The organism is Jhaorihella thermophila, from assembly GCF_900108275.1.
In the GTDB taxonomy this organism is placed as follows: Bacteria; Pseudomonadota; Alphaproteobacteria; order Rhodobacterales; family Rhodobacteraceae; genus Jhaorihella; species Jhaorihella thermophila.
Genome location: NZ_FNVD01000010.1, coordinates 1 through 56596, shown reverse-complemented (window position 1 = coordinate 56596; position 56596 = coordinate 1). Strand labels below are relative to the sequence as shown.

Genomic DNA, 56596 nt, shown 5'->3' with positions numbered 1-56596 from the left:
CGGACTTTCCGCAAGGGGCGGGCTACGGTTTCGTGGTGCTGGCCGACGGCATGGGTGGACATGCGGCGGGCGATATCGCCAGCCGGATCGTCGTGACCGAGGTGTTCAGCGAACTCAAGCTGCAAAGCAACGACCTTGCGCGATTTGCCCGCGACATAAACCCGATCCTTCGGCAGGCCGCGCGGGCCGCGAATGCCTGCGTTATGGCGCATGCGAACGCCGATCCCGGCACGCGCGGGATGGGCGCGACGCTGCTGGCTCCGGTGCTGCTGGGCAACCGGCTGCACTGGATCTCGGTCGGGGATTCGCCGCTCTATCTCTTCCGCGACGGCAAGTTGCGCCAGTTGAACGAGGATCATTCGCTGGCGCCGCAGATCGACCACATGGTGCGCAGCGGGCGCATGACCGAGGATCGCGGACGAAACCACCCGGACCGGAACTGCCTGACCTCGGTGCTGATCGGGCTAGAGATCCCGCGGCTGGACTGCCCGGAGCGACCGGTGATCCTGGAGCCGGGCGATATCGTGATCGCATCGAGCGACGGGCTCCAGTTTCTTGACGAAAGCGACATTGCTGCCCTTTTGAACCTGATGCGCGACGAAACCAGCGCGAGCATCGCCGCCGCGTTGATGAATGCGATCGAAGAGCTGGCGGATCCCGACCAGGACAATGTGGCCCTGGCCGTGATCCGCTTGCCCTTTGACCAAGGCAGCGAGAGCCAGCAGCCCGTCGCGCCCGAACCTGTCGCGCAGCCCGCGCATGACATGGCCCATGCCTCGGGACGGCGCGGCCGGATGACCGTCATGGCATCGCGGTCGAAATCGGGGGTTGCGATGATGTGCAGGATCGGAAACGCGCGGGGGCAGGAGATATGAACCGGGCCGCAGAAGTTGGCGCGATCCGTGACAGCCTGCTGTCGGCGCTGGACCGGGGGGCGCTGCCCGAAACGGCCGGCGAACAGGCAGTGCAGTTGCTGACCCGGCTCAACCGGCCGGTGGCGGTGATTGTCGCCGGGGGGGCGGGCAGCGGAAAGTCCAGCCTTGTGAACATGCTGGTGGGCGAGCCGGTGATCCCCGAACGCTCTGGCCTGCCGGTCGTCGAAATCGCCTATGGACAGGTGCGGCGCAGTATCGTCGTGGATCGCGACGGACGTCAGTCCGAACGACCCGGCAACGCGCTGACCGAAGATCTTGCGCCTGATGTGGCCCTGGTGCGGGTGGAACTGCCGGCCCGGCCGCTGGAACACATGAGCCTGACCGAGTTGCGCGTCACCGGCGCCCCAGCGGACCGGGCCTCGGCGATGGATCTGATCGCGCAGCAGGCGGATATCGTCCTGTGGTGCACGCAAGTCTTCGACGCAACGGAACTGGATCTGTGGCGCGGTTTGCCGGACCGGATCAAGGACCATGCCTTTCTTGTCCTGACCAAGGCCGACCGGCTGTTGATGCAAGAGGCGCTGGTTGACCGGATCGCCGCGCTGGAGCCCGTCGTGGCCGAGGAGTTCCACAGCCTATTTCCGGTAGCGACGCTGCAGGCGATGTCGGCGCGACCCAGCGGCGACGGGGCGGGCAAGCCGGAGCTTTGGCAGGCGAGCGGAGGGCAGTCGCTGGCCCGCGCGGTGGCGCGGCAGGTGGCGCTGGGGCGGATGGCGGATGCGGACCGGGCACTGGCTTTCATGACCCGCTGCGGTTTGTCCGTCGAGGATCCGGCTCCTGCCGCGCAATCGGCGGCCAATGCCGATGCGGAAACCGCGGCGGACGGCGACGGCGCCGAAGATCCCATCGCCGCCGCCGTGTCGATGCTGGCCGAGCGGGCCAGAGAACTGACGCGGATCGTTGCTGTCGAGGGAGGGGATTCGCCCGGCGCGGTTCTGGATCATTGTCTTTCGACCATGGAAAGCCTGTGCGAGATGCTGGCCGGGTCGGGCGGAGGCGATCCGGCATCCGTCTGGCCACTGGCGGGGGCGTCCGAGGGGCTCGACACGCTGGTGCTGTTGAATCTGGAACGGACCGACGACGCAGCAGAGGATGCCGTTGACCTGGTGTTGCAGGTTCGCAAGGAACTGGCCGAAGCAACCGGCCCGCGCCGGCCGTGAACAAACGGGATTTGCCGGATTCGAGCCGCAAAATCACCACAATCGAACGAGACTCTCGGGGCAGGGACTCGCGGCTCAGCTTGGCCGAAACTGCCGCGGGCGCCGGGGTTCCCAGGCAGATTGCGGCATTTTTTGGCATCCGGGTTTGACATGAACGCTGAAGCAGGAAACATCCAGGTGCAGACACCCGGCGCGCTTGCGTATCCGGGCGGGATCGGGGCCGCGCCGCTCGCCTCGCTGGCCCAGCGAGTGGGGGATCTGCGAGCGGCACTGTCGCAATTGGCTGAAATCGCGGATGAAACATCGGGGATAAAGATCGCCCGCTTGCAGGAAACGCTGCGAGCGTTCGAACCAGCCATCACCCTGATCGGGCAGGTCAAATCCGGCAAGACGACGCTGGTGAACGCGATGGCTGGCGTGCCCGATCTGCTGCCTGCGGACGTGAACCCCTGGACCTCGGTCGTGACCTCGCTGCATCTGTCGCCCGAAGGGGCCGAACTTGGCCGCGGCGCGCGGTTTCAATTCTTCGAGGCGGATGAATGGGACCGGCTGCTCAGCAAGGGCGGAAGGATAGGCGAACTGGCCAGCCGCGCCGGCGCGCATGAGGAACTGGACCGGATCCGCGATCAGGTCGAGGCCATGCGCCGCAAGAGCCGGGATCGGCTGGGGCGGAAATTCGAACTCCTGCTGGGGCAAACGCACGAATATGAAGGTTACGACCGCGAACTGATCGAGCGCTATATCTGTCTTGGGGATGCCGTCGATGCCAAAGCGGGCAGCGTGCTGGCCTCGGGGCAGGGGCGATTTGCCGACATCACCCGATCGGCCGATCTCTACCTGCGGCAGGATGGTCTGCCCCTGCCGATCTGTCTGCGGGACACGCCGGGCGTCAACGACACCTTCATGATGCGCGAACAGATCACCGTGCGCGCGATCCGCGACAGCCGCATCTGCGTGGTCGTGCTGTCGGCGCATCAGGCGCTGACCTCGGTGGACATGGCGCTGATCCGGCTGATCTCGAACGTGCGGGCGCGCGAGGTGGTGATTTTCGTCAACCGCATCGACGAATTGTCCGACCCTTCCGCGCAGGTGCCCGAAATCGAACAGAGCATCCGCCAGACGCTGAAGGACCAGCACGCGCCGGCGGAGATCGAAATCATCTTTGGCAGCGCGCTTTGGGGTGTCCACGCGCTGCGCGGCGCATTGTCCGAACTGCCGGCCGATTCCGCGCAGGCCCTGCTGAACTGGGCCAAGGGGCGCCCGCCCGAAGCCCGGCGCAGCGGGACGCCGGCTGAAACCGTCTGGCGGCTGTCGGGGGTGCCCGACCTGTTCGCCACGCTGTCGTACCGGATCGCCGAGGGCGCCGGGCGGGATCTGGTGGACAAGGTTTCGCGCAGCGCCCTGAACTTTGCCAACGGCCTGACCAAGAGCGCCAGCGGTCCGGGTGATCCCCGGCCTGTTTCCGCCCGAATTGACCGCAGCGCGCTCGAGGACGAGATCGTCGCGCTGGCCACCCGGCAGTTCCGGTCGCTCGATGTGGCGCTCGAGGAACTGGTGGAAAGCTACCGCAAGCGGATCGACCGCGCCCATGAAAGCTTTGTCGAAAGGGCCACCGAGTCGCTTCTCTCGCATCTGGAGAGAAACGGCGATGGCGTGGTCTGGGAATACAGCCCGACGGGGCTGCGGATGTTGTTGCGGTCGGCCTACACCGTCTTTGGCACGGCCACGCAGCAGGCGCTCCAGCGGGTGATGGAGGCGGCCGCGCGCGATCTGGGCGACCTCTACGCCCGTGCGTTCGGCGCCGCGCCCGAGGACTTTGCCCCGCATCTGCCCGCGGCGCCCCGCGTGCCCCCGCCGGTCTTTCTGGGGCAGACGATCGTGCTCGACGTCAAGGGGCGGTGGTGGAGCAGCTGGTGGCGGCGCTGGCGCGGCTACAAGGCGCTGGCGCAAAACTTTCACGACCTGATCCGCGCCGAAACCGCGCCGATGGTGGCCGAGTTGAAGGAGGCTCAGGCCGAAGAGCTCTGCCGGACGGCCACGGGGGTTCTGGACGAGTTTCTGGACGAACAGCGCGCGATCCTGATCGGGATCATGGAAGGCTGCGAAGCGGGCAACACGGCCGGCGTGATCCCGGGCGACGACGACGGGGCGACGCGCCGCCGGATGCTGAAGAACACGTTGGCGACCCTGACGCGCTGCGCCGCATGAAGAACGAGAACGGAAGGATCCCGCGCATGACCGATACCGAGGACACCAGGCACAGCCCGACGGCACCGAAGCGGTTGCCCCGCGTGGCCCTGATGGGCGAATTCAGCGCGGGCAAGAGCACTCTGACCAACCTGCTTCTGAGCGGCACGCCGCTTCCTGTCCGCGTCACGGCGACACGTCTGCCGCCGGTCTGGATTTCGCGCGGCCAACCCGACGCCATGCGCGAGGATCTGAACGGCAATTTCTGGCCCATCGACGCGGGCGACCTGGAATCGGTATCGCTCGATGACACCCGTCTGATCCGCCTGACGATGGAAGAGGAGATCCTGCACCTTTGCGACCTGATCGACATGCCCGGAATTTCCGACCCCAACATGGCGCCCGAAGTCTGGGAACGCGTGTTGAGCGAGGCCGACCATGTCGTGTGGTGCACCCATGCCACGCAGGCCTGGCGCCAGAGCGAGGCCGCAGTCTGGGAAACGGTGCCCGAAGAGCTGCGGCAGAAAAGCCTGCTTCTGGTGACGCGCTTTGACAAGATCGTGTCGCCGCAGGACCGGGACCGGGTGCTGGCCCGTCTGCGCCGGGAAACGCGGGGGCTGTTTGCCGACTTTTTCCCGATCTCCCTGACCGAGGCGCTCAAGGCCGGGGATGACCGAACCCGGTGGGACACCAGCGGCGCGGAGGCCTTTGTCGCGCGTCTCGTCGATCTGCTGATGGATCCCGAATCCCCCGGCGCGGGCACCTACGGGACTGCGGGCGAACGGTTCACCCGGAAAATCCGTTCGGCCCGCATGGTGCACGCGACCGATGTGCCGGCCGGAACGGATGCTGGCCCCGAGACGCCGGCCCATGTCGCACCCCGGCGGATCAGGCCGCTCGGGCAGGGTGCGCGGCCCTTGGCCGCCCCGCGGGCGGTATGATACGGGCTTGCCTGTCCAGGGGCGCGCTGTCAGCCTGTAACCGCCTGCGCGCGTTCCGCGACGGGTGCAAATTCGGACGGGGGAACCATTGGGCGTAACCGAACGGCTCGAGGAAATTCGGCGGACGACCGAGGGATGTTCCGTGGTCGCACTGGCCGATCTTTCGACGCGGCTGGTCTTGTGCGCGGCCTGTTCGGACAAGCCACCGCAGGAGCGGCTGGACCGGCTGAGCATCCGGGCGGCCGATCTTCTGGCCCGACCATCGCTGCCCGGCGCGGATGTGGCGTCCGTGGTGGCCGGTTCCTGCACCGAGGTCTTTGTCCGGTCCGCCGCGGACGCCGACGACGTGTTGTGTTGCGTGTGCGGGCCGAATGTGGACATATCGGAACTGGTGCGGCGCGCGCGCCGGGGTCTTGCGGATCTCGCGGCCCGGCGGTGAGCCATGCAGACCGCGCCGGTTTCGGCAGGAATGCCCGCGATGGATGACAAGGACAGGCTGCGGAAAAAGATTGCCCGTCTGGGCGATGCCGTGCCGCTCACGCCCGGCGGCGCCCGGCGTCTGAGCGCCGATGCAGGCGGTCGGCTGATCGACGCTCTGCTGGCCGAGATCGCCGAGACGGTGATGCCGCGCGTTCTGATCGTCGAGGACGATGGCGGCGCGGAACTGGCGCGGGTTTCCGTGGCGGGGCGGCGCATACTGTCGCTGCGAACCGGGCAGCGGGTGGTGACAGGGGCGGATTTCGACGAAGTTGACGACTTCGCCGTCGCTTTGGCCAGCGGTCTCCGCGCGGCTCTGGGCGGGCGCGCCCAAGCCGGCCTGCGCACCGCCCGCGAGGATGAGCCCCCGGGCGAAGTCGGGCTGCGCTGTTCCACGGCAGCCGTTGCGGCGGTGCTGGGTGACCAAATGACCGGCGCCGAGGGTTTGAGCCGCTATGTCCGGGCGCTCGGGCCGCATGTGGCGGCATGGCGTGTCACCGGGCCCGACGGGGCCGTGACGGAAGGCGGCGATGCGGCATGGCTGGCGCAGGTGCCGGACGCGGATCCGGCCACCCTGACCGCGCGGCTGGACCAGGCCTTGGCCGAAACCGGCCCGGACGGGATGATTCATTACGCAGGCGGCGGAGATGGCCGGGAGTTGATCCTGGCGCGCTCGCGCGGGGCACTGCTCGTGGCGCTTTTGCGCGATGGGGACCGGCCCGATCCGGTGGGGATCTGGCGCCGTCTTGTCGGCGCGTAACGGGTGCCGTTCTCAGCGGTCGGCCTCGTCCATCAGGTGCCGCACCCAGCGCCCCGCTGCCCAGGTCGCGGGAACGCCCAAAGGCACGCTCCAGGCCAGCGCCTCGGCTGGCGTGAATATCCAGTCCGGCCACCCGGCGAAACTGGCGATCAGTCCGGCGAAGAACAGGTTGATCGCCACCGTCAGCACGACGAAGGGATAAAGCAGCAGGGCCAGTTTCCAGACCGGCCAGTTGTCCCTCGCGCCGGTCATGCGGCCGCGGCCCCGGTTGCCGCGCGTTTCAGCGCGTCCGCGACAAGCGCCGGCACGCGCCGGTCGGCCCCCAGCACCGGCAGCAGCCTGCCCCTGAACCCCGCCCTTGTCAGCGCCTCGGGCACGTCCTCGCGGCAATGCGCGCCGGGCATGGCAAAGAACGGCAGGCAGACCGCGTCCTCGCCCAGCCCCGCCGCTGCTTCGGTGATTCCGGGGGCCTGCTCGACAAAGCCGGTCGAGAGGGGGATGTCCGGCAGTTCCCCGCCCAGCCGCCCGGCGAAATCCGCCGCGGCCTTGCCCGCCGCGGTGCCGCGCGCCGATCCGTGCGCGGCGAGCAGGACGTGACCGATCCGCCCCGAACCGATTTCCGAGAGGATAGTGGCCGTCAGGCCGGGCAGGCCGGGATCAAGCCCGAACGGGACCGCCACGCAAAGATCCGTCCGCCCGATCCGCCGGGGCAGCACCCTGGACGCGAACCACCCCGCCGCCATGAAGAACGGATATACCAGGCCGCCGCCGGCCATCGCCGCCGCTTCACGCTCGAGACGGTCGCCGCTGGCCATGGTGGCCGAACGCACCCGCCAGCCGGGCAGATGTTCCGCCACCCGCGCCGCCAGCCCGGCCAGCGCCGCCTCGGGCTTCTCCGGCGCCGAGGGCTGCCCATGCGCCACGATCAGCGCCTCAGTGACTTGTGCCTTCGGAGAAGGTGATCTTGTTCCAGACATTGTATTTTCCCGAAGGCTTGCGCATCGGCAGCCGTTTGACCTCTTCCAGAGTGTTCGCGTCATAGACGATGACCGCGCCATCGTCTTCCCAGACCGACACGAAGACATGCGACCCGTCGCGGTCGAACTCCGCATGCGCCACCGTCGCCCCCGGCACCGGGCGCAGGGTCCGAACGATCTCCAGCGTATCCTTGTCGATCACGTTCATGAGATCCTTATGTGGCCCAAAGAACACGCCCGACCAGAAATATTTCGAATTTTCGTGGCTGCGCAGGAAAAAGCCGGGGCCCTGGGTCGGGATCGTCGCGATCCGCTCCCAGGTTTCGGTGTCTATAACCGAAATCTTGCCCTCTTTCAGATGCGGGGTCGCCATCACCCGCCGACCGTTGCGTTCCCAGCTGATGCCCGAGCCCAGATGCGGCATGCCGTCCAGAGGCAGCTCGGCGATCTCGCGCCCGACATTGAGGTTCACCACCACGCCGCGCCTGCCGTCGCGGGCCGCGCCGATCAGGTTGCGATAGTCCTGGGTGAAAAAGAAATCGTCCAGCGGCTCGGAAATCTCGATCCGCCGCCGCGCGAACAGCCCCTGGCTCGAGGGGATCGCCTCGACCATGCCTTTCTCGCGGCTGTGGACGAAGCCTTCATAGACCGGATCGGCATCCGGGTCGGTCGCCACCTCCCAGATCTCGGGCGCGTCCTTCAGCGCCAGGATGAAGCTCTTGCGCTGCGGCGCCTGATAGACGGCCGAGACGCGGCTGCTGAGCCCGTGTTTCGACACGATCGGCATCACCTTGGCCACGCTCAAGTCGTCGGTGGACAGGATCGTCAGCGTCATCGGCAGGTAGTTCGCCACCGCCAGCCATTTGCCGTCATGGCTCATGGCGATGTTGCGGCTGTTCAGCCCCGCGCGCACCCGCCCCACGGGGTGCAGCGCCCACAGGTCGTATTTCTGCACCCAGCCGTCGCGGGACATGATGAACACATGGTGGCCGTCGGGGGTGTATTTCAGCCCGCCATGCACGGCAAAGGGCGTGGCGAACCTGTCCAGCACCTCGAAGCTGTCGCCATCGATCACCGAGACATGATGATCCGCGGTCTCCACCGCCAGCGTCAGGTTCAACGGGTCGCACCCGCAGCGCGGCTCGTCCGCGGGCACATAGTCCGGATCCATCTCGCGGCTGGCCATGATCTCGGCTTCGCCCCAGTCGGGCACCTGCTCCAGCGGGGTCTTCAGCCATACTGCAAGCGCCTCGATCCGCGCATCGTCCAGTTCCTTGCCAAAGGCCGGCATCTGCGTCGAAACCCGCCCCTCGCGGATCACCGCCGCCACTTTCGGGCCGCGCATTCGCTTCAGGGTCTCCGGGATCAACGCCGGCCCCTGCGCGCCCAACCGGTTCGCCCCGTGGCAGGCGGCGCAATGCTCGGCATAGTCCCCGGCGGGATCCGCCCCGGCACTGCTCCCCATCGCCAGCACCAGGACGGACCCCATCCCCAGGGCACGGCCCCAACTCTTCATCTTGCTCCAAATACTCCCGCCGGAGGCCCCCGCACTCTCGGCCCGCGCCTCCGTTTCGGTGTCAGAAAAACCGGTGAACCGGATCATGTCGCTTCCCCCGGAACGGCGCGATTTCCAGCCGCTCGGCCGCCTCCGCGCCGATCTCTTCATTGGTCAGATAGCAGGCCGGATCCTCGGCCCAGGGATCGCCGGTCAGCTGCAGCGCCCGGATCCGCGTGTTGCCCCCGCAGATCTCGCGCAGCCGGCAGGCCCCGCAGCGCCCCTTGAGCGGCCGGGGCCGGGTGCGCAGAAGCGCCAGCATCGGGTCGTCTCCGGTCCAGAGCTCGGAAAACGGGCGCGTCTTGACGTTGCCCACGGTGTAATCCGACCAGTAGGTGTCGGGATGGACCCGGCCCAGAAAGTCGATATTGGCCACCCCGAGCCCCGAGGAGTTGCCGCCCCAGGCCGCCAGATGCGCGCGCAGATTGGCGATGATGTCGGACGCGAACCGCGCCTCAGCCCATTGCAGGAAATAGCCCGCATCGGCATCGTTGTTGCCGGTCACGATATCCAGCCGCCGCCCACCGGAGACCGCCTCCCAGGCGCGCTCCAGCAGCAGATCCATCGCATGGCGGGTGCGGGCGCGTTCGGCGTCCTCGCCCCGGTTCTTGTCGCCGCGCCCGGCATAGACCAGATGGCTGAGATAGAACTTGTCCACCCCTTCGTCATCGCACAGCGCCAACAGGTCCGGCAGGTTGTGGGCGTTGCCTTCGGTCAGAGTGAACCGCAGCCCCACCTTGACCCCGCGCGCCTTCAATTCCCGCACCCCGCGCAGCGCGTCGGCAAAGGCGCCATCGACGCCGCGGAACCAGTCGTTGGTCTGCCCGATCCCGTCGATCGAGATGCCGACATAGTCAAAGCCCACCTCGGCCACGCGGTCGGCCACCGCTCCGTGGATTTTCGTGCCGTTGGTGCTGAGCGCCAGCACCCGCACCAGCTGCCGCGCCCGTTCGGCGATCTGGAACAGGTCGCGCCGGTCGAGCGGCTCCCCGCCCGAGAGGATCAGGGCCGGGACGCGAAATTGGCCCAGATCCTCCAGGGTCTCCATGGCTTGCTCGTGCGAAAGCTCACCGGGGAAATCGACATCCGCCGACACCGTGTAACAGTGCCGGCATTTCAGGTTGCAGCGGCGGGTGAGGTTCCAGATCACCACCGGCTTGATCGGTCCGTCGCCCCGGCGGCGCACCGGGGTCGGGGTGGCCAGTTGCTGCATGTAGTCCGTCAGGCGGAACATGGTATCAGCCTTTCCGGCGGAGCCGCAGCCCCGTCTTTTTCAAAATCCGCGTGGAATAGAGGATGTCATGGGCGCGGCAGGCCCCGCCAAGCAGGTCGGCAATCCGCGCGCGTTTCTCCTCGACCTCGTCGCGGTTGCTCCCGTGCACCATGGCAAACAGGTTGTAGGGCCAGTCGGGCAGCGCGCGGGGGCGTTCATAGCAATGGGTGACAAAGGGCAGGGCGCCCACCAGGGCCCCCAGTTCCGCCACCTGCGCGTCATCCACGTCCCAGACGGTCATGCCGTTGGCCACCATCCCCAGCCGGTAATGGTTCGGCGCGGCGGCGATGCGGCGAATGATCCCGCGCGCCTTCATCGCCTTTAGGCGGTCGATCAGGGCGGCTTCGTCCATCCCCAGTTCGGCTGCCACCTGCGCGTAGGGCGCGGCCACCAGCGGCAGCCCGCCCTGAAGGGCGGCGACGATGTCCCGATCTGTCCGGTCCAGTTTCATGCGGCGACCCGAAAGCCAATGTAGAACTCTTGCAGTTTCGGGAAACGATGGACCGTCAGCCCGGTTTCCCGCTCGATCGCCTCGGCTGCGGCTTCGATCCCCTCGGGCGTTTCGGTCGCCAGAACGAACCACATGTTCAGCCGATGCGCCCGTTCATAATTGTGCGCGACTTCGGGCATCGCATTGACTTTGGTCAGGACGGTTTCGAAATCGGCCCGCGGAACCGCCATCGCGCACAGGCAGAACGCGCCGCCCATCGCGGCGGCGTCGAAGAACGGCCCGAACCGTGTGATGATCCCGGCCTGCTTCATCCGGTGCAGCCGCGCCAGCACCTCTGCCTCGCCGATGCCCAGCCGCCCGGCCAGCGCGGCAAAGGGGCGGTGGGTCAGCGGCAGATCCTCCTGCGCCGCGTTCAGAATCGCCCGGTCCAGATCGTCCAGCCCGCTCATGCCGCCGCCTCCGGTTTCACCGAGATCAGCGCGCCGGTCTGCTTGAAGCAGCGGGTCGAGAACAGCACCTTGTGCGGCGCCTCGCGCAGAACCGGCAGGGCGCGGGCGCGGTCGAGCACCTCGCGGGCCTCGTTCCGGGAGCGGGCGTGGATCATGTTGAACAGCCGGTAGGGCCAGACGCCGGCCACCGGCGCGCGTTCATAGCACAGTGTTACGCCCGGAAGCGCCGCCAGCGCCGGGCCGGCTTCGTCCACCTCATCCGGCGTCAGATCCCAGGCGACCATGGCGTTGGCGCTCCAGCCCAGGGCGCGGTGGCGGACGATCACCCCCAGCCGGGTGATGATGCCCGCGCCCAGCAGAACCTCGGTCCGCTCCATCACCTCGGTTTCGAAACGGGCAAGCCGGTCGCCCAGCGCGGCGAAGGGACGGGGACGGATGGCCAGACCGCGGGTCAGCTGCTGCAGGATCTGCCGGTCGCCCGGGCGCATCACCGACACGTCTACCGGGCGCGGCGCGGGCGGTTTGCCGGGGCCGCCGGACATGCGAAAGCCCAGATCCACGTTGAACGGACGCACCAGCGGCAGATCCAGCACCTCCAGCCCCGTCAGCACCCGGATCGAGGCCAGCGTGGCATCGACATGATCGCGGTCGGGGCCGGTGGCGACGAACCATATGTTCCAGTCGTCCTCGCGCTGGTAGCTGTGGTTGACCCCGTCCTGCGCGCTGATGATCCGCGCCACCGCGTCGATCCGTTTTTCCGGCGCGGACACGGCGGCCAGCGTGCTGGCGGAAACGGTGTTGGGCGCGCAGGTCGCACCCACCCGCGTCACCCGTCCCGCCTGTTTCATCCGCGCCAGCCGGTCGATCACCTCGGCTTCGGGGATGCCCAGTTCCTGCGCGATCACCGCAAAGGGGCGTTCGCAGACCGGCAAATCACGCTGCCAGTCGTCCAGAAGCCTGCGGTCGATGGGGTCTGCGACGATCTTCATCGGTCAAAGTCCCGTCCTGTGGGCGCGCGCGGTGAAGAAGATGCCCGACGGGCTCTGCGCGTCGATTTCCGCCCGTTTCTCGAAGGTGCGGGTGTCGTAGATCATGACCTTTCCGGCATCGCGCACGCTGATCCAGACCTCGTGCCCGCGCGGGGTGAATTCCATGTGCAGCACCGCCGGGCCGGGGGTGAACTGGTGGATCACCTCCTTCGTCACCGTGTCGATCACCTGCACCGTGTCGTTCAGCGGATGGGCGAAGTTGACCCAGACCTGCCGCCCGTCGGGCCGCGCCATGGCAAAGACCGGCTGGCCATGGGTCGGCGTGCACCCGGTCTCGCGGAAACTGCGGGCATCCATCCACAGAACCTCGTGATGGCCCACGGCGGGCAGCACGAATTCGTCGCCGGTCAGCGCCCAGCCTTCGAGATGCGGCATCTTGTAGACCGGCATTCTCCGTTCGCCGCGCCCGTAATGGGGCAGCACGCGGACGGGTTTCGGGTCGTCCTGCCACAGGTCCAGCGCGGTCAGACCATCCTCGCCGAACAATCCGGTGATGTAGGTGCGGCCGTTGGCGGTGATGAGCCCGTCATAGGGGTTCTTGCCGATGCCGGTGATCTTGCGAATGCGCGGGTCCGGCCCCGAGAAATCCGCAATCCATGTTTCGCCCGTGTCCCAGGTGGTGAAGACGAACCGCCGCCCCGGCGCGTCCACCAGCCCGATGGTCTTGGCCCCGGTGGGGATGTCGGCGATCATCTCCAGCGTGTCGGCGTCGAAGACCCGCACGCCGCCGGGTTCGTAATTCGACACCGCGACCAGCCGACCGTCGTCCGAGATCGCCCCACCGATCGAATTGCCGCCCTGCACCACACGCGCGGCGATGGTCCGTTCGACGATATCCACCTTGGTCAGCCCGCCGTCGCGGCCAAAGACATAGGCAAAGCGTTCGTCTGGCGAATAGACCATCGAGGCATGGCTGAGATCGCCCAGGCCTTCGATCCGGGCCAGTGCGGCGCGGTCGGACTGGTCGATCAGCAGCAACGAGCCGGTGGCGCGCTCCACCACCAGCCCCAGATCGCCGGTGGCGCGGATGCGCGGGCCGGTCGTTTCGGCGCGGGTTGCATTGGCGGCGGCGGGCAGCGCGGCAGCCCCGGCCGTCAGGGTCAGGAATCGGCGGCGAGAGGTCAGGGTCATGGGCGCTCTCCCTTCAGCAGGTAGTTTGCGATCCAGTCGGCCTCCATTTCGGTCAGCAGCGGCCGCCAGGGCGGCATCGCGGTCTCGGGGATGCCGTCAAGGATCACCTCGCGCAGCACCTCGGCATCGTAATGCGCGAGCGACTGCGGGCGAATGTCTGGCCCCAGTCCGCCCTTCAGCGTCAGGCCGTGGCAGGAGCCGCAATCCTGCACCACCAGCCGCTCGAGCTCCTCGGGTGCGCGGTCGCCCCCGGCCAGCGCGGCGCCGGCCATGAACAGCCATGCCAGCAGGCTACGCATGGGCGGCCACCCTGGGCGCCGCGGCCAGATCGGCGGCGACCGCCGCCGTGGGCATGTCGGCATAAAGCGACACGACCTGGCCGATGATGAACAGCACGGGCGCGGCCATTTCGGCCTGCCGGATGTCGGCGGCGATGCGGTCGAGCCGCGACACCAGCCGGCGTTCCTGGGGGGTGGTGGCCCGGGCGACCGCCAGAACGGGGGTGCTTTCCGGCAGCCCCTCGGTCATCAGCCCCATCGCGATCTGGCCGATATTGGCCACGCCCATGTAGACCACCAGCGTCATGTCGGGATCGGCGAGCCGCTTCCAGTCCAGATCGAGCCCGCGCCCTGCCTGGCGGTGGCCGGTCACATATTGCACCCCCGTCGCCAGTCCGCGATGCGTGAGCGGCACGCCGGTGGCGCAGGCCGCCCCCTGGGCCGCGGTGATGCCGGGGGCGTATTCGACGGCGATGCCGTTCGCCATCAGATGGGCGGCCTCTTCCGAGCCGCGGCCGAATATAAGTGGATCACCACCCTTGAGCCGCGCCACGACATGCCCGGCGCGCGCCTCTTCCAGCAGGATTTCGTTGATCCGCTCCTGTGGGACGGGGTGAAAGGTCGGCGCCTTGCCCACCGAAATCATGCGTGCGCGATCCGGCGACAGGGCGAGAATTTCGTCGGATACCAGCCGGTCATGCACCACAACGTCGGCCGTTTGCAGCATTCGCACCGCACGAAGGGTCAGAAGTTCGGGGGCGCCCGGTCCGGCGCCGATCAGAAAGACTTTGCCCGGCTTGGTCATGGCTGGTTCCTCTGGGTGAAGTCCGGGGGAAAGGGCGGGCCGGGTCGTGCCGGCCCGCCGAGAGGACATCAGTAGACGTCGTTCCGGGTGTTGTAGACGTTGAACTTGCCGGTCGGGGTAATCAGGCGCTCGTCCTTGATCACCGCCTTCAGCTTAAGCGTCTTGTCGTCCACCACGACGATCGCGCTGGGCAGATCCTTGCCGTTCCAGACCGAGAACCAGATCTCGTTGCCGGCCTTGTTGAACTCGCCTTGCACCACGCGCGGCTGGCCTTCGGTGATGCCGGACCATTCGACGATCGGCAGCGTCACGAATTCCGGTTCTTCCTGGTTCAGCTCGTCGATCTTGAACACCGCAACCGAGCCCGAAATTTCTGCGTCCGGGTTCAGCGGCGCATCGACATAGAGATGGTTGGATTCGGGGTGCGACTTCACGAACAGCGACCCGCCGCCCAGCGCATAGAGCGTCTGCACCACCTTCCAGGCGTGATCGGGATGCCCTTCGGGGTCGGTGCCGATCAGCGCCACGGTTTCGTCGCCCAGGTGCGAGGTCGCCCAGACGGGGCCGTATTTGGGGTGCACAATGTTGGCGCCCCGGCCCGGGTGCGGCGTCTGCCCGCCGGTTTCGATCAACGCGGTCAGCTTGCCTTCCTTGGTGTCCACCACCGCGACCTTGCCGCGGGCGTTGGCAGCGACCAGGAAATACCGCTTGGTGCTGTCGAACCCGCCGTCATGCAGGAAACGCTCGGCCTCGATCTCGGTGACCTTCAGGTTCTTGATGTCCGAATAGTCCACCAGAAGGATCTTGCCGGTTTCCTTGACGTTGATGATGAATTCCGGCCGATAGTGCGACGCCACGATCGAGGCGACCCGCGGTTCGGGGTGATAGGACTGTTCGTCGTAGATCATGCCGCGGGTGGACTTGATCTTGAGCGGCTCCAGCGTGTCGCCGTCCATGATCACGTATTGCGGTGGCCAGTAGGAGCCCGCGACCGCATACCTGTCGTCCCAGCCGTCCATCTTCGAGGTCTCGATCGACCGCGCCTCGGTGCCGATCTTGATCTGAGCGACCGTGGCGGGGGTTTCCATCCACAGGTCGATCATGTTCACCAGCCCGTCGCGGCCCACGGTGAACAGATAGCGGCCCGATTTCGACAGGCGGCTGATATGCACCGCATAGCCGGTGTCGATGATGGCCTTGATTTCATAGGACGACCCGTCGATCAGCGCCACCTGGCCGCTGTCGCGCAGCGTGACCGAGAAGAGGTTGTCGATGTCGATGTCGTTCATCTTCTTGGTCGGCCGGTCCTCGGGCGGCACGATCAGCTTCCAGCTCTCGCGCATCTCGGCCATGCCGAATTCCGGCGGCTGCGCGGGATCCAGCAGGATGTAGCGCGCCATGATATCGACTTCTTCCTCGGTCAATTCGCCCGAGGTGCCCCAGTTCGGCATGCCGGCGGGCGAGCCATAGGTGATGAAGTCGCGCAGGTACTCATACCCGTTCTCGCGGGTGATGTCTGGTGTCAGCGGCTTGCCGGTCGCACCCTTGCGCAGAACGCCGTGGCAGCCCGCGCAGCGTTCAAAGTAGATCTTGTTCGCGGTGTCGTATTCCTCCTGCGTCATCACCGGATCGTCCGGCTTGCGGCCGGGGATCTCGATCTTCAACTGGCCCAGTGTGCTCATGCTGGGTTCATAGGCCGCGGCGGGTGTGTCGCCGTGGTCCTTGGGTTTGTCCTGCGCCATCGCGGGGACGACCGCGCCGATGGCCAGGGCCGTGCTCGTCAAAAGCAGTGCTCTGCGAATGGCTGTGATTGGTTTCATAACGGGAACTCCGTTGAGCTGGTGAGGCAAGCGCAGTCCTTGCATCCTGGCGCCCGCGTTTCCTTGACTTTCGTTAAGGCGCGCAGACGGCATCCGGGCCTATGCCGGGTCCATGAAACGCCTGTTCGCGCCGATCTTGGCGGTCGCCCTGGCGGCGTCCTTCGTCGTGTCGATCCATCCGGCCGCGGCGGAGGTCCCGGTGCGCCCCGGTTTCGAAGAGACCATCGCCGCTGCCGCCCCCGATCCGGGTCTGGCGGCGCGGCTGTTCGGCGTATCGGGACCGGTGACGGTGGAGCGCACCGAAGGCGACGCGCCGGGCTGGGCCGTCACCGGGGCCGGCGGCGCGGTGCTTGGTCATATCGGGTCGAGCTGGGAACTGTCTCGGTCGGTCGGCTATTCCGGCCGGCCGATCGACATTCTCGTGGCGGTGGATCCGTCCGCCCATATCGTGGGCGCAAGGCTGATGCGCCAGAACGAGCCGATCCTGTCGCTGGGCATCTCGGACGAGGACATCGCTCGATTCGTCGAAGGTTTCGCCGGGGGGGACCTGACCCGCCCGCTGGAAACCGCCGCTCTGGCCGAGGCCGGGGCGCCCGACATCATTTCGCGCGCGACCGTTTCGACCGGGGTGATCCGCGATTCGATTCTGCGCACGGGTCGGATATTGGCGCTGTCGCGGGGGCTTCTCTCGGGGGGGCGGATCGAGCGTCTGGCCTTCGCCCCCCACAGCTGGGCCGAACTGGCCGGGATGGGCGCGATCCGGTCGCGCGCGGTGACCATGACCGAGGCCGCGCAGGCACTGGCCGGGGCCGACACGCCGCCAGAACCGGGCGCGGGGTATTTCATCGACCTGCATGTGGCGGTTCTGGACCCGCCCGAGATCGGCCGCAACATCCTGGGCCAGCAGGCCTACACCCGCGCGGTGGGCGCGCTGCCAGCGGGCAAGGTGGCACTGTTCGTCGCCTCGCGCGGGCTCTATTCCCATCGCGGGCTGAACTGGCGGCGGTCTGGTGTCTTCGACCTGATCGCGGTGGTGCAGGACGGCCGGCGCTATTCCCTCACGAAAGAGGGGTATACGCGCATTGACAGGCTGGCGCTGAAGGATGCGCCCGATTTCAAGGAACGCAGCGTCTTCCAGCTGGGCGGCGAGGGCTTCGACCCCGCCGCGCCCTTCCGGGTCGAAGTGACCGCGACCCGAAAGGCCGGAGACGGCGAGGTGTCGATGGTGATCGGGGTGGATTACCGGCTGCCGGAGAAGTTTCTCAAACCCCTGCCGCCCGAGCCTCTGCCGCTGTGGGAGCGGGTCTGGGCGCAGAAATGGCCCGCCGTCGCCGTGGCCCTGACCATGCAGGGCGCTTTGACCCTGCTGTTCCTTTTCCAGGGCGCGGTGGTCAGGCGGCGCAAGCTGTGGATGGGGTTCCGCATCGGCTTTCTGACTCTGACGCTCTTCGTTCTGGGCTGGGGGCTGGGCGGCCAGCTTTCGGTGGTTCAGGTCGTGGCCTTCGTCCAGTCGCTGCTGACCGGGTTCCATTGGGAAACCTTCCTGATGGAGCCGGTGATCTTCGTGCTCTGGAGCGGCGTCGCGCTGGGGCTGCTGTTCTGGGGGCGGGGCGTCTATTGCGGCTGGCTGTGCCCGTTCGGGGCCTTGCAGGAACTCACCAACCTGATCGCTCGGCGGTTCGGCGTGAAGCAGGTCGAGGTGCCCCATGCCATCCATGAACGGCTGTGGATCATCAAATATACGCTGTTCATCCTGATCCTCGGCCTGTCCTTCTATTCGATGGTCGACGCGCTGTTGCTGGCCGAGGCCGAACCGTTCAAGACCGCGATCACCATGCGCATGCTGCGCGCCTGGCCCTTCGTTCTGTTCGTGCTGGCGCTGCTGGTGGCGGGGCTGTTCATCGAACGGTTCTATTGCCGCTACATCTGCCCGCTGGGTGCGGCTTTGGCGATTCCGGCAAAGCTCAAGATCTTCGACTGGCTGGACCGGCGCCCGCAATGCGGCCGCGAATGCCGGCTGTGCGAGCAGAAATGCACGGTGGGCGCGATCGACCCGCTGGGACGGATCAACCCCAACGAATGCGTGCTGTGCCTGCGGTGTCAGGTGATCTTCAACGACGAAAAGACCTGCCCCACGCTGATGCGGCGCGCCCGTGCCCGCAAGGCGCAGGCCGAGATGGCCGCGAAACAGGCTGCAAAAGAGGCGACCCCATGATCGAGACGGTCCAGCGCATTTTGTCCCAAGGGTTCCGGGTGTTTTTCCTTGCCGCCGGGCTGTTCGGCGCCTTCACCGGCATCGTCTGGGGGCTTTGGCTGGGGATCCACGCCGCCGGCGGCATGTGGTATGATCTGCCTTTTGCCATGGCGCCGCATCTGTGGCACGGGCACGAGATGATCTTCGGCTATGCCACGGCGGCGCTGGGCGGGTTCTTCCTGACCGCCGTGCCGAACTGGACCGGCGGGCCGGGGGCGCGGACGGCCTTCATAACGACGGCCGCCGGTCTGTGGCTCATCGGGCGCGCCGCGATGTGGTATTCCGTCGCGCTGCCGCCGGTCCTGGTCGCGGTGGCCGATCTTGCCTTCATCCCCATCCTGGCCGCCAAGATCGCGGTGCAGCTGTCGCGCCGGCCCAAGCCGCAGAACGTGATGTTCCTGGCCTTCCTCGCGCTTCTGTGGGTGGCGAATCTGATGGTGCATCTGGAATGGATCGGTGTGACCGGCGACACCGCCGTCGCCGGGTTGCGCGCGGGACTGCTGACGCTGGCGGCGCTGATCTCCACGCTGGGCGGGCGGATCACCCCGGCCTTTACCCGCAACGCCATGAAACGCGCGGGCGAGCCCGAAGCGGCCTGGCCGGCAACCGTGACGTCGCTGGAGCGCGCCGCGCTGTTCCTGTCGCTGCTGTTACCGTTGACGGTGATGGCCGAACTGCCCGACGCGGTGCCCGGCACGGTGGCGCTGGTGCTGGGCATCGTCCACGCCGTGCGGCTGTCGCGCTGGCGGGGGGGCTGGGCGCTGCGCCAGCCGATCCTGATTGCGCTGCATCTGGGCTTTGGCATGCTGGCGCTTGGGATGGCGCTGTGGGGGCTCGCCGGGCTGGGGTTGGGCAGCGAGGTCGCCGCGCTGCACGTCCTGGGCATCGGCGCGGTGGGCGGCATGACGCTGGCGGTGATGAGCCGCGCGGGTCTGGGCCATACCGGCCGCGACCTGGTCGCGCCGGGGCCGGTCGCGGCCGCCTATTGGCTGATGGCCGCCGCCACCGTTCTGCGCTGGGCCGGCTCTTCGGGGCCGGGCGCGTGGTATTTCCCGCTGATGCTGGGCGCGATCACGCTGTGGACGGCGGCCTTCACGCTCTACCTGGTGGCGATGTGGCCGGTTCTGACCGGCCCCCGCGTGGATGCGCAGGCCACGCAGACCTAGCTTCAGTTCACCCGCTTCTTTTCCACCGCGAAGGGGCTGAGCCCCAGCCAGTCCTGCATGGTGCGCGCGATTCCGCGGTCGCCGTCGAACCGGATCCGGTCGGCTTCGCGGCGCGGCGTGGTCAGCCCCATCCAGATCGCCGTCATGGTGCGCAGATCGGTCGAGACATAAAGATCCACGTCGAACCCCGGATGCGACCAGCACAGATCCACGGCGCCTTCGGGCTCGATCACCAGCCACCAGGCGCGTTTCGACCTGGGCTGGTCGGCAAAGTCGAACTCGACCACGACCCGGCGGTCGGGCAGGGGGGACGGGTTCATGTTCCGCCGCATGTCCCACATCAGAAGCGACGGGTCGAGATTCTTCAGCGATGGCTCGGATTCCACCCAGCGCTGCCCCCAGATGCCCATCGCCTCGACCACCGGACGCAGATCGCGGCCCGCCTCGGTCAGGTGGTATTCGGGCGCGCCGGGCCGGTCGGCGGCTTCGATGCGGCGCAGGATCCCGGCCTCTTCCAGCTGCTTCAGCCGCCGCGACAGCAGTGAAGGCGACATCTTCGGCACGCCGCGGCGCAGATCGTTGAACCGGGTCGAACCCGCCAGCAGTTCGCGCAGCAGGACCATGGTCCAGCGCGAACAAAGGATCTCGGCGGCCATCGCCACCGGGCAGAACTGCTTGTAACCGGGTTCCATGCAAGACCTCACTGGTGACGCCGGGCCGGGGCGTGCGCACCGGCCGATACAACTATTGAACTATCGCGAAAGCGGGCCGCTGGCTAGGCTTGGGGTTCATCGGCGGCCCGCCCCGCGCGCCCGCCCCGTTTCAGGAGGACCAACCAATGGCACAAATTCTTTATCAGCGGCTCGGCGAAATCGACGGCATCCGCAAGCTCGTGGATGACGTGGTGGAGGCGCATATGCACAATCCGGTCATCCAGGCGCGGTTCCTGCCCTACCGCGACCGGCCCGAGGATCTGGCGAACGCCAAGAAGCACCTCACCGATTTCTTTGCCGCCGGCGCGGGCGGGCCGATCGACTATACCGGGCGCAGTCTGCTGGACGCCCATCGCGGCATGAACATCAGCGCCGGCGAATACATGGCCGCGACCGATGACATCATGGATCAGCTGGAAAGGCACGGCATCGACGAAGAGACGCGCAAGGACGTCCTGGTGATCGCCTTCGCGCTCAAGGACGAAATCATCGCCGTCTGACGGTCGTGACCTTGCGTCACGCGCAAAAGGGCTGGGCGCGGCGCGGTGGTCCTGTCTATCGTTCCCCCAGAGGACGAAACGACAGGACCGCTCATGTTTTTCTACGACTGTTCCACCGCGCCCAACCCCCGCCGCGCCCGCATGTTCATCGCCGAAAAGGGGCTGGAGATCGAAAGCCGCGATATCTCGATGATCAAGGGCGAACAACTCAGCCCCGAGTTTCTGAAGATCAATCCGCGCGGCACGATTCCGGTTCTCATCACCGACGAGGGCAATGTGCTGACCGAAAATGTCGGCATCGCAGCCTATCTGGAGGAAATCTGCCCTGAACCGCCGCTGCTGGGACGCACTCCGGACGAACGGGGCATGGTTTTCAACTGGAACGCCGTGGTCGAACAGCAGGGCGGGCTGCCGATCGCCGAGGCCTTCCGAAACTCGCACCCGGCGATGAAGGGCCGCGCCGTCACGGGGCCGGTCAATTTCGACCAGATCCCCGAACTGGCCGAGCGCGCCTTCCGGCGGATCGACCTGTTCTTCGATCTGATCGAGGATCGTCTGCAGCAAAGCGAATACCTGGCCGGCGACTTCTTTTCGCTGGCCGACATCACCGCCTTCGTGATGATCGAATTCGCCCGCGTCGTGAAACGCCGCATTCCCGAAGAGAACGCCGCCAGCCAGCGCTGGCACGCCGCGATCAAGGCTCGACCCAGCGCCTCGGCCTGATCATCGGCCCGTGAGGCGCGGGCGCCTTGCCGACGTGAATGAGGGAGACCGGACATGAGCCAAACCGCTGACGCCATCATCATCGGCACCGGGGTGATCGGTGCCGCCGTGGCCTTTGAACTGGCGAAAAAGGGGTGGAAGACGCTTTCGCTCGATCGCAACGCCCAGGTGGGGCACGGGTCCACCGCGGGCAGTTGCGCGATCATCCGCATGCACTATTCCACCTTCGACGGCACGGCCTTCGCCTGGGAGGGCTACCATTACTGGCGCGACTGGGCCGAATATCTCGGTCTGCCGGCGGGCGCGAACCTGGCGCGGTTCCGGCAGACCGGATGTCTGGTGATGAAGACCCCCGCCAACGGCATGCTGGAAAGGCACATGGCCTTCAGCGCCGATCTGGGCTGTCCCTTCGAGGAATGGGACGCCGCGCGGATTGTCGAGCGCCTGCCGATCTATTCGCTCGACAGTTTCGCTCCGGCACGGCGGCTGGATGACCCGGATTTCGGCAAGCCCAATGGCGGGCGGATCGAGGGCGCGGTGTTCTGGCCGCTGGCGGGCTACGTCACCGACCCGGCGCTTTCGGCGCAGAACCTGATGGATGCCGCGCGGGCGCACGGGGCAAGGGTTCGCACCGGCGCGGCGGTGGTGGAGATCCTGCAGTCGGGTGGCCGGGCGCAGGGCGTGAAACTGGCCGGCGGCGAGGAGCTGCACGCGCCCGTGGTGGTGAACGTGGCGGGGCCGGGGTCATCCATCGTCAACCGCATGGCCGGTGTCACGGGCGACATGACCATCGAAACCCGCCCCCTGCGGCAGGAGGTGGTCCATATTCCTGCACCGGACGGGTTTGACTTCGAAACCCGCGGCACCATCGTTTCGGACAGCGATATCGCCTGCTACTGCCGTCCCGAGCAGGGCAACCACATCCTTGTCGGGAGCGAGGATCCCGAATGCGACCCGCATATGTGGGTCGAGGACGACATCCATTTCGACCGCAACTTTACCGCGCAATGGACGACGCAGGCCATGCGCTATGGCCAGCGGGTGCCGGGCCTCGGCATCCCGTCAAGAATGCGCGGGGTGGTGGACCTTTACGACGCCTCCACCGACTGGATTCCGATCTACGACAAGTCGTCTCTGCCCGGGTTCTACATGGCCTGCGGCACCAGCGGAAACCAGTTCAAGAACGCGCCGATCGCCGGAAAACTGATGGCCGCGCTGATCGAATATTGCGAGAACGGCACCGATCACGACACCACGCCGATGCCGTTCAAGCTGCCCCATATCGGACGGACCATCGATGCGGGGTTCTATTCGCGAAAACGGCCGGTGAACGAGGACTCGAGCTTTTCGGTGCTGGGCTGACCGCCCGCGTGGCGGCCCCCGGGGGGGCACCGCCGTTGCTCAGATCTCCACCGCGCCCATCACCTCGGGCGTGCGCACGTCCACGCCCGGCAGGCCGGCGCGCAGCTCGTCTGCCGTCTGCGCGAGGATCGGGAAGGTGCGGTAATGGCCGGGGATCACGACCTTGAAGTCGAAATATTTCCTGGCGGCCCAGGCGGCCTTGGCCATGTCCATGGTGAAATACCCCCCGCAGGCGAGGATGCCGATATCCGGTTTGTAATACTCGCCGAACCACGCCATGTCGGCCATGATGTCGGTATCGCCGGAATGATAGATCATGTGCCCTTCGGCGGCGATCATGAACCCGCATTCGGTGCCGCCGTATTTCGGCCCGTCCGCGCCGCCGAAGCTGGAAGAATGCACCGCGTTGACCATGCTGACGGCAACGCCGTTCAGATCCACCGTGCCGCCCTTGTTGAACCCGATCGTCTCGACCCCTTCGGTTTCGCCCCAATGGCTCATGACGTCATACTGCCCCACCAGTGGCGCGCCCAGTTTCTTCGACAGCGCGATCACGTCGGCCGCATGGTCGAAATGCGCGTGGGTCAGCAGAATATGCGTCCCGCCCGCAACGGCCTCGTCATGCCTGTCCTCGGGCAGCGCCGGGTTGCCGGTCAGCCAGGGATCGATCAGCAGAACCTGACCCGCCGCCTCGATCCGGAAACTTCCATGCCCAAGCCAGATGATCTTCATGTCTTCCTCCTTCGTGTTTTGTCCGAACCTAGACCAGGATGCGATCCTGCGAAACGGGTCAGGACGGCAAGGATCGACGGAAGCCGACCGGCGGCCTCGCCCCGGCTTCTTCATCTTGCCTGAAATACTCCGGGGAGCGCGAGGGGCAGAGCACCTCGCAACACCGACTTGCGCGCCGCCTTCGCAACGGGCAGAGCATTTCGCATCTCTCACCGCCCCCCCTCCGGCGCAGATCTGGCAATTCGCCAAGGAAAAACCCCGCCGCAACGCGACGGGGTTCTCGATTGGGCCAACCGGAAGTTCCCGGTATCGCACATCACATGCGTGACGGCGGTTACTCCTCGGCAGCGGCCTCGGCCTCTTCGCCCTCTTCCTCTTCCTCGGACGAGCGCAGGCCGGACGGCGCCGACACCGTGGCAATCACGAAATCGCGGTCGATCGTCGGCTTGGTGCCCTTGGGCAGGTCCACCATCGAGATGGTGACCGAATCGCCGATGTTCAGGCCGGTCAGGTCGACGGTGATCTTCTCGGGAATGTCGCCGGCGGTTACGACCAGTTCGACCTCGGGCCGGACGACGGTCAGAACGCCGCCCTTCTTGATGCCGGGGGCGGCTTCTTCGTTCACGAAATCGACCGGAATGAACAGGTTGATCTTCGAGGTGCGGCGCAGGCGCATGAAATCGACGTGGATCGGCAGATCCTTCACCACGTCGCGCTGCACGTCGCGGCAGATCACGCGGACGTCGTCATGGCCGTCAACCTTGAGGTTGAACAGGGTGGACTTGAACCGCCCGGCCTTGAGGTGCTTCATCAGCGCGTTGAACGGAATCTTGATCGGAAGCGGATCGGTGTCGCCGCCGAAAACGATGCCCGGAACCGTGCCTTCGCGGCGTGCCTGACGAGCGGCGCCCTTGCCTGTCCCCGTCCGTTCCAGGGCCACGAGATCAGGAATCTCTTTAGCCATCTTGGTATCTCCATGTAAGGGCAGGGTGCCTCCAAGGCTGTCACCCCGCGTGAAGCTGCGCATATAGACGAGTCTCTTGCGCTTGAAAAGAGCGGTTTTCCCGCCCCTGTTTCGCGCGGTCAGGTGTTGAACAGGAAATGCATCACGTCGCCGTCCTGCACGATGTAGGACTTGCCTTCCGACCGCATCTTGCCGGCCTCCTTCGCGCCCTGTTCGCCGCCGCAGGCCACGAAATCGTCGTAGGAAATCGTTTCCGCCCGGATGAACCCCTTTTCAAAGTCGCCATGGATCACGCCGGCCGCCTTGGGCGCGGTCGTGCCCTTCTTGATGGTCCAGGCGCGCGCCTCCTTGGGGCCCACGGTGAAATAGGTCTCGAGCTGGAGCAGCTCGTAGCCCGCGCGGATCAGACGATCGAGCCCGGCCTCGTGCAGCCCCAGTTCCTCGAGGAACATCTGCGCCTCGTCGGGGTCGAGCTGGCTGATTTCCTCCTCGATCTTCGCCGAGATCACCACATGGGCGTTGCCTTGGGCCGCGGCCATTTCCGCGACCTTGCGGGAATGTTCGTTGCCGGTGGCCGCGTCTTCCTCGCTGACGTTGCAGACGTAGAGCACCGGCTTGGTGGTCAGCAGTTGCAGGTTCTTCCAGGCGCGGGCGTCTTCGTCCTCGATCTCGACGGTGCGGGCGGGCTTGCCGTCTTCCAGCGCGGCCTGCGCGGCCTTGAGAAGCCGCTCCTGCTGCACCGCCTCCTTGTCGCCGCCGCGCACCTTGCGGCTGAGGTTCTGCAGCCGCTTTTCGATGCTTTCCAGATCGGCCAGCATCAGTTCGGTCTCGATGGTTTCGGCATCGGCCACCGGATCGACGCGGCCCTCCACATGGGTCACGTCGCCATCCTCGAAGCATCGCAGGACATGGGCGATCGCGTCCACCTCGCGAATGTTGTGCAGGAACTGGTTGCCCAGACCCTCACCCTTGGAGGCGCCTTTGACCAGCCCCGCGATATCGACAAAGGTCATCCGGGTGGGGATGATCTGTTTCGATCCAGCGATCTCGGCCAGCTTGTCGAGCCGCGCATCCGGCACCGCGACCTCGCCCACATTGGGCTCGATGGTGCAGAACGGAAAATTCGCGGCCTGCGCGGCGGCCGTCCTGGTCAGAGCGTTGAACAGCGTGGACTTGCCCACGTTGGGAAGCCCGACGATACCCATTCTGAAACCCATGGTCCTGTCCTTTCCGGGTGGCGACGGCGCATGTATGTAAGGCGGCGGGGCGGGGTCAACCCCCGCCACGGTCCGCATGACCGGGCCAGGGCAGAAAAATGCGCTGCCGTCGGCGAAAGGGCAGGTTGGGGATCCGGCGCGTTCTTCCGTCATGTTCGGCATCGGATTCGAACCGGATTTCCAAGGACGCGGCGCGTCAATTTCCCGTGCGTCGGGTATTTTGCGGCACTGCCGGCTTGAACCGTTGGCCGATCTGTCCAAATTCTGTGCAGAATTGGCCAAATAAAACCGAACGAGGCGGCACATGGCAGGAAAACTGATCCGCAGGTTCGTATCCGCGCTGGCGATGACGATCATGGCGGCGCCGGTCGCGGCGCAGCAATGGGTCGTAGGCGCCGGGTGGTCGGACTACAGCTACGCGCGGGCAGACGATTCGATCATCGGCACCTTCGAATATCATGCCGCGCCATTCTATGTCGGCGCCAACGCCGAGGCCGGCTGGGCCCTGAGCGGTGAAGTGACCGGGGCGGGTGACGGTTTTGTCGGAGGCGGTGCCTATCTGACCTACGATCTGGGCCCGGCATGGTTTCTGGAGGCTAGCGTGATGCCCGGCGCCTTTTTCGAGAAACCTCCGGTCAACGATCTTGGCAGCACCTTCGAGATCCGCAGTCTGCTGGGGCTGGGATATCGTTTCGGGAACGGTTCGGCCCTGTCGCTGGCCGTGTCGCACAAGTCGAACGCGAGCACCTCCAACTTCAATCCGGGCGCGAACTCGATCTTTCTGCGTTGGCACTGGGGGATGTAGGGCGGTTCGGCGGCGCGCGGGATTGATTTCCCCTTCGACTTTGGGCACATCGGACGGGAAACAGTGAAAGGCCCGCCATGACCCGCATCGACGCGAAATTCGCCGAACTCAAGGCCGCCGGAAAAAAGGCGTTCGTCGCCTATGTGATGGCGGGCGATCCGGACTACGATACCTCGCTTGAGATCGTGAAGGGCCTGCCGGGTGCGGGTGTGGACATCATCGAACTGGGCATCCCGTTCACCGATCCGATGGCGGACGGGCCGACCATCCAGGCGGCGGGGCAACGGGCGCTCGAAGCCGGGCAGACGCTGCAGAAGACGCTCGACATGGCGGCCGAATTCCGCAAGGGCGACGACAGCACGCCGATCGTGATGATGGGCTATTACAACCCGATCTATAACCGCGGCGTGGACAGGTTCCTGGCCGATGCCAAGGCTGTCGGCGTGGACGGGCTGATCGTGGTGGACCTGCCGCCGGAGGAGGATGACGAGCTGTGCATCCCGGCGCGGGATGCGGGGCTGAATTTCATCCGGCTGGCGACGCCGACGACCGACGACAAGCGCCTGCCGAAGGTGCTGCAGAATACTTCGGGCTTTGTCTACTACGTCTCGATCACCGGTATCACCGGCGCGGGCGAGGCGCAGGCCGCCGACGTTGCCCCCGAGGTGGCGCGGATCAAGGCAAGGACCGACCTGCCGGTGGTCGTGGGCTTTGGCATCAACACCCCCGACAAGGCCCGCGCCATCGCCGGGATCGCCGATGGTGCGGTCGTGGGGTCGGCCATCGTCGCGCGGATCGGGCAGGGGGAGCCTGTGGACGAGGTTCTGGATTTCGTGCGCGGGCTGGCCGAGGGGGCGCATTCGGCCTGAGAGCGCGTGGCGGAACGCCGCCTGGCGGCGGCGTGCCTCCGGCGGGAGTATTTCGGGCAAGATGAAGCAGCGGGGCGCGGCTGCGCCGCGGCGGGCAGGGGGCTGGCCGTCGGGGACAAGATTGGGTGCGCCGTCTCTGACGGAGTCCGCTGGCGCAGTCGAGGCACGAAAAAGTGCTGCATTGCGGGGCAGGCCCTGTATTGGTAATGCATCCTTACCAATACAGCCGGGAATCGCCCAAAATGACCGTCATTACCTGCATCGAAGACCTCAAGCGTCTCTACGAACGCCGCGTGCCGCGGATGTTCTATGACTATGCCGAAAGCGGCAGCTGGACCGAGCAGACCTTTCGCGACAATGTGCGCGACTATCAGGACATCCGCCTGCGCCAGCGCGTCGCCGTTGACATGACCGGGCGCAGCACCGCGACGCAGATGGCAGGGCAGGACGTGGCGATGCCGGTGGCGCTGGCACCGGTGGGGCTGACGGGGATGCAGCATGCCGATGGCGAGATCAAGGCGGCGCTGGCTGCGCGCGATTTCGGGGTTCCCTTCACGCTGTCCACCATGTCGATCAACTCGATCGAGGAAGTGGCTGAGGCCACCCGCGCGCCCTTCTGGTTCCAGCTCTACACGATGAAGGACACCGATTTCACCTCGCGCCTGATCCAGCGGGCCAAGGACGCGGGGTGTTCGGCGCTGGTCATCACGCTGGATCTGCAGATCCTCGGGCAGCGCCACAAGGATCTCAAGAACGGCCTTTCGGCGCCGCCCAAGCTGACGCCGAAAACCATCGCCAACCTGATGACCAAGTGGCGCTGGGGTATCGAGATGCTGGGCGCGAAACGGCGCAATTTCGGCAACATCGTCGGCCATGTTCAGGGGATTTCCGACGCGACCTCGCTGGGCACCTGGACTGCGGAACAGTTCGATCCCTCGCTCGACTGGTCCAAGGTCGAAAAGCTGATGGAGCAATGGGGCGGCAAGGTGATCCTCAAGGGCATTCTCGACCCCGAGGATGCGAAGATGGCGGCCAGGCTGGGCGCCGACGCGATCGTGGTGTCGAACCACGGCGGGCGCCAGCTCGATGGCGCGCTGAGCTCCATTCGCATGCTGCCGCCGATCCTGGATGCGGTGGGGGGTGACATCGAGGTGCATATCGACGGCGGTATCCGCACCGGGCAGGACGTGCTCAAGGCCGTCGCGCTGGGCGCGCGCGGCACCTATATCGGCCGCGCCTTCGTCTATGGGTTGGGGGCAATGGGGCAGGCCGGCGTGACCAAGGCGCTGGAAATTCTGCACCGCGAACTGGACCTGACCATGGCCTTCTGCGGCGAGCGGCGGGTGACCGATCTGGGCCGCCACAACCTGCTGATCCCCGAGGATTTCAGCGGCCGCTGGCAGGACTGACCGCGGCCTGCGCCCGCGCGCGCAGGGCGGCGGTTTCGGCTTCGTCCACGTGCGGCGGCTCGCCGGTGATCGCAACGCCGAACAGGTCGCGTGCCTGATCGGGGGTGTAGCGTTCCAGCCGAACGTCCTCCAGCACCGCCTCGGGCGGGCGCGTGAACGGATCGCCATAGCCGCCGCCGCCGGGCGTCTGCACCCGCACGCGGTCGCCCGCCTTCAGGGGGATGTCCTGTTCCTTGGACAGATGCGCGGGCGTGTATGGTTTGCCCGATTGCCAGACCGTCACCCGGTTCGGTGCCCCGTCGCGCCCGCCCAGCGCCCCTTGCGGGCCGAAGCGTCCATGATCCATGACGAAGCTGGCCCGCGCCGCGCCCCGGCGCAGCTCCACCTCGTAATCAAGCCCGAACCCGCCGCGATGCCGCCCTGCGCCGCCCGATCCTTCATGCAACGCGTAACGGCGATACAGCACCGGGAACTGCTGTTCCATGATCTCAATCGGAGGCGCCTTGGAAATGCCGATGGTGGAACAGCCGTTGGACAACCCGTCATGGTCGGCATTTCCGCCGTAGCCGCCGCCCGAGATCTGATACATAACATAGTCCCGCCCCTGCGCCGGATCATGCCCGCCCAGCGCGAAATTGCCGCTGGTGCCGGCTGGCGCGGCGGTGACGCGGTCGGGCAGCGGTTCGACCAGCGCGGCAAACACCGCCTCGGCGATGCGCTGGGACACTTCCGCCGCGCAGCCCGACACCGGGCGGGGGTATTGCGCGTCAAGAAACGTGCCCTCGATCCCCGTGACATGCAGCGGCTCGAACGCGCCGGCGCTGATCGGCACTTCGGGAAAGATGTGCCGCATGGCCAGATAGACCGACGAAAGCGTCGTCGCCCGGACCGAGTTCATCGGCCCGGCACAGGGCGGTGACGAGCCCGCAAAGTCGAAGGTCAGGCCATCACCGTTCTTCGTGACGGTCAGCCGTATCGCCAGCGGTTCGTTCACAACGCCGTCGCTGTCCACCCAGGCGGTCGAACTGTAACTGCCATCGGGAATCTCGGCGATGAATGCCCGCATCTGCACCGCCGCCCGCTGGCGCAGCTCGGCAATGGCCTCGCTCACAGTGTCGTCGCCATAGCGATCCAGCAGCGCGTTGAGCCGCGCCTCGCCCACCAACAGCGCGGCGGCCTGCGCCTTGACGTCGCCGATGCGCTGTTCGGCCACGCGAATGTTGGACGAGATGATCGCCATGATCTCGGGATCCAGCCGTCCCTGCTTGAACAGCCGCACCGGCGGCAGGCGCAACCCTTCCTGCTCCACCGCCGTGGCCGATGCAGAGAACCCCCCCGGCACCGCCCCGCCCGTGTCGGGCCAGTGTCCGGTATTGGACAGCCAGCAATAAAGCTCGCCCTTGCGATAGAATGGCCGGGCAAAGCGTACGTCCATCAGATGCGTGCCCCCCAGATAGGGGTCGTTGACGATATAGATGTCGTCGGGCTGCGGCTCGGCGGCGCGACCGTCGCGGATCATCTCGATCAGGCTGCGCGTCGAATACTGCATGGTGCCAACGAACACCGGCAACCCGCCCGCCCCCTGCGCGATCAGCGACCCGTCCTCGGCCGAATAAATGCCGTCGGACCGGTCATTCGCCTCGGCGATCACCGGAGAAAAGGCGGCGCGCGAGAAACTCAGGTCCATCTCGTCGCAGACCTGCTGCAATCCCGCCTGAATCACCGTCAACGTGATCGGATCAAGGCTCATGCCCTCTCCTCCCCGCGAACCCCCTGCTCCTTCATCTTGCCGAAAATACTCCGGGGGGTGAGGCCCGTCAGGGCCGAGGGGGGCAGCGCCCCCCTGATGCGCCAGGCCATCATGCCGCACCTCCGATCTCGATCAGGATGTTCCCATCCCCATCCCCGTGCGCCACGTCACCCGGCGCGATCAACACCGTCGTATCCATCTGCTGCGCGATCGCCGGGCCGTCCAGCACGAAGCGTTCGGGCAGGTGATCGCGCCAATAGACCGGCACATCCCGCCAGCCGCCGTCGAAATGAACTGGTCGTGTTTCGATCCACGCCTCTTCCAGCGTCGCCTTGCGCCCGGTCGGGTCGATCAGCGCCGACAGGTCCAGCTCCGCCCTTGCTCCAATCACCGAACAGTTCACGTTCACCACATTCGCGCGAATGTCCGACAGCTCAACCCGGAACCGGTTGAAATAGGCCGCCTCGAACAGCCGCCGCAGCGTGGCAAGGTCCACGTCCGGCCGCTCCAGCGGCACGCGCAGCAGATGGGTCTGGCCCACGAACTGCATGTCCACGCTGTAAATATGGCGGATGTCGCGGATCTCAACCCGTTCCCTGGCGATCAGCGCCTCGCCCTCGGCGGTCTGTGCGGAAAAGACGGCATGCAGCCGGTCCGGATCCAGTTGATCCAGCGGGGTGTTGATCGTGGTGACGAAATCGTGCCGCAGATCGGCCACAACGCAGCCGATCGCGTTGGTGATGCCCGGGCGTGCGGGCACCAGCACATGCGGAATGCCCAGCTCGCGTGCCAGCGCGCAGGCATGCAGCGGCCCGGCCCCGCCAAAGGCGAACAGGGCAAAGTCGCGCGGATCCGCACCCAACGAGATCGACACCATGCGGATCGCGCCCGCCATCTTCATGTTGGCGACCCGGATCACCGCCTCGGCCGCCCCCACCGCGTCCAGCCCCAGAGGCGCGCCCAGCTCGCGGGCAAAGATTTCCTTCACGGCCTCCACCGTGACCCCGCCCTCAACCGCGTTCAGTCGCGACGGGTCCAGCCGGCCCAGGATCAGGTTTGCGTCGGAAATCGTCGGTCGCATGCCGCCGCGCCCATAGCAGATCGGCCCCGGATCGGCTCCGGCGCTCTCGGGCCCCACCTCCAGCAGCCCCGAAGCATCGACCCGCGCGATCGACCCGCCGCCCGCGCCCACGGTTCGCACGTCCACCATCGGCACATGGATCGGCATGGCGTATTCGATCTCGATCTCGTTCGACACGGTGGGCTCCGCGCCCCGGATCAGCGCCACATCGGTTGACGTGCCGCCCATGTCGTAGGTGATCAGGTTCTCCTGCCTTGCCCGGCGCCCGGTATAGGCCGCCGCCATCACGCCCGAGGCGGGGCCGGACATCACCGTCTTGGCCGCCTCCAGCGCCACCCGCGACGAGGACACCATGCCCCCATTGCCGTTCATCACCAGGACGTCGCCGCGATAGCCGCCGCGTTCCAGTTCCCGCACCAGCCGCCGGATATAGCGGTCCAGCAGCGGCTGCACCGCCGCGTTCGCCGCGGCCGTCACGCCGCGTTCGAATTCGCGGCTTTCCGACAGCAGCGCGTGACCCATCGTGATGTGATCGTTGGGCCAGATCTCGCGCAGGATCTCGGCCGCGCGCACCTCATGCGCGGGATTGGCATAGGCGTGAAGGAAATGCACCACCACCGCCTCGCAGCCCTGCGCCAGCAGGCGTTCGCCGGCGGCGCGCAGGGCGGCCTCGTCCAGCGGCACCACCACCTGCCCGTCGCTGTCCATCCGTTCGGGCACCTCCAGCCGCAGATCGCGCGGGATCAGCGGGGTGAAGGAGCCCTTCATCCCGTAGGGCCGGGGCCGCGTGCGCCGGCCCAGTTCCAGCACGTCGCGAAAGCCCTGCGTGGTAATCAGGCCGGTTTTCGCCAGTTTGCGTTCCAGAACGGCATTGGTCGTGGTGGTGGTGCCATGCACGATCAGATCCAGCGCGGCCAGATCGCAGTCGGCGGCCCGCAGCGCGTCCATCACGCCAAAGGCCTGGTTCTCGAGCGTGCTGGGCACCTTGGCCAGGCGGACGCGGCCCGACCTTTGGTCGAGTTCGAGAAGGTCGGTGAATGTGCCGCCGACATCCACGCCGGCCACTGCGCCGGAAGTCTGATCTGTCATGACCCTCCCCGAAACTTGTTCGTATGCAAAAGGTTTCCTTGCGTTTCATGGGCTTGTCAACGTGGCGCTGCGCGGATTTGCGGCTTGTCCGGGCGAGCCGCCTGGGTATCATCGGGGCGATGACATGTTCCCTGCGCCTGATCCTGGCCTCGCTGGCCTTGGCGGCTTCGACCGGAGCTGCCCATGCCCATGCCTCCGAAGGCGGGCTGGTTCTGCTCTTGCCGACCGATCTCTATGTCGGGGCCGGCGCAGGGGCAGTGGCGCTGACCGTGCTGCTGCTGACGGTGCTGCCGGATCGGGTCACGCTGGGCCTGTTCCGTCCGTTGGCCGGCCCGCGCCTGCCGCGTCTGCCGGGGCGCGTCGTGGTCAGCTGCCTGTCCTTTCTGGTGCTCGTGGCGCTGGTCGGGATCGGAGCCGTAGGTCCGACCGATCCGCAGAAGAACCTGCTGCCGCTGAGCGTCTGGACGCTGTTCTGGGTTGGGCTGGTCACGCTTCAGGGGCTTTTCGGCAACCTCTGGGCCTGGGTGAACCCCTGGACCGGGCCGGTGGCGGTGACGCGCGAAATTACAGGCGCGCGCGCGGCCCTGCGGCTGTCGCCGCGGCTTGGCCATGCCGTCGCGATCGCGACGTGGTTGGGGTTTGCCGCATTCCTGCTGGTCGATCCTGCGCCGGCGGACCCGCGCCGGCTGGCGGCGGTCGTCTGGGGCTACTGGGTCTTTACCTTTGCCGCCACGCTGGCCTTCGGCCCGCGCTGGCTGCGCCGGGCCGAGGCGTTCACGGTGTTTCTCGGCATCTACGCCCGGGTCGCGATCTTGGGACGACGGGGCGGGCGGCTCCGCGCGGGCGTGCCCGGCTGGAGGATATTCGCCGCGCGCGCGCCACTGCCGGGGCTGTCGGTGCTTATGGTCATGATGCTGGCCACCGGCAGCTTTGACGGGCTGAACGAAACCTTCTGGTGGTTTTCCGTTCTGGGGCTGAACCCGTTGGAGTTTCCCGGCCGTTCCGCCGTCGTGCTGCCGAATCTGGCCGGTCTTTTGGTTGCCAATGCCGGACTGGTGGCGGCCTTTGCCCTGACCGTCTGGGCGGGGCTGCGGCTGGCGCGCAGCGAGATGGGGCCGGGCGACGGCTTTCGTCTCTTTGCCCCGACGCTCTTGCCGATCGCGCTGGGCTATCATGTGGCGCATTACCTGACCAGCTTCATGGTGGACGGCCAATATGCGCTGCTGGCCGCCACCGATCCGCTGGGCCGGGGGGACGATCTGCTGGGGCTGGGGAAGGTCTATGTCACGACGGGGTTCTTCAATACGCTGGGGTCGATGCGGGTGATCTGGCTGAGCATGGCCGGCGCGGTAGTCCTGGGCCATGTCATCGCCGTGCTGCTGGCCCACGCGGTCGCGGTGCGCGCCCTGGGCCCCGGCCGCCGCGCGGCGTTGAGTCAGGCGCCGCTGGCGATCTTCATGATTTTCTACACGTTGTTCGGCCTCTGGCTGCTTGCCTCGCCACGCGGGTTGTGACAGCGGAAGGACCGAGAGATCATGCAATCGACTGGACAAGACCCGGACGGATTAGCACACTTGCGACCAATGAGGTCAGAAATGCGACCCGATCAACCTGCCAGCATGGGGGATACTCCAATGACCGATCAGACCCGAAAACCTGCCCGGACGACCCGTCGCGGGGCACTGAAGACGCTGGGCGGCGCGGCCGCCGCGACGACTCTGCCGCTCTGGGCGCGCTATGCCGGCGCGCAGAGCGCCGAGCCGATCCGCATCGGCTTTCAGGTGCACCGCACAGGCATCGGCGCGGCCTATGGGCGCTGGTATGACCGTACCACCATGGCGGCGGTGAAAAGGATCAACGACGCCGGCGGCATCAACGGCCGCATGGTCGAGATCGTGGCCGAGGATGACGGCACCGACCCCAAGCGCGGCGCCGAGGTGGTGGAGAAATTCGCCACCCAGCACAAATGCGACGTGGGCTTCGGCACGCTGTTTTCCCATGTGGTGATCGGATCGTCCCCACGCGCGGGCGAGCTGAAGCTGCCCTATTTCGTGGTGTCCGAAGGCCACCATGTCGCGTCGGGCATGCTGAACCGTTACACGCTGCAGCCCGGCATCACCGACGTCAAAAGCCAGGTCCTGGCGATGGCGCCCTTCGTCAAGGAAAACCTCGGCAAGAAGGTGACGATGATCTTTCCCGACTTCGCCTTTGGCCACGATCACCGCGATTTCTTCACCGCGGCGATGAAGGCGGCCGGCGGCGAGGTGCTGGAACACATCGCCATTCCGCCGACCGAGACGAGCTTTACCCGGTATTTCCCCAAGATCCCGCGCGAAACGGAGGTGCTCTATCACGTCATGGTCGGCCCGGCGGTGCTGACCTTCGTCAAGGAAATGGGTGAATTCTTCGGACCCAGCCGCCCCGAAATCTTTGGCTTCATCGACAGTCTGGAGGCGGTGGATATCCGCAGCCCCGGCCTGGAATTCCTTGAAGGCACCTACTTCTGGGAGGGCCACCCGCGCTATGCCCAACCCGACCAGACCGAGTTCGACAAGGCCTATCGCGCCGCCGTGGGGGTGGACGAGAACGGCGCCTCGGTGAGCGATCCCAAGGACGTCTCGACCTATGCGCACATGTTCGGCTGCTGGGAGACGCTTTATGTCATCAAGAAGGGCATGGAGGCCGCCGGCTATCGCGGCCCGCAGGATCGCGCCGCGCTGATCGAGGCGGTGGAGGCGATGACGGACATGCCGGAATCGTTCGAGCACCCGCAGGGGCCCAAGGTATTCAACGGCAAGACCCACCAGGTGTTCGGCGTGCAGTATATCAGCCGGGTCGAGGGCGGCCGGCTGAACGTCAAGCACACCACGAGCATCGAGGAAGGCTTCTATCCCGACGAGGTGGATTACACAAAGCAACCCCTCTAAGGGCACCGGCCCGGCCGCGGACCCGTGCCCGGCACGGATTCGCGGCGGGCGCATTGCGCAACCGGGCATGTCGTGCATGATGGGCGCCAGCAACCGGGGGCAGTGACCGGGGCGGCGCGACGGGGGAACGCATGGCGGCGACGACATTTCTGGACACACCGCAGGGGCGGCGGCTGGCCTATCACAGGACCGAGGGCAAGGGGCCGTGGATCGTGTTCCTGGGCGGTCTGAAATCGGACATGGAGGGCACCAAGGCGGTGCATCTGGAGGCTTGGGCGCGCGCGCACGGGCGGGCCTATCTGCGGTTCGACTATTCCGGCCATGGCGAAAGCAGCGGCCGGTTCGAGGAAGGCTGCATCGGCGACTGGCACGAGGATACGCTCGCCGCGGTAACGGCGCTGACAGAGGGGCCGATCGTGCCGGTGGGGTCGTCCATGGGCGGCTGGCAGGCGCTGCTGCTGGCGCGGGCGGTGCCCCAGCGGATCGCGGGGATGGTGACCATAGCCGCGGCGCCCGATTTCACCGAGGACGGGTATTGGGCGCGTTTCAGCGAGGAGCAGAAGCGCCGGTTGCTCGAACACGGGCGGATCGAGCTGCCGTCCGACTACATGGAGCCCTACATCGTCACCATGCGCATGATCGAAAGCGGACGCGCGCATCTGGTGCTGCGAACGCCGCTGGCGCTGCCGTTTCCGGTCCGATGCCTGCAGGGGACGGCCGATACGGCGGTATCGACCGAAACCGCGCTGCGACTGCTGGATCACGCGGACTGCCCGGACATGCGGCTGACGCTGGTGAAGGACGCCGATCACCGGTTCTCCGACGGGCCGTGCCTGGGGATCATCGAGAACGCCATTCTCGACGTTCTGGGAGAGGCGTGATGCGCGCTCTGGGGCGGTTCCTGGGGCGGCTGGTTCTGGTGCTGATTCTGCTGGGCGGGGCGCTCTGGTGGTTCGGGCCCTACGAGCCGGTGGAGCTGAATGCGCGGTTCGATCCACGCAAGTTCGGAGAAGGCGTGCAGGTCTATTTCGAAAGCGTCGAGGCGCGACATGACGACATCACGCCCGGCGTCGAAAAACGCGTGATCTGGCGCCCCGGCTTCGAGGAGCGCCGGACCCCCTGGTCGGTTCTGTATCTGCACGGTTTTTCCGCCACCTCCGAAGAGATCCGCCCCGTGCCCGACCGCGTGGCCGAGGCGCTGGGCGCAAATCTGGTGTTCGAGCGGCTGGCCGGACATGGCCGGGGCGGGACGGCAATGGCCGAACCCGCGGCGCATGACTGGATGCTGGACGTGGCCGAGGGGCTGGCGGCCGCCCGCGCCGTGGGCGAACGGGTGGTGGTGATTTCGACCTCTACCGGGGGCACTTTGGCAACCGCGGCCGCAGTGGATCCGGAGCTGTCGCGCGACGTGGCGGCGATGGTGTTCATCTCTCCCAATTTCGGGATCAACGATCCGGCGGCCTTTGCCCTGACCCTGCCGGCGGCGCGCTGGTGGCTGCCGAAGGTGGTGGGGGAAACCTATTCCTTTGCGCCGCGCAACGCGGCCCATGGTCGATTCTGGACCACCTCCTATCCCACGGTGGCGCTGCTTCCGATGGCGGCGCTGGTCGAACGGGTCGTGGATCTGGATGTTTCAGGCGTGACGATACCGGCGCTGTTCAGGTTGTCGGACGCCGACAAGGTGGTTCGCCCCGACATCACCCGCGCCGTTGCGGCGCGCTGGGGTGGACCGGTGGCGATACAGGCCGTCGAAATGGGGCCACAGGACGACCCGAACGCCCATGTCATTGCCGGGGACATCCAGTCGCCGGGGCAGACCGACGCGACCGTGCGGGACATTCTGGACTGGCTGGAAAGGGTGGGCGTGAAATGACCGAGCCTCTGGTTCTGCTGCCGGGCATGATGTGTGACGCTCGTCTGTTCTGGCCGCAGATCAATGCGCTGTCACGCGATCACGCGGTCATGGTCGCGCCGATCACAAGGGGCGATACGATCGAAGAGATCGCCGAGGGCCTTTTGGACCAGCTGCCGGCGCGGTTCGCGCTGGCGGGGCTCAGCATGGGCGGGATCGTGGCCATGGAGATTCTGCGGCGCGTCCCCGAACGGGTGGTGCGGCTTTGCCTGATGGATACCGATCCCCTGGGCGAAACGCCGCAGATCGCCGCGATGCGCGAGCCCTGGATCGCTCAGGCCAGGGCCGGGCGGCTGGATATCGCGATGGAAGAGTCGTTGAAGCCCGCCTTTCTGGCGCCGGGGCCCGAACGGATGACCCTGCTGCGGTTCATGTACGAGATGGCGCAGGATCTGGGGGCGGAACTGTTCGTCCGGCAATCCCGCGCGTTGCAGCGGCGCGTGGACCAGCAGGATGTTCTGCGTCGCTATCGGGGGCCGACTCTGATCCTGTGCGGGGAACATGACGGGCTGACCCCGGTGAAGCGGCACGAGGCCATGGCGGCGCTGATGCCGAACGCGCGGCTGGTGATCGTGCCGGAAGCTGGACACCTGCCGACGCTGGAACAACCCGAAGCCGTCACCCAAGAGCTGCGCGCGTGGCTGGATGGCGGGGACCGGCCGCCCCGATGAGCCCGCCCGGCCAGCTTCGGGCGGTGTTCGATGATCTATGCCCCGGTGCCGCTCTGGCGGGGGGCAGACGGGTCCGGGGCGAGGCTCAGGCGCTCAACGAACCGAGGCTCTGGGCATGACCGAGTGAGGGCCACGCGCCTCAGCCGGCTGCCGCGTTCCGGTTGGCGGGCTTGCGGCTGCGTGATTTGCGGCTGTTCTTGTCCATGAATTCGATCACCAGCGGGCGGATGTTGTCGCGCCAGGACCGGCCGGCAAAGATGCCGTAGTGACCGGCACCGGGTTCGACATGGTGGGCCTTCAGGCTGTCGGGCAGGCCGGTGCACAGATCCAGCGCCGCGACGCACTGGCCGGGGGCCGAAATGTCGTCCTTGGCGCCTTCGACCGTCTTGACCGCGACATCGGTGATCTTGCCGATATCCACCTTGTGGCCGTTCACCACGAATTCGTTTCGCGCGATTTCGCGATTCTTGAAGATGCGTTCGACCGTGGACAGGTAGAATTCCGCCGTCATGTCCATGACCGCGAGGTATTCATCATAGAACCGGTTGTGGGCGTCGTGGTCCGAGGCCTCGCCGCGCATCACGCGCATGATCTGTTCGTTGAAGGCGCTGGCATGCCGGTCGGCGTTCATCGACATGAACCCGGCCAGCTGCATGAGGCCCGGATATACCAGCCGACCCACGCCCTTGTATTTGAACCCGACCCGCTGGATCGCGAACTCCTCGAGCTGACCCATCGTCACCCGGCGGCCGAAATCGGTCACGTCGGTGGCGGCCGCGTCCGGGTCGATCGGCCCGCCGATCAGGGTGAGCGTCTGCGGCTGCGCCCTGGGGTCCAGCTCGGCCAGATAGGCGGTCGCCGCCAGCGTCAGGGGCGCAGGCTGGCACACGGCGATCACATGGATCTCCGGCCCCAGTTCGCGCATGAAATCCACGAGGTACTGGGTATAGTCTTCGACGTCGAACTTGCCCGCCGACACGGGAATGTCGCGGGCGTTGTGCCAGTCGGTCACGAAGACGTCGCAGTTGACGATCAGGCTTTTCACCGTGCTGCGTAGCAGCGTCGCATAGTGGCCCGACATCGGCGCCACCAGCAGCACCTTGCGCGGCATCGGCTTGCGCCCGTTCACGCGAAACTCGATCAGATCGGCAAAAGGGCGTTCCACCACCGGCAGGATCTCGACCAGATGATCCTTGCCGTCCTCGCAGGTGAAGGTGCGGATGCCCCAGTCGGGCTTGGCAACCATGCGCTGAAAGGTCCGTTCCGTGACCTGGCCCCAGGCCGCCATCCAGTCCAGCGCCGGATTCGGCATCATCGCGAAAACCGGATAAGAGGCAAAGGAGGAAGCCGTCGCGCCCAGCCACTGGTTGAAATTGCGCGCCGACTCCATCACGTCATAGGTTGCCAGGTATCGCATCACCGTCTCCTTCGCATGACCACGCCGGGTGGGCCATCCTTGGGGCCATTCGCCGCTTTCCCCGCGGTGAGGGCCACGTTATCCTTTGCAGGGTTATTCTGCACAGCAGCAAGGTAAGAGGGATTTCTTAAAATGACAACAAGCGAGAATGGCGCACCAGCCGTCACCGGCGAGAGCCTTGAAAAGCTCAAGGAGAACATGGCCCGGGTCGAGGCCCTGTCCAAGCGCCTGATCGACGTGATGTCGCGCAAGACGTCCCACAACCCGGCGCTCAACGCGCCCAGCCAGGAATTGTTCGCAAAGGCGGCGGTGGCCTACTGGAATCAGGTGATGCAGAACCCCGCCAAGCTGATCGAGCAGCAGGTTCATTACTGGAGCAAATCGGTCCTCAACTTTGCCGAGGCGCAGCAGGCGCTGGCGGGGCTGAAGGCCGAGGAGGGTGACGAAGCCGCCAGCCGCGACCGGCGTTTTTCCAACCCGCTGTGGCGTGAAAATCCCTATTTCAACCTCATTCGCCGGCAATATCTGCTGAACGCCGAGGCGATGGAAAAGGTGGTCGAGGCCGCCGAGGATCTGGACCCGAAGGAAAAGAAACGGCTCAACTACTTCACCCGCCAGATCATCGACATGATGGCGCCGACGAATTTCCTGCCCACAAACCCCGACGCGCTGCAGAAGGCGCTGGAAACGGACGGGGAATCGCTGGTGCGGGGGCTGGAGAACCTTGTCGCGGATCTGGAGGCCAATGACGGCGAACTGGTGGTGCGGCTGGCCGACGAAAGCGCCTTTGAAATCGGCGGGAACATCGCCACCACGCCCGGCGAGGTCGTCTATCGCAACCGGATGATGGAACTGATCCAGTATGCGCCCAGCACCGAAAAGGTGCACGAGATTCCCATCGTCCTGTTCCCGCCCTGGATCAACAAGTTCTATATCCTCGACCTCAAGCCCGAAAACAGCTTCATCAAATGGGCGGTGGATCAGGGCTACACGGTCTTCGTGGTCAGCTGGGTGAACCCGGACGAGACGTATCGCGACGTCGGCATGGAGGATTATATCGAAGAGGGGTTCGTTCGTGCCATCGAAGAGGCCAAGAGTATCTGCAAGGTCAAGCAGGTCAACGCGATCGGCTATTGCATCGCGGGCACGACGCTGGCGCTGACGCTCGCGCTGCTCAAGAAGCGCGGCGACAAGCCCATCAAGTCCGCCACATTCTTTACCGCGCTGACCGATTTTTCGGACCAGGGAGAGTTTACCCCGTTCCTGCAGGACGATTTCATCGACGGGATCGAAGAAGAGGTCGAGGAGCACGGCTATCTGCGCTCCTACATCATGGCGCGGACCTTCAGTTTCCTGCGCTCCAACGATCTGGTCTATCAGCCGGCGATCCGCAGCTACATGATGGGCGAGACGCCCCCGGCCTTCGATCTGCTCTACTGGAACGGGGACGGGACGAACCTGCCGGGGCGCATGGCGGTGCAGTATCTGCGCAGCCTTTGCCAGCGCAACGAGTTCACCACGACCGGCTACAAGATCCTCGGCCAGAAGCTGCATGTGAGGGATGTGGACGTGCCCCTGATGGCGATCACCTGTGAAACCGACCATATCGCGGCATGGAAGGACTGCTATCGCGGGGTTCAGATGATGGGGTCGCGGTCCAAGACCTTCATCGTGTCAGAATCGGGCCATATCGCCGGCATCGTGAACCCGCCCAGCAAGAACAAGTATGGCCATTACACCAACCCTGATCTCAAGCTCGACGCCGATGCTTGGCTGAAGACCGCCGAGCATCACGAGGGATCGTGGTGGCCGCGCTGGGAGACCTGGCTGCGCAAGCGCGCGGGCAAGCTGGTGCCGGCGCGAACGCCGGGCGATTCGGACCACCCGCCTTTGGCACCCGCGCCGGGAACCTATGTCAGGGTAAAGGCAAAGCGTTGATTTCAAAAGTGGAATAAAAATTTCTGCATCGCAGCAAAAAAGTCTTGAAATGCTGCGATGCAGAATGCATATTGTCCTCAGCTGATGCGGGCCGGGCCGAACCGGCAAAGCAGGAAAGGATCAGGACAATGGCAAAGACTCAGGATTTCTCCGCGATCATGAAGGACTTCATGGGCGCGTTCCCGGTGGATGCTTCGGCGCTTGAAAACGCGTTCAAGAACCAGGCTTCGCTGAACGAAAAGCTGGCTGGCGTGGCTCTGGAAGCCGCTGAAAAGTCGGCCGAAATCTCCAACAAGTGGACCAAGGACACGATCGCCAAGCTGGCCGAGGTGGCCAAGGCCAAGAACGAGCCGGCCGATTACGCCAAGGCAATCGCCGACTTCACCAGCGCCGCCGCCGAAGTGGCCGCCGAAAACATGGCCGCCTATGCCGAGATCGCCAAGAAAGTGCAGATGGACACCGTCGAGCTGCTGATGGCTGCTGGCAAGTCCGCTGCCGAGGACGCGACCGCCGCCGTCAAGAAGGCCACCAACGAGGTGACCAACGTGGCCAAGAAGGCGGCCGCCAAGTAAGGCGACGAAACACAAGAGCTGTTGCACCCATCTCCTCCTCCCAATCGGTGCAATCGCTGGGGCGGGCCTTGAGCCCGCCCTTTCTTTTTCTGCGGACAATTCGGGCGTTCCTGGGTGAATTGTTTCCATACAAGGGCGGCGACAAAGCGCCGGCTTCAGTCGAAAATGCCTGAAATTCAGTCCGTTGCATCTGCCGATGCCGCGATCCACTGACGCAAATTCAGAAAAGACTTGAGCGCTCACGGGTTCGTGAGCAGACTGTGAGCGTCGAACCCGGCCAGCTGGCGGGGGGGGGGGTGTTTTCTGTGTGTTTTTGCCTGCCGTTGGTGGGGGGGTATGTGAAAGTTTCTGATCTTTTCCGTTGCGGGCTGCTGTGTCTTTCCCTGACCGCTCAAGGTGTTTCTGCGCAGAGCCCGGTTGGCACGAACCTTGCCTATTCCGACGGCATGTTCGACCGGCAGAACGACGTCACGAACAAGATCCCGCTTGCGCTGAGGGCGCGCGCCTCGGGCGATCTGGGAACCGGGCGGTTGTATCTCGGCGGCCGGTTCGTCGGGACGGTCATCAGAGAGGATACGAACACGGCGGGCAAGTTTCCGATCCTGTCGCGCTTTCCCGCTTCTCATTCCACGGGAACGTCCGACACCTATGGCGTCATCAACGAGATTTCGCTGGGCGCGACGCTGACGCTGCCCATGGTGACGGCCTATGCGCAGGGCGAATATTCCGAACTGATCTTTCCCGGCCAGAGTGACGTCCAACTGAGGAAATACTGGCTGGCCGTCGGCGACCTTGGCCAGTCGCCATTCTACGCCGCCATTGGCCGGAAGACCGTGAACTTTGGCGACTTTTCCTCATATGCGCCCTTCACGCACAACCACAGCGCGCACTACTTCTGGGCGCAGACAAGGGATCCGCTGCTGGAGCTGGGATATGTCACCGACCGGACCGAGATCGCGCTGTCCCTGATCCGCGAACATCGCGGGTTCCGGGTGCTCAACAGCCCCGACAATGACGGGGGTTATGAAAACTTTGCCGTCAACTTTCGCCACCGGCTTGATCTGAGCGGTGGCCTTGCATTGCGGCTTGGCGCGGGGTTTCTGCGGGGCACGATCTATGACAGCACGATCGCGCACCACCCGCCGAACAGCGGTGTGAACCGGATCTGGAACGGGGCGTGGGACGTCAACGCCACGCTCAGCGCCGCACGTTTCGACGTGATGGGCGAATTTACCCGGACCGAGCATGCCTGGCCTGCCACCGGCCACAAGGTGTCCGCCCTGACGGTGCAGGGCCGCTATCGGACCGAACTGTTCAGCCGCCCGGCTCTCTGGTCGCTCGCCGCCAGCAGGGGCGTGCAGGGCGCGTCGGGAACCGAATGGGAGAAAATGGATCAGGTGGTGCTGGGGCTGCAGGTTCAGGCGGCACCGAACGTGTCGCTGGGGGCCGAATATGTCTTCAACGAAGGTTTCGTGCCGCTCATCATGCCGACGGTCGTCGCCGATTCGGGCGTGCGGTCGCATACCTTCATCGTCGGGGCCAGGCTGACCTTCTGATTTCCCCGCTCTTTCCTTTTGTTCTGCGCTCGCATAGTGTTTTCTGCAACGCAATGTCGGGGAGGAACGGACGTGGCGGAAAAGGAAAAACCCCTTCTCATCAAACGATATGCCAGCCGCAGGCTCTACAATACCGAAACCAGCGACTACGTGACGCTGGAGGATATAGCCGGTTTCATCCGTGACGGCCGCGAAGTGCAGATCGTCGATCTCAAGACCGGCGACGACCTGACCCGGCAGTATCTGCTGCAGATCATCGCGGAACATGAGAGCCGTGGTGAAAATATCCTGCCCGTCAACGTCCTGAACGATCTCGTCCGCAGCTACATGATCCCCGGCGGGGGCATGATGCCGCAGTTCCTGCAACAGTCGTTCGAGATGCTGCGCAAAAGCCAGGAAAAGATGATGGAGAACATGAACGCCATGAACCCGATGGCCAAGATGCCCGGATTCGAGGCGTTGCAGGCCCAGCAGGAGGCGTTCCTCAAGGCGATGACCGCCGGATTGTCGGGCAACTGGTCGGGGCCGTCGCGCGAGGATGACGAGACGTCTTCGGACAAGGAAAAGTCCGAAGATCTCGACGCCATCAAGAAGCAGCTGTCCGACTTGCAGGACAAGCTGTCGAAGCTGAGCTGACCCCTTGCCTCAGGTGCCGTAGGCACGTTGCGGTCCGACGGTGCGTTCCGCGGCCTCGAGCAGAATGTCGGCGATCACGTCCAGTTCCGCGCGGGTCAATCGCACAGGCAGCCGCACATCGCAGGCCCGCATCAACATGGCGCGCGTCTTGGGCAGCTCCGGGATCTCGGGCAGAAACTGCCAGTTCCAGAAGGCCCGCGCATTGTCCGCGCTCATGCCAAAGACCTGCACGTTCACGCCCATCCCGGCCGCCATCGCGGCAAAGGCGCGAACCTGATCGTCGCTCATGCCCACCAGATTGAACTGGATCGAATCCGGCGCGCGCTCCTCCCGCGCCAGCTTTTCCGGCACCTCGATCCAGGGCGAGGCGTTGAGCCGCGCCGCCACATGGTCGTGATTGGCTCGCCCGTCACGCACCCGGCGGTCCAGCTCGGGCAGTTGCGGCCGGATCACCGCAGCCGACAGGTTCGACATGCGGAGATTGTAAAGCGGCAACCTGTTCTGCCAGCGGGCAAAGGCCTCCTGCAGAACCGGGTGTTTCTTCCAGTTGTGCTCATAGGCGCCGGACAGGATCACTGCCCGTGCGATCAGGTCGGCGTCGTCGCTGATCATGATCCCGCCCTCGCCGGCATTGATCATCTTGTAGGACTGGAAGGAAAAGCACCCCACGTGACCGATCGTGCCGATCTTGCGCCCGCCCCAGGTGGTGCCCAGCGAATGCGCGGCGTCCTCGATCACGGGAATGCCGCGTGCATCGCACAAGGCCATGATCGCGTCCATGTCGCTGGTGTGGCCGCGCATGTGGCTGATGATCACTGCCTGAACATCGCTCAGTCTGGCCTCGAAATCCTTCAGATCGACCCGGTAATTTCTGCCCACTTCGCACAGGACCGGGATGCACTCGGCATGCACGACGGATGACGGCACTGCGGCAAAGGTGAAGCCGGGGATCAGAACCCGGGCGTTCCGCGGCAGGTCCAACGCCTTGAGCGACAGGAACAGCGCGGCCGAACAGGACGACACTGCCAGCGCGTATTTCGTCCCCATCAGCCGCGCAAACTCGGTTTCCAGCAGGGCAACCGGCGCGTCCTGCGGCGCGGTGTAGCGGAACAGGTCTCCGGATTGCAGCAGTGCATCTATTGCCGAGCGCGCGGACTCCGGGATCGGCTCGGCTTGGTGAACGTCTGGCACCCTTTTCATATTTTGATTTCCCGAATTGAATATGCGGAAAAACTAAAACAAGTGCCGAGATGCGCCAAGGGGTCTGCCGCAGATTGTCACGGAAACTTCAAACAGCTATCGCCGCTCAGACCCCCAGCCGATCGCGCAGCGCAAACCAGGTCATCGCCAGAACCAGAAGCGGCGTGCGAAAACCCGGCCCACCGGGGAAGGGCGGAACAGGCAGGCGGGACATCACGTCAAAGCCCTCCGACTCGCCCCGGATCGCCAGCGCCATGAGCTGTCCGGCATGGGTCGCTGTGCCGACGCCGTGGCCGGAATAGCCCGAGGCAGACAGGATGTTCGGCGCGACCCGCGCGAGATAGGGCAGGCGCTTCATGGTGATGGCCAGAGTGCCGCCCCAAGCGTAATCGATCCGCACGTCCCGCAGATGCGGGAAAATCTCGGTCATCGGTTTGCGCACGACTGCGGCGATGTCCCTGGGGAACCTGTAGCCGTAACTCTCGCCGCCGCCGAACAGCAGCCGCTTGTCCCGGCTCAGCCGGAAATAGTTGATGACAAAGCGGCTGTCGGCCACGGCCACGTCGCGGGTCAGAACCCTGTTCGCGTCCTCGCCCAGAGGTTCGGTCGCGACGATGAAATTGTTGATCGGCATCACCCGCGCCGCCACCTTGCGGTTCAGCCCGCCGAGGTATCCGTTGCAGGCCAGGATCACATGATCGGCCACCACGCGGCCGCGGTCGGTGCGCACGATCGCAGGCTGGCGTTCCTCGACATGGTGAACCTGCGTCTCCTCGAAGATCCGCACGCCCGCGGCCGCCGCCGCCCGGCCCAGCCCCAGCGCATAGTTCAGCGGATGCAGATGTGCCCCGCCCATGTCGAGGCAGCCGCCCTTGTAGTCGGGCGAGGGGCAGATCGCACCGCACGCGGCCTCGTCCAGGATCTCGACCTTGTCATAGCCATAGCGGTCCCGCAGCAGCGCGCCGTATTCATGCAGATGCCGCACTTCGGCCTTCGACGAACCGGTCCACATGATCCCCGGCGTCAGATCGCAGTCGATCCCGTGCCGCGCGATCAGCCCGCGCACCAGATCCTTCGCCTCTTCGCCCATCTGCCACAGCTTCCGCGCATCGTCGGGGCCTACCAGCCTTTCCAGCGCGTCCTGCTCGACCCGCTGCCCGCTGCCCAGCTGCCCGCCATTGCGCCCCGAGGCGCCGAACCCCACCCGATGCGCCTCAACCAGCACCACATCCAGCCCCGCCTCGGCCAGATGCAGCGCCGCCGACAACCCGGTATAGCCCGCGCCCACCACGCAGACATCCGCCTTGACCTCGCCGCGCAAGGGCGGGAACCGGGCCAGCTCATGCGCCGTCGCCGCATACCAGCTCGGCGGAAATTCCCCCTTGCGATCATTGGAATACAATAGGTTCACGGCCACCCCCCGCAGGCCGCATCACGCCGACCTGCTGCTTCTTTCTGGTCTTAAATACCTATTGCGCCACGCATGCCACGGGCGCGCCGTCAGACGTTGAGCAAAAGGTGCTCTCGTTCCCAGGGAGAGATCACCTGCAGGAATTCCTCATATTCCGCCCGCTTTACCGCCGCATAGACCCGGGCGAATTCCGGGCCGAGGATCTCGTGCAGCTCGGTCGCCGCCTCGAACTGATCCAGCGCCTGACCCATCACCTGCGGAATGTCGCCCTCGCCGCGATAGGCGTCCGTCTTGCACTGCTTGCGCGGCCACAGTTCGTTTGCCATGCCCAGATAGCCGCAGGCCAGCGACGCGGCGATGCCCAGATAGGGGTTGCAGTCCATCCCCGGTATCCGGTTCTCGATCCGCTTCGCCTCGGGGCCCGAAATCGGGATGCGCAGCCCCGTGGTGCGGTTGTCCCGGCCCCATTCCAGGTTGATCGGCGCGGCATAATCCTTCACATAGCGCCGATAGCTGTTCACATAGGGTGCCATGATTGCGATCGCCTGCGGCATGTGGGCCTGCAACCCGCCCAGGAAGCCGAAGAACAGATCGGTTTCCCCGCCCTGAGGCCCGCTGAAGATATTCAGCCCGGTCGTCCTGTCCACCACCGAATGGTGAATGTGCATCGCGCTGCCGGGTTCGTCCTCGATCGGCTTGGCCATGAAGGTGGCAAAACTGTCATGCCGCAGCGCCGCCTCGCGAATCAGCCGCTTGAAGTAGAAGACCTCGTCGGCCAGCTTTACCGGGTCGCCGTGCCGCAGGTTGATCTCGAGCTGCCCGGCCCCGCCTTCCTGGGTAATGCCGTCGATCTCGAACCCCTGCGCCTCGGCAAAGTCGTAGATGTCGTCGATGACCGGGCCGAACTCGTCCACCGCCGTCACCGAATAGGCCTGCCGCGCCGCAGCCGGCCGGCCCGACCGTCCCATCATCGGTTCGATCTCCTTGGCCGGGTCCAGATTGCGCGCGACGATGTAGAATTCCATCTCGGGCGCCACGATCGGCTCCCAGCCCCGGTCGCGATATAGCTGGACCACCTTCTTCAGCACGTTGCGCGGGCTGAACGGGATCGGATTTCCGTCGCGGTCATGGGCGTCGTGGATGACCTGCAACGTCCAGTCCGCCGTCCATGGCGCGGCCGAGGCGGTGGACATGTCCGGGGTCAGGATCATGTCGCGCTCGATATACCCGTCTTCCCCGGCGGCATCCTGGCTCCAGTCGCCGGTGATGGTTTGAAAGAAAATGCTGTCGGGCAGGTGAAACTGTTTTTGCCGCGCGAACTTGCTGGCAGGGACCGCCTTGCCGCGGGCGATGCCGGGCAGATCGGCGATGATGCACTCCACCTCGTCCAGGCGCTTGCCGTCCAGATAGTTTCTCGCCGCTTCCGGCAACGTGTCGAACCAGGAATCGGCCATCAGGCCCTCTCTTTCCGTTCAGTGTCTTCGTGCTTGGAATGGTTCAGGAAAAATTCGGCCATGAAACGGCCCAGCGCCGCCTGGTCAATCTGAGCATCCAGACGTCCCGAGGCATCGTCCAGCACCTCGTCGGGCACCACGCCGCGCCCGCGTTTCTCGATCAGCCCGCCGACAAAGTCGCTGCCGAATTCGGGATGCGGCTGGATCGTCCAGATGGTATCGCCATAGGCCAGCGCGGCATGGCGGCAGAAGTCGTTGCCGCCGACGACCCGCGCCCCCTCGGGCGGTTCGGTGACCTGATCCTGGTGCCAGGCGTTCAGCGTGACCTTCTGCCCGTGCAGGTCGTATTCCGTGGGGCCGACCGCCCAGCCGCCCTGGAATTTTTCGACCTTGCCGCCCAGCGCCCGGGCGATGATCTGATGGCCGAAGCAGACACCAATCAGCGGTTTGCCGGACGCGCGGATCGCCCGGATCAGGTCTTCCAGCGGCGGAATCCATGGGTGATCCTCATAGACGCCGTGCTTCGATCCGGTAATCAGCCAGCCATCCGCGGCCTCTGGTCCCGGCGGGAAATCGCCATCCACCACCGCCCAGGTTTCGAACTCGAACCCGTGTCCGGCCAGCATGTTGCGGAACATGGCGTCATAATCGCCCGAACCTTCGATCAGGTCGTCGGGGGCGTGGCCCGTCAGAAGAATGCCGATCTTCATGTGTCACCATTGTGCGCGGGGGGCGGATGCCTCAGACCGCGTCGAGATAGATTTCAACCTTTTCGCGCGGCGACAGCTCGCGCATGTAGCGCAGCTCCTGCCGCTTGGTCATGACATAGTTGCGGATCAGCTCGGGCGCAAAGATGCGCGCGATCAGCGGGTCGCGCTCGAACGTCCCGATCGCTTCGCCCCAGTTGGCGGGGATGCGCGGCAGATCCAGCTCATAGGCGTTGCCGGTGACGGGCTCGGGCGGCATTCGCGCGTCCTCGATCCCGTTCAGCGCGGCTCCCAGAACGGCGGCGATCACCAGATAGGGGTTCGTGTCCCCGCCCGCGACACGATGTTCGATCCGCCGCGCCGCCGGATTGCCGCCGGGCACGCGCAATGCCGCGGTGCGGTTTTCATAGCCCCAGCAGATGCCGGTGGGCGCATGGGCCCCCGGCACCATGCGGTCAAAGCTGTTGTCGTGGGGGGCAAAGACCAGCGTGCTGCCCGGCATTGCCTCGAGACAGCCGTTGATCGCATGCAGCAGCGTGTCGCTGCCCCGTTCCGTGCCGTCGTCGAACACGTTGCGGCCCTGTTCGTCCAGAACCGAGAAATGCATGTGCATCCCCGATCCGGCGTAATCTTCATAGGGCTTGGCCATGAAGCTGCCGGCGAAGCCGTAGTTGCGCGCCAGCCCCTTTACCAGCATCTTGAACAGCCAGGCATCGTCGGCCGCGCGCAGGGCGTCGTCCTGATGCATCAGGTTGATCTCGAACTGCCCCAGCCCGGCCTCGGAAATCGCCGTATCGGCGGGGATGTCCATCGCCTCGCAGGCGTCGTAGAGTTCGGTAAAGAAGTCGTCGAACCGATCCAGCGCCCGCAGCGACAGTATCTCGCCCGCCTTGCGCCGCTTGCCCGACCGGGGCGAGGGCGGAACCTCCAGCGTGCGACCCGAATCGTCGATCAGAAAGAACTCCAGCTCGACCGCCACCACCGGATGCAGCCCGCGCTCGGCATAGCGGGCAACCACCCGCGCCAGCGCCTGCCGGGGGTCGCCGTCAAAGGGCTGTCCGTCCTCGCGATACATCCAGATCGGCAGGATCGCGGTTGGCGTCTTGAGCCACGGCGCGGGAACGAAACCGCGTTCGGTGGGGTGCAGAACCCCGTCCTGATCGCCCGAGGCCAGCACCAGCGGGCTGTCCTCGATATCCTCGCCCCAGATGTCCAGGTTCATCGCCGACAGAGGAAACCGCGCGCCGCCCTCGATGGCCTTGTCGGCAAAGCGAACCGGAATGCGCTTGCCGCGCGCCTCGCCGTTGAGGTCCGCCGCCGCGATGCGGATGGCCCGGATCTCCGGGTGGCTCCGCAGCCATTCCTTCATGTCCATGAGGGCCTCGTTGCGTGTGACCGATGAATTTGATCAAATTTCTATCCGCAGGTCGGCGTCGTTGGCAAGCGGATTCTCGCCCGCAAGCCGAGCGATGCCAGCCCGTCTTCATCTTGCGCAAAATACTCCGGTGAGCGCGTCGCACCTTTGGTGCGCCTCCGGCGCAACGGGCGGCGCCCCTCGCTTCGGTCGGATTGGCTCGGCCAGCCCGAAACCTGAAAGGATCAGCGCAGCAGGTTCAGGCGAAACGTCATCCGTTTGCGCCGTTCCTGCGGCAGGTGGCGGTTGAGGTATCGGTTCATCTGACCGAACAGGAACACGATCGCCAGCGTCAGCAAGATGAAATAGAAGGCCAGGATGGGGTAGGGCACGAACGGGTTGAAGGTCTTGTCGGCGAAGTAATTGGCGTAATACAGCGCATCCCCGCGCTGCTGCCAGGCCGGAAAGCCCGAGAAGAACACCAGCGTCGTGGCGTGGAACAGGAAGATCGCCTCGTTGGTATAGGCCGGCCAGGCCAGCCGCAGCATGGTCGGCCAGATGATCCGGCGGAACCGGGCCCAGCCGGACAGGCCATAGGCATCGGCGGCCTCGATGTCCCCCTTGGGCACCGACAGAAGCGCGCCATAGAAGATTTCGCCCGAATAGGCGGCCGTGTTCAGAAACAGCACGATCAGTGCCCCCAGCCAAGCCGAGGTGAACGGATCGAAGAAGGGGTGCACGCTCTTGAGGTTGAGAAAGAAGAAATAGGCGAAGAAGAACTGGATGAAGAGCGGCGAGCCGCGGAACACGAAGATGAACCATTCCGACGGCTTGCGCAGCAGAGGGTTGCGCGATGCCTTGCCCAGCGCCACGGCGGTGGCCAGGAAGAACCCGGTCAGCAGCGCCAGAACCCCGAAATAGATGTTCCAGATCATCCCCGAACCGATCAGGGTGAAATGCTCGCACAGGGTAAAGTCGGACCGGGGCAGCAGGCGTTCGCCGATCCCGATGGACCGCAGTCCGTAATCCTGAATCGTCTGCAGACAGCTGCTCATGCCGCGGCCTTTCTCTGCGCTTCGCCGCCCATCGTCGCCTGGCCATGGGTCAGCCGGCGCATCACGCGGTCCAGAACGATTTCGGAAACGCGGGTGAAGGCGAGGTAGAACACCAGCAGGAACAGGAAATACCACATGCGCCAGTCAGGGTGCGGGAAATCGGTAAAGCGGGGCGTCTTGGTGCCGCCCAGTTCACGCGCCCAATAGACGATGTCCTCGATCCCCAGCAGGAACAGCAGAGGCGTGGCCTTGATCAGAACCATCCACAGGTTGCTCAGGCCAGGCAGGGCATAGACCCACATCTGCGGCACGAGGATCCGCCAAAAGGTCTGGCGCCGGGTCATGCCATAGGCCTCGGCGGTTTCGAGCTGCGCCCGCGGCACCGCCCGCATCGCACCGAAAAGGACGTTCGCCGCGAAGGCCCCGAACACCAGCGCGAAGGTGATGATCGCAAGGAAAAAGGCATAGGCTTCGTGGACCCATTCGGGCGATGTGCCTAGCGGCAGCTTGGCCTGCGGGCAGACCAGGAAATCGTTGCCCCGCCGGATCGGCTCGGTCCAGTCCGGGCACTTGATCTTGTGGCGCAGCCATTCGAACATCTGGTCCAGCGCGATCACGAAGAACAGGAAGAAGGCGATGTCCGGCACCCCGCGCACCACGGCGATGTAGCCCCGGCCCAGCCAGCCGAGCGGGGCGAACCGCGCCCGCGCGGCCATTGCGCCGAGAAAGCCGAAGGCCAGCGCCACGGGCGCCGTGATCGCCAGCAGTCCCAGCACCTTGAGAAAGGACAGGTAGAACTGCATGTGCACGCCGTTGGTCAGGTAGCACGAGAACCAGCGGAACGTGTCCAGCGTCGAGGGATCGGAGCAATAGGAAAACATGCGCGCGCAGCCAAAGGGGGCAGGCCCGCGCAGTGCGGACCTGCCTTTGTCGGGTTGCTTAATCGAAGACGGCGGCGTCTTCGCCGAACCATTTCTTGATCATGGCGTTCAGCGTGCCGTCTTCCTTCATCGAGGTGATGGCGGCGTCGAACTTGGCCTTCAGCTCGGTGTCGGATTCGCGCAGGCCCATGCCGACCCCGCCGCCCAGGGCGACGTCGTCGCCCACGAACATCAACTCGCCATTGCTGTCTTCGACGATCGGGATCAGATAGTCCTTGTCGGCCAGCACGGCGTCCGCCTCTCCGTTGCGGACGGCGGCGATGGTTTCCTCCGGCGTGGCGAATTCCACCAGCGTCGCGCCGCCCATGCTGGCCACATGCGCCGCCTGGATGGTGCCGGTCTGCGCGGCAATCACGGCGCTGGACAGGTCCACGTCCTTGCTGGCCGCGACAAAGGCCGAGGCCGCGGGCGGGATATAGGCCTGGGTGAAGTCGATCACCTCGTCACGTTCCGGCGTGATCGACATGCCGGCGATGATGGTGTCGTAGTTCCCCGACACCAGGTTCGGGATGATCGAATCCCAGTCGTTCTTGACCCATTCGCAGGTCAGCCCGGCGCGCTTGCACAGCTCGTCGCCCAGTTCGCGCTCGAACCCGTCGATCTCGCCCTTGTCGTTGATGAAGTTATACGGGGGGTAGGCGCCTTCGGTGCCCATGCGCACGGTGTCCGCCAGGGCCATCGTGGCGCTCAGCGCCAGCGCGGCCGCGCCGATTAGCAGTTTCTTCATGTGTAACACTCCCTTTGGTGGTTTTGTGATTGAGCAATTATGCGGGCTGGGCGTGGGAAAGGAACCCCCTCAGCCGTTCCGATTTCGGCGCGCCGAACAGGGTTTCGGGCGGGCCTTCCTCTTCGATCAGACCCTTGTGCAGGAACACGACGTGATCGGACACGTCGGCGGCCAGGTTCATGTCGTGGGTGACGATGATCATGGTCCGCCCCTCGGCAGCGAGATCCTTGATGACCCGGATCACTTCCTGTTCCAGTTCGGGGTCCAGCGCGCTGGTTGGTTCGTCGAAGAGCAGCGCCTCGGGCTCCATGCACAGCGCGCGGGCAATGGCGGCACGCTGCTGCTGGCCACCGGACAGCTGTGCGGGATAGGCATCGCATTTGTCGCCGATGCCGACCTTGTCCAGATAGGCGCGAGCGGATTGTTCGACCTCGCGGCGGTCACGGCCCAGCACGGTGATCGGCGCCTCCATCACGTTCTGCAGGATGGTCATGTGCGCCCACAGGTTGAACTGCTGGAACACCATCGACAGGTTGGTGCGAATCCGCAGCACCTGCTTGGGGTCGGCGGGGCGGCGGTGCAGCCCCTGGCCGTGCCACTTCACCGGCTCGCCCTTGAACAGGATCTCGCCCTGCTGGCTGTCTTCCAGCAGGTTTGCACAGCGCAGCAGCGTGGACTTGCCCGAACCCGACGAGCCGATCAGCGATACCACGTCGCCGCGGCGGGCGGTGATGTCCACGCCCTTGAGCACCTCGAGCGCGCCATAGCTCTTGTGCAGGTCGCGGATCTCGATGACGGGCGGCGTGCCGGAATCGGGCGTGTCCTGGGCGCTGTCTGACAAGGTTCGTCCCCGGTGTGGCTTTTCATTTCTGGTCGGTTACTTGTGCGGATAATTCGCCGTTTTGCAATCGCCAAAACGCCGAAACGGCGCGGATCGGCTCCGTTTCGGAAGGTTCGGCCGCCGATTCTGCGAGGATTTCGAAGTCAGGCGGCCGCATCGGGCGCGGCGGGCGTGGGCAGGTCAAGGTAATCCTTGGCGGGAATCGCCACAAGCCCCTGAAGGTGCAGCGCGGCGCGGTCGTCTGCGGACAATCCGGCGATGGCGGCGCGGACGGCCTCGGCGATCGCTGCGGCGTCGCGGGCCTTCGCCGTAATCAGCGGCAGACCCGGCGTCGGTTCGGTGCGGCCGACCTCGCGCAGGTCTTTCGACACCGGATCGTGTTCCCGCAACAGCGTCCACGTCACCGCATCAAGCGCGGCGAAATCGGCGCGGCCCTCGGCCACCGCGCGGGCCGACAGCGCGTGACCGCCCGATCGCAACAGCTCTGCGGGCCTCAGCCCCATCGCGGAAAGATGCGCAATCGGCGAGGCCCAGCCGGATTGGGACCGACCGTCATTGAAGGCCATGGTGCCGGCGGCCAGCTCGGCCGGCGTCTCGCGCGGGTCGTCGGCGCGGGTGACGATGACCGAACAATAGTATCCCGGCGGGCAACCGGGCAGGCCGTAATCGGGGGTGCCGACCAATTGCACCTTTCCGTGCAGCCGCGTGCGATAGGGCAGGCCGCAGGTCTGCGCCAGAAGCAGATCGGGCGATTGCCAGATGTCCCAGAAATCCATGTCGCGCGTCAGGCGGCTGGGGCCATAGCCCAAGGCCTCGCGAATGCCGTTCCACAGCCGGTCGTTGGCGGCCCGAAGCGGCGCCATGTCATACATGCCCAATGCGGCGATCATCTGCCCTCTGCCTTTTGCCGTGCCAGCGCGCTGTCGCGGTCGTTCACGCCCAGAAGGCTGGCGATCATGCGCATCAGCGCGTCCTCTTCCTCGGCCCGCTGTCCGTCGGCCAACACCACGGACCACGCCGTCTCGACCACCGCGCGGCGGTCGTCATAGGCCACCGCTTCCTTGATCGCGCGGGTGAACCGCACCGTATCGGGCGCCTCGGCCTCCAGCGCCTCGGCCTCGCGGCGCAGGGCAGCGGCTGCGAACGGGCCCAGCCCGTAGCGGGCGGCCAGGATCCGGTCGATCCGGGCGATCTCGGTCTGCGCGTAATCGTTGTCGGAGCGCGCGATCCGCACCAGAAGCGCCGCCAGCGCCAGCCGGGCGTCGGCACCGGGCAGCCTTTGCGGGCCGGGATCGGTCAGCCGTTTCAGGAAATCCGTGAACATTGGGCCGCATATAGGCCGTTGGCCGGGCAGAGCCAACCGGCAATCACGCCTGCAGACGCGCCATCACCCGTTCGCGGGCAGCCTGGCTGTCATTGTAGCTCAGCCCCATCGCCTTTCGCGCGTCTTCGACGATCCGGATCTCGCCCTCCTTCTGCTCGCCATCGGCCAGCACGACTTCCCACAGCGCCTCGAGCGCGGCTATACGTTCCTCCAGCCCGGTGGTTTCCCGGATCAGCTTGCCGAAGGTGTCGGTGTCGGGGGCCGCTGCGTGCAGCTTTTCGCAGGTCGCGCGGACCTGGGCCGCCTCGATCGCGTTGTGTTGATAAAGCCGTTGCAGGATCCGGTCGATCAGGCTGATCTCTTCCACCTGATAGTCGCGATCCGCCTGCGCTACCCGCACAAGCAGCGCGCCCAGCGCAAGCTCGGCATCCGGGTCGGGAAGGCCGGTCGGCTTTTCGGGGCGGAACGCCTGGAAGAAGGTCTTGAGTAGCGGCATGGGCCGAAACTACCCCACATTTTGCGCCCGGCCAAGCGACAACCACCCGTCATGGGGGAATTTGCGGTCTTTTGCTGGCGTTCGACTGCGGGGAGCGGAAATGAAAAGGGCCGGTCAGATGTCCAGCCGTTTACTAAATCACGGCCAATTTATGAACTTTACAAGAACATAAGTCGAAAATATCATACCCGGCAATGTGTTGGCACATTGCCGGGTATTCGTCCCGCAGAAAAGATATTTTGGGCAGAGCAGGATGGCCTCGAGATCGGCGAAATCAACATTTAGAGATGCCGGCGGTGATCTTCGGTTGCCGGCTCCGCATGGTGATCTGCAGGTGAACGCCTGCCGGAATCCAGCGTGTGAAAATTTCGCCGTCGAGGCGCTAGACTCAGGCCTCATGGCCAGAAGATGACGATTGCAGCGAGAGCGATTGCCGACAAGAAGGCCTTCGGGCACCTGTCGTATCGCGTTGCTACGCGCCGCCAGTCCTTCAGCCTTCCGAACATGATCTCGATGCGGTTGCGTCGCTTGTAACGTCGCTTGTCGTATCGGACGGTCGTCTTGCGTTGTTTTCT

The 56596-nt window shown here is 65.6% G+C and carries 54 protein-coding genes (1 of these 54 cut by a window edge); 23 read left to right on the top strand and 31 right to left on the bottom strand.

What is annotated here, in order from left to right; genetic code table 11:
- From C4S70_RS12610 to C4S70_RS12585, 6 genes are all read left to right on the top strand, one after another.
- Window positions 1-875, top strand: the 3' portion of a protein-coding gene (locus tag C4S70_RS12610; protein WP_235003824.1) for a PP2C family protein-serine/threonine phosphatase. Its footprint begins 100 nt before the window's first position; 875 of the gene's 975 nt are visible here — the last part of the coding sequence; its start codon lies beyond the left edge, outside the window; it ends in the stop codon at window positions 873-875.
- A complete protein-coding gene (locus C4S70_RS12605; RefSeq protein ID WP_104008467.1) occupies window positions 872-2095 on the top strand; it encodes a P-loop NTPase family protein in 1224 nt (407 codons plus the stop codon). The genes C4S70_RS12610 and C4S70_RS12605 overlap by 4 nt, the downstream gene beginning before the upstream one ends.
- A 177-nt stretch (window positions 2096-2272) precedes the next feature.
- On the top strand, window positions 2273-4303 hold the full coding sequence (locus C4S70_RS12600; RefSeq protein ID WP_235003823.1) for a dynamin family protein: 2031 nt from the start codon (window positions 2273-2275) through the stop codon (window positions 4301-4303).
- A 26-nt stretch (window positions 4304-4329) separates the two neighbouring features.
- Window positions 4330-5223 (top strand): dynamin family protein, encoded by an 894-nt coding sequence (locus tag C4S70_RS12595; RefSeq protein WP_104008526.1) that lies wholly within the window; start codon window positions 4330-4332, stop codon window positions 5221-5223.
- An 88-nt stretch (window positions 5224-5311) separates the two neighbouring features.
- Window positions 5312-5662 (top strand): hypothetical protein, encoded by a 351-nt coding sequence (locus C4S70_RS12590; RefSeq protein WP_104008465.1) that lies wholly within the window; start codon window positions 5312-5314, stop codon window positions 5660-5662.
- A 39-nt stretch (window positions 5663-5701) separates the two neighbouring features.
- Window positions 5702-6460, top strand: coding sequence for a hypothetical protein (locus tag C4S70_RS12585; RefSeq protein ID WP_146064216.1), 759 nt, complete (start codon window positions 5702-5704; stop codon window positions 6458-6460).
- A 12-nt stretch (window positions 6461-6472) separates the two neighbouring features.
- Here C4S70_RS12585 and C4S70_RS12580 read toward each other — a convergent pair whose 3' ends face one another.
- The 11 genes from C4S70_RS12580 to C4S70_RS12530 form a co-directional block, all read right to left on the bottom strand.
- Entirely contained in the window at window positions 6473-6712 is a 240-nt protein-coding gene (locus C4S70_RS12580; protein ID WP_104008463.1) for a hypothetical protein, read from the bottom strand.
- A complete protein-coding gene (locus tag C4S70_RS12575) occupies window positions 6709-7437 on the bottom strand; it encodes a sirohydrochlorin chelatase (RefSeq protein ID WP_104008462.1) in 729 nt (242 codons plus the stop codon). Before C4S70_RS12575 ends, C4S70_RS12580 begins: the two co-directional genes overlap by 4 nt.
- Window positions 7394-8953: a cytochrome D1 domain-containing protein gene (locus C4S70_RS12570; RefSeq protein ID WP_200822761.1), complete on the bottom strand. Its 1560-nt coding sequence runs from the start codon at window positions 8951-8953 to the stop codon at window positions 7394-7396. Before C4S70_RS12570 ends, C4S70_RS12575 begins: the two co-directional genes overlap by 44 nt.
- A 61-nt stretch (window positions 8954-9014) precedes the next feature.
- Window positions 9015-10226, bottom strand: coding sequence for a heme d1 biosynthesis radical SAM protein NirJ (gene nirJ, locus C4S70_RS12565; protein WP_104008460.1), 1212 nt, complete (start codon window positions 10224-10226; stop codon window positions 9015-9017).
- A gap of 4 nt (window positions 10227-10230) precedes the next feature.
- Window positions 10231-10716 (bottom strand): siroheme decarboxylase subunit beta, encoded by a 486-nt coding sequence (gene ahbB, locus C4S70_RS12560; protein ID WP_104008459.1) that lies wholly within the window; start codon window positions 10714-10716, stop codon window positions 10231-10233.
- The gene (locus tag C4S70_RS12555) at window positions 10713-11165 is read right to left on the bottom strand and encodes an Lrp/AsnC family transcriptional regulator (protein ID WP_104008458.1); all 453 of its coding nucleotides are present in this window, start codon (window positions 11163-11165) and stop codon (window positions 10713-10715) included. The genes ahbB (C4S70_RS12560) and C4S70_RS12555 overlap by 4 nt, the downstream gene beginning before the upstream one ends.
- A complete protein-coding gene (ahbB, locus tag C4S70_RS12550; protein ID WP_104008457.1) occupies window positions 11162-12154 on the bottom strand; it encodes a siroheme decarboxylase subunit beta in 993 nt (330 codons plus the stop codon). The genes C4S70_RS12555 and ahbB (C4S70_RS12550) overlap by 4 nt, the downstream gene beginning before the upstream one ends.
- Before the next feature lie 3 nt (window positions 12155-12157).
- Complete coding sequence (locus C4S70_RS12545; protein ID WP_104008456.1) at window positions 12158-13345, bottom strand: cytochrome D1 domain-containing protein; 1188 nt, start codon at window positions 13343-13345, stop codon at window positions 12158-12160.
- Window positions 13342-13644 carry a c-type cytochrome gene (locus C4S70_RS12540; RefSeq protein ID WP_104008455.1) on the bottom strand — a complete coding sequence of 101 codons (303 nt, stop codon included), beginning with the start codon at window positions 13642-13644 and terminating at the stop codon, window positions 13342-13344. The genes C4S70_RS12545 and C4S70_RS12540 overlap by 4 nt, the downstream gene beginning before the upstream one ends.
- On the bottom strand, window positions 13637-14428 hold the full coding sequence (gene cobA, locus C4S70_RS12535; RefSeq protein WP_104008454.1) for a uroporphyrinogen-III C-methyltransferase: 792 nt from the start codon (window positions 14426-14428) through the stop codon (window positions 13637-13639). Before cobA ends, C4S70_RS12540 begins: the two co-directional genes overlap by 8 nt.
- A gap of 68 nt (window positions 14429-14496) precedes the next feature.
- Window positions 14497-16248, bottom strand: coding sequence for a nitrite reductase (locus C4S70_RS12530; protein ID WP_104008453.1), 1752 nt, complete (start codon window positions 16246-16248; stop codon window positions 14497-14499).
- A gap of 112 nt (window positions 16249-16360) precedes the next feature.
- Here C4S70_RS12530 and C4S70_RS12525 point away from each other — a divergent pair, with 112 nt between their 5' ends.
- Window positions 16361-18463 carry a NosR/NirI family protein gene (locus tag C4S70_RS12525; RefSeq protein WP_104008452.1) on the top strand — a complete coding sequence of 701 codons (2103 nt, stop codon included), beginning with the start codon at window positions 16361-16363 and terminating at the stop codon, window positions 18461-18463.
- A complete protein-coding gene (locus C4S70_RS12520) occupies window positions 18460-19668 on the top strand; it encodes an NnrS family protein (protein WP_104008451.1) in 1209 nt (402 codons plus the stop codon). The genes C4S70_RS12525 and C4S70_RS12520 overlap by 4 nt, the downstream gene beginning before the upstream one ends.
- A gap of 2 nt (window positions 19669-19670) precedes the next feature.
- Here C4S70_RS12520 and C4S70_RS12515 read toward each other — a convergent pair whose 3' ends face one another.
- Window positions 19671-20360 carry a winged helix-turn-helix transcriptional regulator gene (locus C4S70_RS12515; RefSeq protein WP_104008450.1) on the bottom strand — a complete coding sequence of 230 codons (690 nt, stop codon included), beginning with the start codon at window positions 20358-20360 and terminating at the stop codon, window positions 19671-19673.
- Between the two features lie 146 nt (window positions 20361-20506).
- On the opposite strand from C4S70_RS12515, the gene C4S70_RS12510 reads away from it, so the two are divergent.
- The 3 genes from C4S70_RS12510 to C4S70_RS12500 all read left to right on the top strand — a co-directional run bounded on the left by C4S70_RS12510 (window position 20507) and on the right by C4S70_RS12500 (window position 22966).
- Complete coding sequence (locus C4S70_RS12510; RefSeq protein ID WP_104008449.1) at window positions 20507-20881, top strand: group I truncated hemoglobin; 375 nt, start codon at window positions 20507-20509, stop codon at window positions 20879-20881.
- Window positions 20882-20974: 93 nt separating this feature from the next.
- Window positions 20975-21604: a glutathione S-transferase family protein gene (locus C4S70_RS12505; RefSeq protein ID WP_104008448.1), complete on the top strand. Its 630-nt coding sequence runs from the start codon at window positions 20975-20977 to the stop codon at window positions 21602-21604.
- A 54-nt stretch (window positions 21605-21658) separates the two neighbouring features.
- Window positions 21659-22966, top strand: coding sequence for an NAD(P)/FAD-dependent oxidoreductase (locus tag C4S70_RS12500; protein ID WP_104008447.1), 1308 nt, complete (start codon window positions 21659-21661; stop codon window positions 22964-22966).
- Window positions 22967-23005: 39 nt separating this feature from the next.
- Here the strand turns inward: C4S70_RS12500 and C4S70_RS12495 are convergent, their stop codons facing one another.
- From C4S70_RS12495 to ychF, 3 genes are all read right to left on the bottom strand, one after another.
- Complete coding sequence (locus C4S70_RS12495; RefSeq protein ID WP_104008446.1) at window positions 23006-23698, bottom strand: metal-dependent hydrolase; 693 nt, start codon at window positions 23696-23698, stop codon at window positions 23006-23008.
- A gap of 334 nt (window positions 23699-24032) precedes the next feature.
- Window positions 24033-24662, bottom strand: a complete 630-nt coding sequence (locus C4S70_RS12490; protein ID WP_104008445.1) for a 50S ribosomal protein L25/general stress protein Ctc — start codon at window positions 24660-24662, stop codon at window positions 24033-24035.
- 119 nt (window positions 24663-24781) lie between these two features.
- Window positions 24782-25879 (bottom strand): redox-regulated ATPase YchF, encoded by a 1098-nt coding sequence (gene ychF, locus C4S70_RS12485; RefSeq protein WP_104008444.1) that lies wholly within the window; start codon window positions 25877-25879, stop codon window positions 24782-24784.
- Between the two features lie 304 nt (window positions 25880-26183).
- Here ychF and C4S70_RS12480 point away from each other — a divergent pair, with 304 nt between their 5' ends.
- The 3 genes from C4S70_RS12480 (at window position 26184) to C4S70_RS12470 (ending at window position 28962) form a co-directional block, all read left to right on the top strand.
- The gene (locus tag C4S70_RS12480) at window positions 26184-26684 is read left to right on the top strand and encodes an acyloxyacyl hydrolase (RefSeq protein WP_104008443.1); all 501 of its coding nucleotides are present in this window, start codon (window positions 26184-26186) and stop codon (window positions 26682-26684) included.
- A gap of 77 nt (window positions 26685-26761) precedes the next feature.
- On the top strand, window positions 26762-27553 hold the full coding sequence (gene trpA, locus C4S70_RS12475) for a tryptophan synthase subunit alpha (protein WP_104008442.1): 792 nt from the start codon (window positions 26762-26764) through the stop codon (window positions 27551-27553).
- Between the two features lie 242 nt (window positions 27554-27795).
- Window positions 27796-28962, top strand: a complete 1167-nt coding sequence (locus C4S70_RS12470; RefSeq protein WP_104008525.1) for an alpha-hydroxy acid oxidase — start codon at window positions 27796-27798, stop codon at window positions 28960-28962.
- On the opposite strand, the gene C4S70_RS12465 is transcribed toward C4S70_RS12470, so the two are convergent.
- The gene (locus C4S70_RS12465; protein WP_104008441.1) at window positions 28940-30712 is read right to left on the bottom strand and encodes a hydantoinase B/oxoprolinase family protein; all 1773 of its coding nucleotides are present in this window, start codon (window positions 30710-30712) and stop codon (window positions 28940-28942) included. The genes C4S70_RS12470 and C4S70_RS12465 overlap by 23 nt on opposite strands.
- A gap of 109 nt (window positions 30713-30821) precedes the next feature.
- Window positions 30822-32882 (bottom strand): hydantoinase/oxoprolinase family protein, encoded by a 2061-nt coding sequence (locus C4S70_RS12460; protein WP_104008440.1) that lies wholly within the window; start codon window positions 32880-32882, stop codon window positions 30822-30824.
- Window positions 32883-33001: 119 nt separating this feature from the next.
- Between C4S70_RS12460 and C4S70_RS12455 the strand changes: the two genes are divergently transcribed.
- The 5 genes from C4S70_RS12455 to C4S70_RS12435 all read left to right on the top strand — a co-directional run bounded on the left by C4S70_RS12455 (window position 33002) and on the right by C4S70_RS12435 (window position 38392).
- Complete coding sequence (locus tag C4S70_RS12455; RefSeq protein ID WP_104008524.1) at window positions 33002-34396, top strand: hypothetical protein; 1395 nt, start codon at window positions 33002-33004, stop codon at window positions 34394-34396.
- A gap of 120 nt (window positions 34397-34516) precedes the next feature.
- Window positions 34517-35809: an ABC transporter substrate-binding protein gene (locus tag C4S70_RS12450; protein ID WP_104008439.1), complete on the top strand. Its 1293-nt coding sequence runs from the start codon at window positions 34517-34519 to the stop codon at window positions 35807-35809.
- A gap of 131 nt (window positions 35810-35940) precedes the next feature.
- Window positions 35941-36690: an alpha/beta fold hydrolase gene (locus tag C4S70_RS12445; protein WP_104008438.1), complete on the top strand. Its 750-nt coding sequence runs from the start codon at window positions 35941-35943 to the stop codon at window positions 36688-36690.
- The gene (locus tag C4S70_RS12440; RefSeq protein ID WP_104008437.1) at window positions 36690-37682 is read left to right on the top strand and encodes an alpha/beta hydrolase; all 993 of its coding nucleotides are present in this window, start codon (window positions 36690-36692) and stop codon (window positions 37680-37682) included. The genes C4S70_RS12445 and C4S70_RS12440 overlap by 1 nt, the downstream gene beginning before the upstream one ends.
- On the top strand, window positions 37679-38392 hold the full coding sequence (locus C4S70_RS12435) for an alpha/beta fold hydrolase (protein ID WP_104008436.1): 714 nt from the start codon (window positions 37679-37681) through the stop codon (window positions 38390-38392). Before C4S70_RS12440 ends, C4S70_RS12435 begins: the two co-directional genes overlap by 4 nt.
- A gap of 139 nt (window positions 38393-38531) precedes the next feature.
- On the opposite strand, the gene phaZ is transcribed toward C4S70_RS12435, so the two are convergent.
- The gene (gene phaZ / locus C4S70_RS12430) at window positions 38532-39809 is read right to left on the bottom strand and encodes a polyhydroxyalkanoate depolymerase (RefSeq protein ID WP_104008435.1); all 1278 of its coding nucleotides are present in this window, start codon (window positions 39807-39809) and stop codon (window positions 38532-38534) included.
- Between the two features lie 132 nt (window positions 39810-39941).
- Between phaZ and C4S70_RS12425 the strand changes: the two genes are divergently transcribed.
- The 4 genes from C4S70_RS12425 (at window position 39942) to phaR (ending at window position 44511) form a co-directional block, all read left to right on the top strand.
- Complete coding sequence (locus C4S70_RS12425) at window positions 39942-41747, top strand: PHA/PHB synthase family protein (RefSeq protein ID WP_104008434.1); 1806 nt, start codon at window positions 39942-39944, stop codon at window positions 41745-41747.
- A 128-nt stretch (window positions 41748-41875) separates the two neighbouring features.
- Window positions 41876-42319 carry a phasin, PhaP gene (locus C4S70_RS12420; protein WP_104008433.1) on the top strand — a complete coding sequence of 148 codons (444 nt, stop codon included), beginning with the start codon at window positions 41876-41878 and terminating at the stop codon, window positions 42317-42319.
- A 338-nt stretch (window positions 42320-42657) separates the two neighbouring features.
- The gene (locus C4S70_RS12415) at window positions 42658-43875 is read left to right on the top strand and encodes a hypothetical protein (protein ID WP_146064215.1); all 1218 of its coding nucleotides are present in this window, start codon (window positions 42658-42660) and stop codon (window positions 43873-43875) included.
- A gap of 72 nt (window positions 43876-43947) precedes the next feature.
- Entirely contained in the window at window positions 43948-44511 is a 564-nt protein-coding gene (gene phaR / locus C4S70_RS12410; RefSeq protein WP_104008431.1) for a polyhydroxyalkanoate synthesis repressor PhaR, read from the top strand.
- Window positions 44512-44520: 9 nt separating this feature from the next.
- Here the strand turns inward: phaR and C4S70_RS12405 are convergent, their stop codons facing one another.
- The 13 genes from C4S70_RS12405 to C4S70_RS12345 all read right to left on the bottom strand — a co-directional run.
- The gene (locus tag C4S70_RS12405; protein ID WP_104008430.1) at window positions 44521-45711 is read right to left on the bottom strand and encodes a DegT/DnrJ/EryC1/StrS family aminotransferase; all 1191 of its coding nucleotides are present in this window, start codon (window positions 45709-45711) and stop codon (window positions 44521-44523) included.
- 106 nt (window positions 45712-45817) lie between these two features.
- Window positions 45818-47128: an NAD(P)/FAD-dependent oxidoreductase gene (locus C4S70_RS12400; protein WP_104008429.1), complete on the bottom strand. Its 1311-nt coding sequence runs from the start codon at window positions 47126-47128 to the stop codon at window positions 45818-45820.
- 83 nt (window positions 47129-47211) lie between these two features.
- The gene (locus C4S70_RS12395) at window positions 47212-48576 is read right to left on the bottom strand and encodes a glutamine synthetase family protein (RefSeq protein ID WP_104008428.1); all 1365 of its coding nucleotides are present in this window, start codon (window positions 48574-48576) and stop codon (window positions 47212-47214) included.
- On the bottom strand, window positions 48576-49286 hold the full coding sequence (locus C4S70_RS12390) for a type 1 glutamine amidotransferase (RefSeq protein WP_104008427.1): 711 nt from the start codon (window positions 49284-49286) through the stop codon (window positions 48576-48578). The genes C4S70_RS12395 and C4S70_RS12390 overlap by 1 nt, the downstream gene beginning before the upstream one ends.
- Before the next feature lie 31 nt (window positions 49287-49317).
- Entirely contained in the window at window positions 49318-50652 is a 1335-nt protein-coding gene (locus C4S70_RS12385; RefSeq protein ID WP_104008523.1) for a glutamine synthetase family protein, read from the bottom strand.
- A 230-nt stretch (window positions 50653-50882) separates the two neighbouring features.
- Window positions 50883-51692 (bottom strand): ABC transporter permease, encoded by an 810-nt coding sequence (locus tag C4S70_RS12380; protein WP_104008426.1) that lies wholly within the window; start codon window positions 51690-51692, stop codon window positions 50883-50885.
- Window positions 51689-52573 (bottom strand): ABC transporter permease, encoded by an 885-nt coding sequence (locus tag C4S70_RS12375; protein ID WP_104008425.1) that lies wholly within the window; start codon window positions 52571-52573, stop codon window positions 51689-51691. The genes C4S70_RS12380 and C4S70_RS12375 overlap by 4 nt, the downstream gene beginning before the upstream one ends.
- Before the next feature lie 58 nt (window positions 52574-52631).
- Window positions 52632-53360 carry a transporter substrate-binding domain-containing protein gene (locus C4S70_RS12370; protein ID WP_104008424.1) on the bottom strand — a complete coding sequence of 243 codons (729 nt, stop codon included), beginning with the start codon at window positions 53358-53360 and terminating at the stop codon, window positions 52632-52634.
- Between the two features lie 37 nt (window positions 53361-53397).
- Window positions 53398-54201 carry an ABC transporter ATP-binding protein gene (locus C4S70_RS12365; RefSeq protein WP_104008423.1) on the bottom strand — a complete coding sequence of 268 codons (804 nt, stop codon included), beginning with the start codon at window positions 54199-54201 and terminating at the stop codon, window positions 53398-53400.
- Window positions 54202-54344: 143 nt separating this feature from the next.
- Window positions 54345-55091 carry a phosphate/phosphite/phosphonate ABC transporter substrate-binding protein gene (locus C4S70_RS12360; RefSeq protein ID WP_104008422.1) on the bottom strand — a complete coding sequence of 249 codons (747 nt, stop codon included), beginning with the start codon at window positions 55089-55091 and terminating at the stop codon, window positions 54345-54347.
- The gene (locus C4S70_RS12355; protein WP_104008421.1) at window positions 55088-55525 is read right to left on the bottom strand and encodes a tellurite resistance TerB family protein; all 438 of its coding nucleotides are present in this window, start codon (window positions 55523-55525) and stop codon (window positions 55088-55090) included. The genes C4S70_RS12360 and C4S70_RS12355 overlap by 4 nt, the downstream gene beginning before the upstream one ends.
- Window positions 55526-55568: 43 nt before the next feature.
- On the bottom strand, window positions 55569-56021 hold the full coding sequence (locus C4S70_RS12350; protein ID WP_104008420.1) for a tellurite resistance TerB family protein: 453 nt from the start codon (window positions 56019-56021) through the stop codon (window positions 55569-55571).
- 395 nt (window positions 56022-56416) lie between these two features.
- On the bottom strand, window positions 56417-56596 hold a 180-nt coding region (locus C4S70_RS12345; protein WP_146064214.1), incomplete at its 5' end, for a transposase.

Coding starts and splice junctions, on each gene's coding strand:
- C4S70_RS12605 (WP_104008467.1), top strand. CDS start 872: ATGAACCGGGCCGCAGAAGTTGGCGCGATCCGTGACAGCCTGCTGTCG.
- C4S70_RS12595 (WP_104008526.1), top strand. CDS start 4,330: ATGACCGATACCGAGGACACCAGGCACAGCCCGACGGCACCGAAGCGG.
- C4S70_RS12585 (WP_146064216.1), top strand. CDS start 5,702: ATGGATGACAAGGACAGGCTGCGGAAAAAGATTGCCCGTCTGGGCGAT.
- C4S70_RS12580 (WP_104008463.1), bottom strand. CDS start 6,712: ATGACCGGCGCGAGGGACAACTGGCCGGTCTGGAAACTGGCCCTGCTG.
- C4S70_RS12575 (WP_104008462.1), bottom strand. CDS start 7,437: ATGTCTGGAACAAGATCACCTTCTCCGAAGGCACAAGTCACTGAGGCG.
- C4S70_RS12570 (WP_200822761.1), bottom strand. CDS start 8,953: ATGAAGAGTTGGGGCCGTGCCCTGGGGATGGGGTCCGTCCTGGTGCTG.
- nirJ (WP_104008460.1), bottom strand. CDS start 10,226: ATGTTCCGCCTGACGGACTACATGCAGCAACTGGCCACCCCGACCCCG.
- ahbB (WP_104008459.1), bottom strand. CDS start 10,716: ATGAAACTGGACCGGACAGATCGGGACATCGTCGCCGCCCTTCAGGGC.
- C4S70_RS12555 (WP_104008458.1), bottom strand. CDS start 11,165: ATGAGCGGGCTGGACGATCTGGACCGGGCGATTCTGAACGCGGCGCAG.
- ahbB (WP_104008457.1), bottom strand. CDS start 12,154: ATGAAGATCGTCGCAGACCCCATCGACCGCAGGCTTCTGGACGACTGG.
- C4S70_RS12545 (WP_104008456.1), bottom strand. CDS start 13,345: ATGACCCTGACCTCTCGCCGCCGATTCCTGACCCTGACGGCCGGGGCT.
- C4S70_RS12540 (WP_104008455.1), bottom strand. CDS start 13,644: ATGCGTAGCCTGCTGGCATGGCTGTTCATGGCCGGCGCCGCGCTGGCC.
- cobA (WP_104008454.1), bottom strand. CDS start 14,428: ATGACCAAGCCGGGCAAAGTCTTTCTGATCGGCGCCGGACCGGGCGCC.
- C4S70_RS12530 (WP_104008453.1), bottom strand. CDS start 16,248: ATGAAACCAATCACAGCCATTCGCAGAGCACTGCTTTTGACGAGCACG.
- C4S70_RS12525 (WP_104008452.1), top strand. CDS start 16,361: ATGAAACGCCTGTTCGCGCCGATCTTGGCGGTCGCCCTGGCGGCGTCC.
- C4S70_RS12520 (WP_104008451.1), top strand. CDS start 18,460: ATGATCGAGACGGTCCAGCGCATTTTGTCCCAAGGGTTCCGGGTGTTT.
- C4S70_RS12515 (WP_104008450.1), bottom strand. CDS start 20,360: ATGGAACCCGGTTACAAGCAGTTCTGCCCGGTGGCGATGGCCGCCGAG.
- C4S70_RS12510 (WP_104008449.1), top strand. CDS start 20,507: ATGGCACAAATTCTTTATCAGCGGCTCGGCGAAATCGACGGCATCCGC.
- C4S70_RS12505 (WP_104008448.1), top strand. CDS start 20,975: ATGTTTTTCTACGACTGTTCCACCGCGCCCAACCCCCGCCGCGCCCGC.
- C4S70_RS12500 (WP_104008447.1), top strand. CDS start 21,659: ATGAGCCAAACCGCTGACGCCATCATCATCGGCACCGGGGTGATCGGT.
- C4S70_RS12495 (WP_104008446.1), bottom strand. CDS start 23,698: ATGAAGATCATCTGGCTTGGGCATGGAAGTTTCCGGATCGAGGCGGCG.
- C4S70_RS12490 (WP_104008445.1), bottom strand. CDS start 24,662: ATGGCTAAAGAGATTCCTGATCTCGTGGCCCTGGAACGGACGGGGACA.
- ychF (WP_104008444.1), bottom strand. CDS start 25,879: ATGGGTTTCAGAATGGGTATCGTCGGGCTTCCCAACGTGGGCAAGTCC.
- C4S70_RS12480 (WP_104008443.1), top strand. CDS start 26,184: ATGGCAGGAAAACTGATCCGCAGGTTCGTATCCGCGCTGGCGATGACG.
- trpA (WP_104008442.1), top strand. CDS start 26,762: ATGACCCGCATCGACGCGAAATTCGCCGAACTCAAGGCCGCCGGAAAA.
- C4S70_RS12470 (WP_104008525.1), top strand. CDS start 27,796: ATGACCGTCATTACCTGCATCGAAGACCTCAAGCGTCTCTACGAACGC.
- C4S70_RS12465 (WP_104008441.1), bottom strand. CDS start 30,712: ATGAGCCTTGATCCGATCACGTTGACGGTGATTCAGGCGGGATTGCAG.
- C4S70_RS12460 (WP_104008440.1), bottom strand. CDS start 32,882: ATGACAGATCAGACTTCCGGCGCAGTGGCCGGCGTGGATGTCGGCGGC.
- C4S70_RS12455 (WP_104008524.1), top strand. CDS start 33,002: ATGACATGTTCCCTGCGCCTGATCCTGGCCTCGCTGGCCTTGGCGGCT.
- C4S70_RS12450 (WP_104008439.1), top strand. CDS start 34,517: ATGACCGATCAGACCCGAAAACCTGCCCGGACGACCCGTCGCGGGGCA.
- C4S70_RS12445 (WP_104008438.1), top strand. CDS start 35,941: ATGGCGGCGACGACATTTCTGGACACACCGCAGGGGCGGCGGCTGGCC.
- C4S70_RS12440 (WP_104008437.1), top strand. CDS start 36,690: ATGCGCGCTCTGGGGCGGTTCCTGGGGCGGCTGGTTCTGGTGCTGATT.
- C4S70_RS12435 (WP_104008436.1), top strand. CDS start 37,679: ATGACCGAGCCTCTGGTTCTGCTGCCGGGCATGATGTGTGACGCTCGT.
- phaZ (WP_104008435.1), bottom strand. CDS start 39,809: ATGCGATACCTGGCAACCTATGACGTGATGGAGTCGGCGCGCAATTTC.
- C4S70_RS12425 (WP_104008434.1), top strand. CDS start 39,942: ATGACAACAAGCGAGAATGGCGCACCAGCCGTCACCGGCGAGAGCCTT.
- C4S70_RS12420 (WP_104008433.1), top strand. CDS start 41,876: ATGGCAAAGACTCAGGATTTCTCCGCGATCATGAAGGACTTCATGGGC.
- C4S70_RS12405 (WP_104008430.1), bottom strand. CDS start 45,711: ATGAAAAGGGTGCCAGACGTTCACCAAGCCGAGCCGATCCCGGAGTCC.
- C4S70_RS12395 (WP_104008428.1), bottom strand. CDS start 48,576: ATGGCCGATTCCTGGTTCGACACGTTGCCGGAAGCGGCGAGAAACTAT.
- C4S70_RS12390 (WP_104008427.1), bottom strand. CDS start 49,286: ATGAAGATCGGCATTCTTCTGACGGGCCACGCCCCCGACGACCTGATC.
- C4S70_RS12385 (WP_104008523.1), bottom strand. CDS start 50,652: ATGAAGGAATGGCTGCGGAGCCACCCGGAGATCCGGGCCATCCGCATC.
- C4S70_RS12380 (WP_104008426.1), bottom strand. CDS start 51,692: ATGAGCAGCTGTCTGCAGACGATTCAGGATTACGGACTGCGGTCCATC.
- C4S70_RS12375 (WP_104008425.1), bottom strand. CDS start 52,573: ATGTTTTCCTATTGCTCCGATCCCTCGACGCTGGACACGTTCCGCTGG.
- C4S70_RS12370 (WP_104008424.1), bottom strand. CDS start 53,360: ATGAAGAAACTGCTAATCGGCGCGGCCGCGCTGGCGCTGAGCGCCACG.
- C4S70_RS12360 (WP_104008422.1), bottom strand. CDS start 55,091: ATGATCGCCGCATTGGGCATGTATGACATGGCGCCGCTTCGGGCCGCC.
- C4S70_RS12355 (WP_104008421.1), bottom strand. CDS start 55,525: ATGTTCACGGATTTCCTGAAACGGCTGACCGATCCCGGCCCGCAAAGG.
- C4S70_RS12350 (WP_104008420.1), bottom strand. CDS start 56,021: ATGCCGCTACTCAAGACCTTCTTCCAGGCGTTCCGCCCCGAAAAGCCG.